59 protein-coding genes, 1 rRNA gene, 3 pseudogenes and 1 riboswitch are annotated in these 56760 nt (G+C 40.1%); of the genes and pseudogenes, 30 read left to right on the top strand and 33 right to left on the bottom strand.

The window, feature by feature from the left end; all coding sequences use genetic code 11:
* Window positions 1-94 (bottom strand): 16S ribosomal RNA (locus H4683_RS17105); the annotation flags it as partial.
* 981 nt (window positions 95-1075) lie between these two features.
* On the opposite strand from H4683_RS17105, the gene H4683_RS17100 reads away from it, so the two are divergent.
* Both H4683_RS17100 and H4683_RS17095 read left to right on the top strand, forming a co-directional pair.
* Window positions 1076-1798 (top strand): MgtC/SapB family protein, encoded by a 723-nt coding sequence (locus H4683_RS17100; RefSeq protein WP_192600043.1) that lies wholly within the window; start codon window positions 1076-1078, stop codon window positions 1796-1798.
* A 12-nt stretch (window positions 1799-1810) separates the two neighbouring features.
* A complete protein-coding gene (locus H4683_RS17095) occupies window positions 1811-2812 on the top strand; it encodes a cation diffusion facilitator family transporter (RefSeq protein ID WP_192600042.1) in 1002 nt (333 codons plus the stop codon).
* 52 nt (window positions 2813-2864) lie between these two features.
* Here the strand turns inward: H4683_RS17095 and H4683_RS17090 are convergent, their stop codons facing one another.
* Window positions 2865-4028 carry an iron-containing alcohol dehydrogenase gene (locus tag H4683_RS17090; RefSeq protein ID WP_192600041.1) on the bottom strand — a complete coding sequence of 388 codons (1164 nt, stop codon included), beginning with the start codon at window positions 4026-4028 and terminating at the stop codon, window positions 2865-2867.
* A 119-nt stretch (window positions 4029-4147) separates the two neighbouring features.
* Here H4683_RS17090 and H4683_RS17085 point away from each other — a divergent pair, with 119 nt between their 5' ends.
* A complete protein-coding gene (locus H4683_RS17085) occupies window positions 4148-4384 on the top strand; it encodes a DUF378 domain-containing protein (protein WP_192600040.1) in 237 nt (78 codons plus the stop codon).
* A gap of 225 nt (window positions 4385-4609) precedes the next feature.
* On the opposite strand, the gene H4683_RS17080 is transcribed toward H4683_RS17085, so the two are convergent.
* The 3 genes from H4683_RS17080 to pruA all read right to left on the bottom strand — a co-directional run bounded on the left by H4683_RS17080 (window position 4610) and on the right by pruA (window position 8754).
* Window positions 4610-5854, bottom strand: a complete 1245-nt coding sequence (locus tag H4683_RS17080; RefSeq protein WP_192600039.1) for a Glu/Leu/Phe/Val family dehydrogenase — start codon at window positions 5852-5854, stop codon at window positions 4610-4612.
* Between the two features lie 80 nt (window positions 5855-5934).
* A complete protein-coding gene (locus H4683_RS17075; protein WP_192600038.1) occupies window positions 5935-7128 on the bottom strand; it encodes an ornithine--oxo-acid transaminase in 1194 nt (397 codons plus the stop codon).
* 81 nt (window positions 7129-7209) lie between these two features.
* Window positions 7210-8754 carry an L-glutamate gamma-semialdehyde dehydrogenase gene (gene pruA, locus H4683_RS17070; protein ID WP_192600037.1) on the bottom strand — a complete coding sequence of 515 codons (1545 nt, stop codon included), beginning with the start codon at window positions 8752-8754 and terminating at the stop codon, window positions 7210-7212.
* Window positions 8755-8887: 133 nt separating this feature from the next.
* Here pruA and H4683_RS17065 point away from each other — a divergent pair, with 133 nt between their 5' ends.
* Complete coding sequence (locus H4683_RS17065) at window positions 8888-10204, top strand: AAA-type ATPase lid domain-containing protein (protein WP_420826576.1); 1317 nt, start codon at window positions 8888-8890, stop codon at window positions 10202-10204.
* 341 nt (window positions 10205-10545) lie between these two features.
* On the opposite strand, the gene yugI is transcribed toward H4683_RS17065, so the two are convergent.
* The gene (gene yugI, locus H4683_RS17060; RefSeq protein ID WP_192600035.1) at window positions 10546-10920 is read right to left on the bottom strand and encodes a S1 domain-containing post-transcriptional regulator GSP13; all 375 of its coding nucleotides are present in this window, start codon (window positions 10918-10920) and stop codon (window positions 10546-10548) included.
* Window positions 10921-11297: 377 nt separating this feature from the next.
* On the opposite strand from yugI, the gene H4683_RS17055 reads away from it, so the two are divergent.
* Window positions 11298-12626, top strand: coding sequence for a sodium-dependent transporter (locus H4683_RS17055; protein WP_192600034.1), 1329 nt, complete (start codon window positions 11298-11300; stop codon window positions 12624-12626).
* An 85-nt stretch (window positions 12627-12711) separates the two neighbouring features.
* Here the strand turns inward: H4683_RS17055 and H4683_RS17050 are convergent, their stop codons facing one another.
* The gene (locus H4683_RS17050; RefSeq protein ID WP_192600033.1) at window positions 12712-12972 is read right to left on the bottom strand and encodes a DUF1871 family protein; all 261 of its coding nucleotides are present in this window, start codon (window positions 12970-12972) and stop codon (window positions 12712-12714) included.
* 73 nt (window positions 12973-13045) lie between these two features.
* On the opposite strand from H4683_RS17050, the gene H4683_RS17045 reads away from it, so the two are divergent.
* Window positions 13046-14221, top strand: a complete 1176-nt coding sequence (locus H4683_RS17045; RefSeq protein ID WP_192600032.1) for a PatB family C-S lyase — start codon at window positions 13046-13048, stop codon at window positions 14219-14221.
* Window positions 14222-14245: 24 nt separating this feature from the next.
* Here H4683_RS17045 and H4683_RS17040 read toward each other — a convergent pair whose 3' ends face one another.
* Window positions 14246-14464, bottom strand: coding sequence for a hypothetical protein (locus H4683_RS17040; protein WP_192600031.1), 219 nt, complete (start codon window positions 14462-14464; stop codon window positions 14246-14248).
* A 42-nt stretch (window positions 14465-14506) separates the two neighbouring features.
* Window positions 14507-15241, bottom strand: a complete 735-nt coding sequence (locus H4683_RS17035) for a peptidylprolyl isomerase (RefSeq protein WP_192600030.1) — start codon at window positions 15239-15241, stop codon at window positions 14507-14509.
* Between the two features lie 126 nt (window positions 15242-15367).
* Between H4683_RS17035 and H4683_RS17030 the strand changes: the two genes are divergently transcribed.
* A complete protein-coding gene (locus H4683_RS17030; protein WP_192600029.1) occupies window positions 15368-16600 on the top strand; it encodes an MFS transporter in 1233 nt (410 codons plus the stop codon).
* 74 nt (window positions 16601-16674) lie between these two features.
* Complete coding sequence (locus H4683_RS17025) at window positions 16675-18528, top strand: transglycosylase domain-containing protein (protein WP_192600028.1); 1854 nt, start codon at window positions 16675-16677, stop codon at window positions 18526-18528.
* A gap of 16 nt (window positions 18529-18544) precedes the next feature.
* Here H4683_RS17025 and H4683_RS17020 read toward each other — a convergent pair whose 3' ends face one another.
* Complete coding sequence (locus H4683_RS17020; RefSeq protein WP_192600027.1) at window positions 18545-19120, bottom strand: YufK family protein; 576 nt, start codon at window positions 19118-19120, stop codon at window positions 18545-18547.
* Window positions 19121-19282: 162 nt separating this feature from the next.
* Here H4683_RS17020 and H4683_RS17015 point away from each other — a divergent pair, with 162 nt between their 5' ends.
* The 7 genes from H4683_RS17015 to mnhG are packed head-to-tail and all read left to right on the top strand — an operon-like array spanning window position 19283 to window position 25043.
* Complete coding sequence (locus tag H4683_RS17015; protein WP_275403094.1) at window positions 19283-21691, top strand: Na+/H+ antiporter subunit A; 2409 nt, start codon at window positions 19283-19285, stop codon at window positions 21689-21691.
* Window positions 21678-22100, top strand: coding sequence for a Na(+)/H(+) antiporter subunit B (locus H4683_RS17010; protein WP_192600025.1), 423 nt, complete (start codon window positions 21678-21680; stop codon window positions 22098-22100). The genes H4683_RS17015 and H4683_RS17010 overlap by 14 nt, the downstream gene beginning before the upstream one ends.
* The gene (locus tag H4683_RS17005) at window positions 22100-22441 is read left to right on the top strand and encodes a Na(+)/H(+) antiporter subunit C (RefSeq protein WP_192600024.1); all 342 of its coding nucleotides are present in this window, start codon (window positions 22100-22102) and stop codon (window positions 22439-22441) included. Before H4683_RS17010 ends, H4683_RS17005 begins: the two co-directional genes overlap by 1 nt.
* On the top strand, window positions 22434-23915 hold the full coding sequence (locus H4683_RS17000) for a Na+/H+ antiporter subunit D (protein ID WP_192600023.1): 1482 nt from the start codon (window positions 22434-22436) through the stop codon (window positions 23913-23915). The genes H4683_RS17005 and H4683_RS17000 overlap by 8 nt, the downstream gene beginning before the upstream one ends.
* Window positions 23916-23921: 6 nt before the next feature.
* Window positions 23922-24401, top strand: coding sequence for a Na+/H+ antiporter subunit E (locus H4683_RS16995; protein WP_192600022.1), 480 nt, complete (start codon window positions 23922-23924; stop codon window positions 24399-24401).
* Window positions 24398-24682, top strand: coding sequence for a Na(+)/H(+) antiporter subunit F1 (locus H4683_RS16990; protein ID WP_192600021.1), 285 nt, complete (start codon window positions 24398-24400; stop codon window positions 24680-24682). The genes H4683_RS16995 and H4683_RS16990 overlap by 4 nt, the downstream gene beginning before the upstream one ends.
* The gene (gene mnhG / locus H4683_RS16985) at window positions 24663-25043 is read left to right on the top strand and encodes a monovalent cation/H(+) antiporter subunit G (protein ID WP_192600020.1); all 381 of its coding nucleotides are present in this window, start codon (window positions 24663-24665) and stop codon (window positions 25041-25043) included. Before H4683_RS16990 ends, mnhG begins: the two co-directional genes overlap by 20 nt.
* 48 nt (window positions 25044-25091) lie before the next feature.
* Here mnhG and H4683_RS16980 read toward each other — a convergent pair whose 3' ends face one another.
* The 4 genes from H4683_RS16980 to H4683_RS16965 form a co-directional block, all read right to left on the bottom strand.
* Window positions 25092-25337 carry a hypothetical protein gene (locus H4683_RS16980; RefSeq protein WP_225942167.1) on the bottom strand — a complete coding sequence of 82 codons (246 nt, stop codon included), beginning with the start codon at window positions 25335-25337 and terminating at the stop codon, window positions 25092-25094.
* Window positions 25338-25397: 60 nt separating this feature from the next.
* Entirely contained in the window at window positions 25398-26912 is a 1515-nt protein-coding gene (locus H4683_RS16975) for a leucyl aminopeptidase (protein ID WP_192600018.1), read from the bottom strand.
* A 108-nt stretch (window positions 26913-27020) separates the two neighbouring features.
* Window positions 27021-27491 (bottom strand): FixH family protein, encoded by a 471-nt coding sequence (locus H4683_RS16970; RefSeq protein WP_192600017.1) that lies wholly within the window; start codon window positions 27489-27491, stop codon window positions 27021-27023.
* 18 nt (window positions 27492-27509) lie between these two features.
* A complete protein-coding gene (locus H4683_RS16965; protein ID WP_192600016.1) occupies window positions 27510-28907 on the bottom strand; it encodes a PepSY-associated TM helix domain-containing protein in 1398 nt (465 codons plus the stop codon).
* A 271-nt stretch (window positions 28908-29178) separates the two neighbouring features.
* On the opposite strand from H4683_RS16965, the gene H4683_RS16960 reads away from it, so the two are divergent.
* Window positions 29179-29655, top strand: a complete 477-nt coding sequence (locus tag H4683_RS16960; RefSeq protein WP_192600015.1) for a divergent PAP2 family protein — start codon at window positions 29179-29181, stop codon at window positions 29653-29655.
* Window positions 29656-29866: 211 nt separating this feature from the next.
* Here the strand turns inward: H4683_RS16960 and H4683_RS16955 are convergent, their stop codons facing one another.
* The 3 genes from H4683_RS16955 to H4683_RS16945 form a co-directional block, all read right to left on the bottom strand.
* On the bottom strand, window positions 29867-30139 hold the full coding sequence (locus tag H4683_RS16955; protein ID WP_239027735.1) for a YuiB family protein: 273 nt from the start codon (window positions 30137-30139) through the stop codon (window positions 29867-29869).
* Window positions 30140-30313: 174 nt separating this feature from the next.
* Window positions 30314-30811, bottom strand: coding sequence for an NUDIX domain-containing protein (locus H4683_RS16950; RefSeq protein ID WP_192600013.1), 498 nt, complete (start codon window positions 30809-30811; stop codon window positions 30314-30316).
* Between the two features lie 63 nt (window positions 30812-30874).
* Window positions 30875-32092, bottom strand: a complete 1218-nt coding sequence (locus H4683_RS16945) for an FAD-dependent oxidoreductase (RefSeq protein WP_192600012.1) — start codon at window positions 32090-32092, stop codon at window positions 30875-30877.
* Window positions 32093-32550: 458 nt separating this feature from the next.
* Between H4683_RS16945 and H4683_RS16940 the strand changes: the two genes are divergently transcribed.
* Together H4683_RS16940 and H4683_RS16935 are read left to right on the top strand one after the other, a co-directional pair.
* The gene (locus H4683_RS16940) at window positions 32551-33606 is read left to right on the top strand and encodes a transposase family protein (RefSeq protein WP_192600011.1); all 1056 of its coding nucleotides are present in this window, start codon (window positions 32551-32553) and stop codon (window positions 33604-33606) included.
* Between the two features lies 1 nt (window position 33607).
* Complete coding sequence (locus H4683_RS16935) at window positions 33608-34168, top strand: GNAT family N-acetyltransferase (RefSeq protein ID WP_192600010.1); 561 nt, start codon at window positions 33608-33610, stop codon at window positions 34166-34168.
* Between the two features lie 474 nt (window positions 34169-34642).
* Here the strand turns inward: H4683_RS16935 and H4683_RS16930 are convergent, their stop codons facing one another.
* Window positions 34643-34993 carry a hypothetical protein gene (locus tag H4683_RS16930; RefSeq protein WP_192600009.1) on the bottom strand — a complete coding sequence of 117 codons (351 nt, stop codon included), beginning with the start codon at window positions 34991-34993 and terminating at the stop codon, window positions 34643-34645.
* A gap of 177 nt (window positions 34994-35170) precedes the next feature.
* Complete coding sequence (locus tag H4683_RS16925) at window positions 35171-35533, bottom strand: HesB/IscA family protein (protein WP_192600008.1); 363 nt, start codon at window positions 35531-35533, stop codon at window positions 35171-35173.
* Between the two features lie 129 nt (window positions 35534-35662).
* On the opposite strand from H4683_RS16925, the gene H4683_RS16920 reads away from it, so the two are divergent.
* Complete coding sequence (locus tag H4683_RS16920) at window positions 35663-36340, top strand: DUF2225 domain-containing protein (RefSeq protein WP_192600007.1); 678 nt, start codon at window positions 35663-35665, stop codon at window positions 36338-36340.
* A 381-nt stretch (window positions 36341-36721) separates the two neighbouring features.
* On the opposite strand, the gene H4683_RS16915 is transcribed toward H4683_RS16920, so the two are convergent.
* On the bottom strand, window positions 36722-36958 hold the full coding sequence (locus tag H4683_RS16915) for a NifU family protein (protein WP_192600006.1): 237 nt from the start codon (window positions 36956-36958) through the stop codon (window positions 36722-36724).
* Window positions 36959-37043: 85 nt separating this feature from the next.
* On the opposite strand from H4683_RS16915, the gene H4683_RS16910 reads away from it, so the two are divergent.
* Window positions 37044-37373: a YuzD family protein gene (locus H4683_RS16910; protein WP_192600005.1), complete on the top strand. Its 330-nt coding sequence runs from the start codon at window positions 37044-37046 to the stop codon at window positions 37371-37373.
* A gap of 364 nt (window positions 37374-37737) precedes the next feature.
* Here the strand turns inward: H4683_RS16910 and H4683_RS16905 are convergent, their stop codons facing one another.
* The 3 genes and pseudogenes from H4683_RS16905 to H4683_RS16895 form a co-directional block, all read right to left on the bottom strand.
* On the bottom strand, window positions 37738-37992 hold the full coding sequence (locus H4683_RS16905) for a DUF3006 family protein (RefSeq protein WP_192600004.1): 255 nt from the start codon (window positions 37990-37992) through the stop codon (window positions 37738-37740).
* Window positions 37989-38465: an excalibur calcium-binding domain-containing protein gene (locus H4683_RS22465; protein WP_420826574.1), complete on the bottom strand. Its 477-nt coding sequence runs from the start codon at window positions 38463-38465 to the stop codon at window positions 37989-37991. The genes H4683_RS16905 and H4683_RS22465 overlap by 4 nt, the downstream gene beginning before the upstream one ends.
* 2 nt (window positions 38466-38467) lie before the next feature.
* Window positions 38468-39558, bottom strand: a pseudogene (locus tag H4683_RS16895) (CotH kinase family protein).
* Between the two features lie 223 nt (window positions 39559-39781).
* Here H4683_RS16895 and H4683_RS22460 point away from each other — a divergent pair.
* The 3 genes and pseudogenes from H4683_RS22460 to H4683_RS21550 all read left to right on the top strand — a co-directional run.
* Window positions 39782-39835 (top strand): annotated as a pseudogene (locus H4683_RS22460) (hypothetical protein); the annotation flags it as partial.
* Window positions 39836-39845: 10 nt separating this feature from the next.
* Entirely contained in the window at window positions 39846-40220 is a 375-nt protein-coding gene (locus tag H4683_RS16890) for a hypothetical protein (RefSeq protein ID WP_192600003.1), read from the top strand.
* A 93-nt stretch (window positions 40221-40313) separates the two neighbouring features.
* Window positions 40314-40481, top strand: coding sequence for a hypothetical protein (locus tag H4683_RS21550; RefSeq protein WP_225942166.1), 168 nt, complete (start codon window positions 40314-40316; stop codon window positions 40479-40481).
* A 1000-nt stretch (window positions 40482-41481) separates the two neighbouring features.
* Here H4683_RS21550 and H4683_RS16885 read toward each other — a convergent pair.
* On the bottom strand, window positions 41482-41829 hold the full coding sequence (locus tag H4683_RS16885; RefSeq protein WP_192600002.1) for a hypothetical protein: 348 nt from the start codon (window positions 41827-41829) through the stop codon (window positions 41482-41484).
* Window positions 41811-42221: a M23 family metallopeptidase gene (locus tag H4683_RS16880; protein WP_338062492.1), complete on the bottom strand. Its 411-nt coding sequence runs from the start codon at window positions 42219-42221 to the stop codon at window positions 41811-41813. Before H4683_RS16880 ends, H4683_RS16885 begins: the two co-directional genes overlap by 19 nt.
* A 385-nt stretch (window positions 42222-42606) precedes the next feature.
* On the opposite strand from H4683_RS16880, the gene H4683_RS21545 reads away from it, so the two are divergent.
* A complete protein-coding gene (locus H4683_RS21545; RefSeq protein WP_338062491.1) occupies window positions 42607-43470 on the top strand; it encodes a tyrosine-type recombinase/integrase in 864 nt (287 codons plus the stop codon).
* Window positions 43471-43536: 66 nt separating this feature from the next.
* Here H4683_RS21545 and H4683_RS16870 read toward each other — a convergent pair whose 3' ends face one another.
* Complete coding sequence (locus tag H4683_RS16870; RefSeq protein ID WP_192600001.1) at window positions 43537-44604, bottom strand: NAD(P)/FAD-dependent oxidoreductase; 1068 nt, start codon at window positions 44602-44604, stop codon at window positions 43537-43539.
* Between the two features lie 141 nt (window positions 44605-44745).
* On the opposite strand from H4683_RS16870, the gene H4683_RS16865 reads away from it, so the two are divergent.
* On the top strand, window positions 44746-44982 hold the full coding sequence (locus H4683_RS16865) for a DUF1450 domain-containing protein (protein WP_192600000.1): 237 nt from the start codon (window positions 44746-44748) through the stop codon (window positions 44980-44982).
* A gap of 129 nt (window positions 44983-45111) precedes the next feature.
* Here the strand turns inward: H4683_RS16865 and H4683_RS16860 are convergent, their stop codons facing one another.
* The 6 genes from H4683_RS16860 to H4683_RS16835 all read right to left on the bottom strand — a co-directional run bounded on the left by H4683_RS16860 (window position 45112) and on the right by H4683_RS16835 (window position 50918).
* Complete coding sequence (locus H4683_RS16860; RefSeq protein WP_192600046.1) at window positions 45112-45561, bottom strand: DUF86 domain-containing protein; 450 nt, start codon at window positions 45559-45561, stop codon at window positions 45112-45114.
* A gap of 103 nt (window positions 45562-45664) precedes the next feature.
* On the bottom strand, window positions 45665-45976 hold the full coding sequence (locus H4683_RS16855; RefSeq protein ID WP_192599999.1) for a YutD family protein: 312 nt from the start codon (window positions 45974-45976) through the stop codon (window positions 45665-45667).
* A gap of 122 nt (window positions 45977-46098) precedes the next feature.
* A complete protein-coding gene (gene lipA / locus H4683_RS16850) occupies window positions 46099-47043 on the bottom strand; it encodes a lipoyl synthase (RefSeq protein ID WP_338062490.1) in 945 nt (314 codons plus the stop codon).
* A gap of 194 nt (window positions 47044-47237) precedes the next feature.
* Window positions 47238-48812 (bottom strand): Na+/H+ antiporter NhaC family protein, encoded by a 1575-nt coding sequence (locus H4683_RS16845; protein WP_192599998.1) that lies wholly within the window; start codon window positions 48810-48812, stop codon window positions 47238-47240.
* A gap of 190 nt (window positions 48813-49002) precedes the next feature.
* Window positions 49003-49184: riboswitch (Lysine riboswitch) on the bottom strand.
* Between the two features lie 55 nt (window positions 49185-49239).
* Window positions 49240-50004 carry a sporulation protein YunB gene (gene yunB / locus H4683_RS16840; protein ID WP_192599997.1) on the bottom strand — a complete coding sequence of 255 codons (765 nt, stop codon included), beginning with the start codon at window positions 50002-50004 and terminating at the stop codon, window positions 49240-49242.
* 89 nt (window positions 50005-50093) lie between these two features.
* Window positions 50094-50918, bottom strand: a complete 825-nt coding sequence (locus tag H4683_RS16835) for a sulfite exporter TauE/SafE family protein (protein WP_192600044.1) — start codon at window positions 50916-50918, stop codon at window positions 50094-50096.
* Between the two features lie 751 nt (window positions 50919-51669).
* On the opposite strand from H4683_RS16835, the gene H4683_RS21540 reads away from it, so the two are divergent.
* From H4683_RS21540 to H4683_RS16810, 5 genes and pseudogenes are all read left to right on the top strand, one after another.
* Complete coding sequence (locus H4683_RS21540; RefSeq protein ID WP_338062489.1) at window positions 51670-52041, top strand: RNA polymerase sigma factor; 372 nt, start codon at window positions 51670-51672, stop codon at window positions 52039-52041.
* Between the two features lie 178 nt (window positions 52042-52219).
* Entirely contained in the window at window positions 52220-52963 is a 744-nt protein-coding gene (locus tag H4683_RS16825) for a hypothetical protein (RefSeq protein WP_192599996.1), read from the top strand.
* Window positions 52936-53852, top strand: a pseudogene (locus tag H4683_RS22225) (ATP-binding cassette domain-containing protein). The gene H4683_RS16825 and the pseudogene H4683_RS22225 overlap by 28 nt, the downstream one beginning before the upstream one ends.
* On the top strand, window positions 53830-54195 hold the full coding sequence (locus H4683_RS16815; RefSeq protein WP_192599995.1) for a hypothetical protein: 366 nt from the start codon (window positions 53830-53832) through the stop codon (window positions 54193-54195). Before H4683_RS22225 ends, H4683_RS16815 begins: the two are co-directional and overlap by 23 nt.
* A 405-nt stretch (window positions 54196-54600) precedes the next feature.
* The gene (locus H4683_RS16810) at window positions 54601-55536 is read left to right on the top strand and encodes an alpha/beta fold hydrolase (protein WP_192599994.1); all 936 of its coding nucleotides are present in this window, start codon (window positions 54601-54603) and stop codon (window positions 55534-55536) included.
* On the opposite strand, the gene H4683_RS16805 is transcribed toward H4683_RS16810, so the two are convergent.
* Entirely contained in the window at window positions 55505-56365 is an 861-nt protein-coding gene (locus tag H4683_RS16805; RefSeq protein WP_192599993.1) for a hypothetical protein, read from the bottom strand. The genes H4683_RS16810 and H4683_RS16805 overlap by 32 nt on opposite strands.
* Window positions 56366-56760: the final 395 nt, after the last annotated feature.

The following is a 56760-nucleotide window of genomic DNA, read 5'->3' as shown; positions in this document are numbered from 1 at the left end:
ACATAAGGAGCAAGCTCCTTATGTTCCGCTCGACTTGCATGTATTAGGCACGCCGCCAGCGTTCGTCCTGAGCCAGGATCAAACTCTCCATAATACTGGCTAGTCGATACGCAGCGCATTGCGTTGTCGATTTCACTCGATCAGTCAGTCACGTACCTAAGTACGCTCCTTTCTTCTCTCGCTCATCTCCTAGCACTGCACTACGTCTCGACCGCCAGTGGAAGAAAATGATTGCTCATTTCTTTTTGCTGGCATTAAGTAAGAAAGATATATTTCAATCTCTCGTTAATGTCAATTTTGAATCCGAAGATTCGATTGTGTTTGTTCCACCGGCAGAACCGGTTTCCCAAACTGTATTTCGTTGACGTTTTGCTGTTCAGTTTTCAAGGTTCATTAGAAGGGGAAAATCTTATCCCATTTCTCATTCGCTTTAACAGCGACTTTATTAATATAACACTTCTTCCTATTCGAGTCAACAACTATTTTGAATTTCTTTTTTCGTCGTTGTGTTTCTCTCTCAGAGGACATTTACTAATATACAACATAACGCATAGATAAATCAAGTCTTTTTTAAAAATAATTTTATTCCCTATGCATTCTTATCTATACCGACCAGTATTACCCCCGCTATGACAATGTTTCTACTTATAAATAAGAATGCATCTAACAGCACTTAGAGCACTTAGAGCACTTAGAGCACTTAGAGCACTTCCAGCTTAAAGTAAATCATCGTTAGGATAGCATTCCTGCTCACTCATTTGAGTCATAAGTAGAAGAATGCACGGCTAAATAGATTTATAATCAAGTTTCGCATTCTGGACTGCAACTTATCAAGTCCAGAATAATGTCCAACCGACTCGACTCTCCTTTTAAGTATACCTAAAAACATTGCAAATACGCTTATCGAGCAATCCGCAAACGTATATTATAGTAGAAGTTCTTTTTTTTCGTTTAAAACATTTCTATTTCGAAAGGCTTTCCAGGTTTCATTTTTATTGTTTAAGGCAATTTAAACAATAACGGGCATACTACTATTAATTTAGAAAGAAGATTAGAATGTTCAAGGGGGACGATGATGGATTGGCTATTAAATGAAGCAATGTATCCTGATGTATTGATTAAAATCACGATTGCTTTGATATTAAGTTTAGTCATCGGTGTAGAGAGGGAAATGAAAAAGAAACCTATTGGATTGAAGACGAGTGCGGTCATCGCTACTTTTAGCTGCCTTTTGACAATTGTTTCTATTGAATCAGCGTATCTTGTTCCGTCGAGAAATGATATAAATGTTACAATGGATCCTCTTCGTTTGGCAGCGCAGGTTGTGAGCGGCATCGGTTTTCTTGGTGCAGGCGCGATTTTGAGGCGAGATAATGACAGCATTAGCGGCTTGACCACAGCAGCGATGATTTGGGGAGCGGCAAGTATCGGAATTGCTGTCGGTGCAGGTTTTTACATCGAAGCTGCATTCGCTGTCCTTAGCGTCATGGTTGTTATTGAAGTTCTCGCTCCCTTGCTTGGCAAATTCGGACCGAAACGTCTTCGGACAAAGGACGTTTCTCTCATTTTCATAATAGTGGAGATGTCGAAGATTGAGGCTCTTATCTTTTATTTAAAATCGGAAGGAATGTCAATTGAAAATTTACGTATTTGTAAAATTGTTGAACCCAATCAATCTTTAAAACACAAACTGGATATCCGCCTCACTTTATTACCTAAAAAACAGACATCACAGCTATACATCGAATTATCAGAGCTTCCTTATATCGAATCAGTAGAAATTGAAATCTTCACATGACGGAGGGTACTTATGTCGGACTTACTGAAACTATTAAAAGGTGGCAATAAACCATCCTTACTCGCAGCAATCGTTAATACAGTTATTGCAGGTCTTAAAGCGGGTGCTTTCTTCCTTACTGGCAACGTTGCCATGTTTGCAGAAATGTTGCACTCCCTCGGAGATGCCGCGAATCAGTTTTTTGTCTATATCGGTTCAGCATTATCGAAAAAAGCCCCAACTCCGAAATACCCGAATGGATTTGGTCGGGTCGTCAACTTAGTTTGCCTTGGCGCTGTCATTGTCGTTGCTATCATGTCTTATGAAGCAATCATTGGGGGATGGCATCATATCATGAATCCCGTCGCATCCGGTGGTTTAATTATTAACCTTTCCGTTCTAGGCATCGGAATAGTTTTAGAGTTCGTTGTTTTTTACAAAGCAGGGAAAGAAGTTCTCCATGAAGCAGGGATCAATCAAGGGGGATTTGCCCCTCTTACGACGAGTTTTCGTCACCTAAATCGTGCGAAGCCACCAACAAAACTTGTGTTCATGGAAGATTTAGTTGCAACATGCGGAGGAATTCTCGCTTTTGTCGCGGTTCTTCTCGCTCACTTTCTCGGGTTGCTCGCTGCAGAGGGTATCGCTTCCATCTTGATTGGAATGATGATGTTTTACGTTGTGGGAAAAGTATTCCTTGAAAATGCACGCGGTGCCATTGGGGAAACTGATGAGGAAATGCTCAATCATATCGCTCATCTAGTTGCAGAGGATCCTGATGTAAGAGATATTCAACGTGTTGAGGTGATCAAGGAAGGCGAATTCCTTCATGTTGAAGTTGTTGTAGAAGTCAATCCAAATCATACAGTCGCTTATGTTGACGATGTACGTGATCGACTTATGGCTATTATTCTTAATCAAAAAGGCGTACAAGACGTTATTATTTCTTTCGATGAAGACGATGGCATTCTAACATGGCAAAGATCTAACCCTACCGAAAAAGATCAACAATTTAATTCAAAGCTTCCCGAATAATAAAAAGCGTCGCACCGAGTGTAAACACACTCTGGCGCGACGCTTTCTCATTTTATAATGATGCCTTCAAAATCGAAAGTACCGCTTCTTTATTCAACGAATTGAATCCTCCAAACGGACCGTTCACGCTTGCTTTTTCTACCATCAATTCAAGTTTGGAATCATCGATGTCGTAATATGCAAGTGTTTCGGGCGCCCCAAGTGATGTCCAGAAAGATCTAAGGTTATCTATACCTTCGAATGCAATCTCTTCCGCTGTCTTCCCTTCCGACTCTACCCCGAATACGTTTACCGCAAGTTTCGCGAATCTCGCAGGATTGACGTGGACGTTATAGCGCATCCAGTTGGGGAATAATGCCGCAAGTCCTCCGGCATGTGGGATATCGTAGACTGCTGAAACGGCGTGTTCGATACCATGTGTGGCCCAGTCTCCGTTGCTGCCCATTCCGAGAAAACCATTCAATCCCATTGTGCCTGCAAATAAGATTGTCTCACGTAAATCATAGTTGTCTAAGTCTTCGACGAGTTTCGGACCAGCTTCCATAATTGCACGTAAGACCCCTTCACGCATTCCATCCTGCACGGGTGTATTTGTTGCATCGTTGAAATATTGTTCAAATATATGGGACATCATATCGACAATACCGTAAATCGTATGGTCTTTTGGAACAGTTAGCGTATATGTGGGATCTAGGATAGAGAATTTCGGGTAATTCAATGGGCCGCCCCATCCATATTTCTCTTCCGTTTCTTCATTTGTAATAACAGAACCTGCATTCATTTCAGATCCGGTTGCCGCCAACGTCAAAACTGTTCCAAATGGTAGTGCTTCGGATGCGAACGCTTTGCGTGTCACTAAATCCCATGCATCACCGTCGTATTTTGCTGCTGATGCGATGAGTTTCGTACAATCAATGACAGATCCACCGCCAACTGCAAGGATGAGGTCAATTCCGTTTTCCTTACAAATAGTAGCGCCTCTACGGGCCGTTGAGACACGAGGATTCGGTTCTACCCCTGAAAGTTCATGCACTTCTATTCCGTTATCATTCAAAATCGTCATGACTTCATCATATAAGCCACTTCTTTTTATACTGCCACCCCCATAAACAACGAGAACCTTTTTACCATAGCCCACCAGTTCTTTGGGCAATTCTTGCAACTGTCCTTTTCCGAAAATAAGCTTGACCGGGTTTTGAAATACGAAATCATTCATTAATAAAAGCCTCCCTTATTTCCTTTCATTATCCGAAAAACAATCCCCTTTTGCAAAAATAAAGGCCTATGTATTTTTTAAAAAATCATGGGAATAATAAGTTAAGGAGGTGTTTGCTAATGAATAAAGTTCATAAAATAGCACTTGCAATAACGATTATTGGTGCTCTTAACTGGGGAGTGGCAGGAATCTTCCGTTTTGATGTTGTAGCTCAAATGGCTGGCGGCTCTGCGGAACCGTTGGCACGTTTTGTTTATCTGGTGATCGGAATTTCTGGACTTTTTAATCTTGGAATATTATTTAAAAACTGGCGTGAAGAAGAGAAAGTTAGAATTCCGAGACCTAAAGAAGCATAAAGTTATTCTTCAATTAGTAGGGGGTTCCTCATCCCCACTGATTGTTAGTTTAACCATTCGGGATTTAAAGCGGAATTGGATTTTATTCCGCAGCACTGGGGTGCAGTTAATCCCCCACTTAGTCTTCTTGTTTCCTTGAAGACTTGAAGTGGGGTCTTACTGCCCGTTAATGCGGGATAAAAGGCATCTCCCTATTAAAAACAGGAGATGCCTTTTGTATTTAGATTATGCCCAACCACGGAACCTTGAGGCTTCTGCAGTTTTACGGACACCAATCATATATGCCGCAAGACGCATATCAATGTTACGCGTCGATGCTACTGTGTATACATTCTCGAATGCATCCACCATTTTTTTAGTCATTTTTTCGCGAACTTCTTCTTCTGTCCAATAATAACCCATGTTATTCTGAACCCATTCGAAGTAAGATACTGTTACGCCACCCGCACTTGCGAGTACGTCTGGAACAAGAAGGATTCCACGTTCCGTAAGAATTCTAGTACCTTCGGTTGTAGTTGGTCCATTCGCTGCTTCAACAACAATTTTAGCTTTGATGTTGTGCGCATTTTTTTCCGTGATTTGGTTTGCAATTGCAGCTGGAACAAGAATATCACAATCAAGCTCAAGTAATTCTTGGTTTGTAATTGTGTTATCGAAAAGTGTAGTTACCGTTCCAAAGCTATCACGACGATCTAAAAGATAGTCAATATCAAGACCTGCCGGATCATGAAGCGCACCATAAGCATCAGAAATACCAATAACTTTAGCACCTGCATCATGAAGGAACTTGGATAGGAAGCTTCCTGCATTTCCGAATCCTTGAATTACGATACGTGCACCTTTCATATCAATTCCACGACGTTTCGCCGCTTCCTCAATGATGATTGTTACACCTTCCGCAGTTGCACGGTCTCGTCCTTGCGATCCACCTAGAACAATCGGTTTACCTGTAATGAAACCAGGTGAGTTAAATTCGTCAATACGACTATATTCATCCATCATCCACGCCATAATTTGAGCGTTTGTGAAGACGTCAGGAGCTGGGATGTCTTTTGCGGGTCCCATTACTTGGCTTAGCGCACGTACATAACCGCGGCTCAGACTTTCGAGTTCTCCCATGGACATTTCTCGTGGGTCACAGATGATTGCGCCTTTACCTCCGCCATACGGAAGATCTACGATACCAGCTTTCAATGTCATCCACATGGATAATGCTAATACTTCTTCCCTTGTTACTTCAGGGTGAAAACGTACGCCGCCTTTTGTCGGTCCAACAGCATCATTATGTTGTGCACGGAATCCCTTGAACACTTTAACTTTACCATCATCCATACGGACTGGAATTCGTACTTCTACCATACGAAGTGGTTCTTTTAATAGCTCGAACATCCCTTCATCGTAGCCTAGTTTGTCAAGTGCATCCTTTATGACAGCTTGTGTAGACGTGAATAGATTCAGGTTTTCAGTCATTTAATGTTTCGCCTCTTTGATTCATAATGTCTTCTTTGCAAATATTATAACATATTAGAGAACAATTTTGGCTATTTATTTTATTTCATAAAAACTTTGTTGATTTTTTCGATTGCCCAATCCAATTCTTCCTTGCTGATAATAAGTGGTGGCGCAAATCGGATAACGGTATCATGCGTTTCTTTGCATAGTAAACCAAGTTCTTTCAACTTTTCACAATATGGACGTGCTTCTTCAGTTAACTCAATTCCGATGAACAGACCGCGTCCACGAACATCTTTAATCGATGGATGTTGAATTTTCCTTAGCTCGTCCATGAAGTAATTCCCAAGCTCAAGAGAATTTTTAGCTAGCTCTTCTTCTTCCAATACTTCTAGGGAAGCAATCGATACTGCACATGCCATCGGGTTTCCACCAAATGTCGAACCGTGTGATCCAGGATTGAAGACACCTAAAACTTCTTTGTCTGCAACTACGCATGAGATTGGGAAAACTCCGCCGCCCAGTGCTTTACCCAGAATATACATGTCAGGCTCCATATCTTCCCACTCACATGCGAACATTTTACCCGTACGGCATAGACCCGCTTGGATTTCATCTGCAATGAATAGGACGTTATGTTTTTTACATAGTTCTCTTGCAGCTTTCATGAAGCCCACAGGAGGAATGATAATACCCGCTTCACCTTGAATCGGCTCGATTAGGAAAGCTGCCGTATTTGGAGTGATTGCCTCTTCAAGCGCTTTAATATCACCGTAAGGAATTAGGTTAATACCCGGAAGCATAGGACCAAATCCGCGTTTATATTCTGCGTCAGATGATAATGAGACCGCTGTCATCGTACGACCGTGGAAATTTCCTTCACAGCCAATAATTTCAGCTTGTTCTTCTGCAACTCCTTTTACGTCATAGGCCCATCGACGAGCTGCTTTAATCGCAGTCTCAACAGCTTCTGCACCTGTGTTCATTGGGAGAGCCATTTCTTTTCCAGATAGCTCACAAATTTTTTCATACCACGGACCCAGTTGGTCGTTATGGAATGCACGTGAAGTTAATGTCACTTTGTCAGCCTGGTCTTTCAAAGCTTGAATGATTTTAGGATGACGATGCCCTTGGTTTACAGCAGAATATGCGGATAGCATATCCATAAATTTATTTCCCTCTGGATCTTGAACCCAAACCCCTTGAGCTTCTGAAATAACGATTGGTAGTGGGTGATAATTGTTCGCACCGTATTTATCCGTTTGTGTAATAATTTTTTCTGATACTGACATGCATTTCCCTCCTTGTATGTTATGTAATGGGCAGACCCACCAAGTTGATGGGTCTACTTTTATTATTGCAGGTTGTTCAAATCAAAACGTTTCAGACGTTGTTTTACCTTGCATGTGTAGTTGCAAGTAATCAGGTCCGCCCGCTTTTGAATCTGTACCGGACATGTTGAATCCACCAAATGGTTGGTATCCTACGATTGCGCCTGTGCACCCGCGGTTGAAGTAAAGGTTACCTGCATGGAAATCTTCACGTGCTTGTTCGATGTGAGCACGGTTGTTAGTAATGACTGCGCCTGTCAAACCATAATCCGTGTTGTTTGCAATTTCAATTGCTTCGTCAAAGCTCTTCGCTTTTGAAATTCCGACAACTGGGCCGAAGACTTCTTCTTGCATAACACGAGCTTTAGGATCCAAATCAACAATAACAGTTGGAGCAACGAAGAATCCTTTTGAACTATCGCCAGTTCCGCCTGCAACAATACGTCCTTCTTTTTTACCAATTTCAATGTAGCTCATAATTTTATCATATGATGCTTGATCGATAACCGGACCAGTGAAGTTCGCTTGGTCTGCTGGATCACCGTATGTCAATTCTTTTGTCAATTCTTCGATACGCGCAACAACTTGATCGTAAACGTCTGCGTGAATCACTGCACGTGAACATGCAGAACATTTTTGTCCACTAAAACCAAATGCCGATTTAACGATTGATTGTGCTGCAAGTTCAAGATCTGCATCGTTGTCAACGACCATTGTATCTTTACCGCCCATTTCAGCGATTACACGTTTCAACCAGATTTGGCCTTTGTTCACTACTGCCGCACGCTCGTAAATGCGTGTTCCAATTTCACGTGAACCTGTGAATGAGATGAATCGTGTTCTTGGGTGATCGACAAGATAATCTCCTACTTCAGCACCTGATCCAGGGATGAAGTTAACAACGCCAGCAGGCATGCCGGCTTCTTCAAGAACTTCGATAAACTTGTATGCCACAACTGGTGTTGTAGATGCTGGTTTCAGAAGTACTGTGTTTCCTGTAACAAGTGCAGCAGCAGTTGTTCCAGCCATGATTGCAAATGCAAAGTTCCATGGTGAAATAACAACGCCTACACCAAGGGGGATATAGTCGAAACGGTTGAATTCGCCTGGGCGACTTTCAACAGGCATACCGTCTTTCAATGTAAGCATTTGACGTGCGTAAAATTCAAGGAAGTCAATTGCTTCGGCTGTATCAGCGTCCGCTTCATTCCAAGGTTTTCCTGCTTCTTTTGTAAGAAGTGCTGAGAATTCGTGTTTACGACGGCGAATAATCGCTGAAGCTTTAAAAAGAACATCTGCACGGAATTCAGGCGTTACTTTTCTCCATGTATTGAAAGTTGCGTCTGCTACTTTCATAGCTTTCTCAGCAAGGTCTTTGCTTGCTTTAGAAACGCGACCGATAACTTCTTCTTTGTTTGCTGGGTTTGTTGAAACTAATTTTTCTTCAGTTGTAACTCGTTCCCCACCGATAATTAAAGGATAATCTTGTCCAAGATAGCCCTCTACTGTCTTCATGCCCTCTAAGAAAGCTTGTTTGTTCTCTTCTAGCGTGAAATCTGTGAATGGCTCATGTTTGTATGGAATCATGTTTGTTCCTCCTTTTTTAATTGAGACGCAAAATAAATTTGCACTTAGTAATTGATTACATATATAATAATGCAAAAGATTGTTGCGGATTTCAAGTATTATTCATTAATTTTCAAAAAAATTTATTTGGATGGTGTTAATTTTGAATAAAATCGATGAATCACTCTTCCCTTTTCATGAATTTGCAGTCAATCATGTCGAGGTTGGTATCCATGCTGTTGATAAAAACGGGCAAACCGTTATTTATAATGAAAAAATGAAAGTAATTGAAGGTCTTGCGCTTGAAGATGTCGGCGATCGATCGATTTTGGAGCTATTCAATTTTGAACAGGAAGAGAGTACGCTGTTAAAAGTGTTGCAAAGCGAAATCATACAATTAAACGTAAAACAGACCTACTGGAACCGGAATGGTACAGAAATCACGACGATAAATGACACATTTCCAATTTACCATGACGGCGAATTAATCGGAGCTATGGAACTAGCTCGTGATGTAACCGCACTTGAGAAGTATGTCTTACAGCCATTCAGAAAGAACAGTGATCCCGTCACATTCAATCGGATCATCGCAGATTCTTCATCGATGAAAGCCGTTATTTCAACTGCAAAAAAAGCGGCACGGGCAAAATTGCCTGTCCTGTTAATAGGGGAAACCGGAACAGGAAAAGATCTTATCGCAGAAAGTATCCACAATGAATTTTCACCTTCCAACGGCCTCTTTTATACACTTTTCTGCCATAGCTCAGATCCCTTGCTTATCGATCGTTTAATCGATGACTTATCAGATATAGATTCGGTTACATTATTTTGTGAGCGTGTTGATTTGCTATCGATTCCTCTTCAGCAGGAATTACTTTCAATACTCGTAAAGTTAGGCGCACGTGATAGGCAATTCATGGCAAGCATCGGGGATGACCCTGTTGAATTAATAGCCTCAGGGGCATTACTGAAAGACTTATACTATTTCTTTTCCTCTTTCACAATCCGAGTCCCACCATTGCGAAAACGTAAGGAAGATATTTCGCCCTTTATTTCCACTTATTTAGTTGGCAGGAGTGATCGATTCGGATCCGCATTACAAGGGATTACTACTGAGGTTGAGCAACTTTTCCTTGGGTATCATTGGCCTGGAAATGTAAGAGAGCTCGAGTTTCTTCTCAATGAGGTCACCTCACTTGCTACGACCGAAATCGTTATTACATATGATATGTTGCCCCTTCATTTTCGGATGAAGAGTGGAGATATGACTGACGAGACAATCCAAGCTGCTGATTTCATCATCCAGCCCGATAAAGAATTGCTCCCTCTTGATCAATTTTTGCACGAAGCAGAAGTGTATTATTTACATAAAGCGATGAAGTTACATAATGATAATGTGACGAAAACCGCCAATACACTTGGGATGAGTCGTCAAAATTTGCAATACCGGCTTCGAAAAATTAAAAAGTGAGGAGAAGGCCTAATCGCCTTGTCCTCACTTTCGTTTGAGCCTACAGGATGTAGGTCATGCAACAAGGAGGGATTGAACTTCATCCCTCCTTGTTGCCGCAGGACGAATAGGACTACGTATCATAGGCCGCTTCGGCGAACTTAGACTGCGTTCCTCTTATTGTCCAGACTCCAGTGGCCAGATGCTCGGGTCACAAGAGGGTTTACTATGAGGCTGAGGTGCGCCTCTCCGCAAACCGTCTTGTGCCTGTCGCATCTAGACGGCCACTTCCGCTTGGGCCTACAGGATGTAGGTCATGCAGTTGTTGCCGCAGGACGCGGCGAACTTAGACTGCGTTCCTCTTATTGTCCAGATTTCTCAATCCAACCTTGCAACTTTTCTTTTAATGAGTTGAATCCATCCGCGTCGCGTTCGTTAACGCGGGCTTGCAATGATTTGCGTGGACGATCTTCTCTCTTTGTAGATGGTGGTGCTTCTTGAAGCGCGCGAATCGACAGGCTAATTTTCCCTGCACCATCGTCAATTTCTAAAACTTTCACTTCGACTTCTTGCCCAATGGAAAGAAAATCATTGATGTCTTTCACGAATCCATATGTTATTTCAGAAATGTGGACAAGGCCTTGTGTTTCTTCGTCAAGCGCAACAAATGCACCGTATGGTTGAATTCCCGTTACTTTGCCGGAAAGCTCTTCTCCCACTTCATATTTCCTTGCCATTTGAAACAGCTCCCAATCTATTTTTGGTATCGTATGTGCCAATAAGGCCGTCTAAAATTATACCATGCATATCGGTCTTGGGCAAAAAAGTGTATGAAAAAGGTTGTAGCCCAATAGGAATATAACTTTTTCCATAAAAACCGAATTCTGATGTAGCTATTTTTCTCTTTTAAAAATCATTGTTTCTTTCAAGTCGTCATAATCGAATGTATCCAAGCTTACGGAAGCTGTATCCCGCGTTCCCGATTATTCCCCCACTAATTTCTTTGCTCCTTGTATGTAATAAGAAAATATACAAATGTTACAAAGGTGTTTAGGATTGATACTGACTCATGTACAATAAATAAGTCTTTATCATAGAAATGAGTGATTTGTTAATGAAACAACGCGATCAATGGTCCTCAAAAATCGGATTCGTTCTCGCTGCTGCGGGCAGTTCAATCGGACTCGGTGCAATATGGAAGTTCCCTTATATGGCAGGAACAAATGGCGGGAGCGTCTTTGTTATCCTGTTCATCATCAGTACATTTGCGATTGGTCTTCCGATTTTATTGGCGGAGTTTGTTGTTGGGCGAATGGGGCAGGCAGATGCTGTTACAGCACTAAAACGACTCGCTCTTGGACGCAAATGGCATCTAGTAGGTTGGCTAGGTCTTGCGATGTCATTTATTATTTTGTCATTCTATAGCGTCATCGGGGGTTGGATTCTCTCTTACCTTGCTCGTGCGCTGTTCTTCAAACTTGATGTTGCCGAGCATGGAAAGCTTTTCGATTTAATCATCGCAAATCCGTTCGAAGTACTGTTCGCACAGGCGGTATTCATGCTGTTGTCCATCTGGATTGTACAAAGCGGGATTCGCGGCGGAATTGAACGGGCGAGCCGTTGGATGATGCCGCTGTTATTCATCTTCTTTATCATCCTAGCCATCCGTTCGTTGACATTGGATGGCGCGATGGAGGGTGTCCGCTTCCTATTTGTGCCCGATTGGTCCCAGTTGACAGGTTCGACAGTTCTCCTTGCTCTCGGACAAGCATTCTTCTCGTTAAGTGTCGGTGTGACGGCCATGATGACGTATGCTTCCTATTTACCGAAGGAGGAACGGCTCGGTCAGTCAGCCTTAAATGTGTCGTTACTCAATATTGTTATCTCAATTTTGGCCGGGCTGGTCATTTTTCCAGCGGTGTTCGCTCTTGGTCAATCCCCTGATGAAGGGCCAGGATTAATTTTCGTCATATTGCCAGCTATATTTAGCCAAATTCCATTCGGGAATGTGTTCATGATTATCTTCTTCATTCTGATGCTATTCGCGACGCTCACTTCATCGATTGCGATGCTTGAGATTGTTGTGTCCTCCGGTATTCGAACGAAACACGATCGAAGAAAGCGTGCTTCGTGGGTATTCGGACTACTTATTTTCATCGTCGGGATTCCGAGCGCACTATCATTCGGGATACTTTCTGATGTTCGTATTTTCGGTGGAACAATCTTCGACTTTGCAGACTTGTTGACAAGCCGGATTGGTATGCCGCTCGGTGCGCTTTTAATCTCACTCTTTGCGGGCTTTATTTTAACGAAATCCCAAACAGACGATGAGCTTCGTATGCACCCTGTGATGAACAGTTTATGGAAGTTTCTCGTACGATTTATAGCACCTGTGGCCATTATTATAATTTTCATCGTTTGGATCATTGAACTCCGGTCCTAGAATCAAGAAAGCTGTACCCGCATTTACATGGGTACAGCTTTTTTGATTGTCTAAACTCCGGACACCAGATGTTCTGCGCTTTACTTCAGACGATGCACTTCGCTTCGTATTTTATTGCCAACAACTTATAAGATATTTGTACGCAGTTCTCGATTGGAATCCACAGCTCATAGGAATGTTCGTAAATTTCCCGAATCCGTTTTGCAAGATCCGTCGGATGATCAAGGCGATGCAATTCTGTTACGACATCGACGATTTCCAGTTCATATGCTTTTTTCCCCTCATGGAATGGATCCCATTCTTCCAAAAGGATAACAGCTTTTTTATTCATTTCAATGGTTTGCACGATAAGTCACCTTATTTTTCTTTAGTCTCATTTATGATAGCATAGTAGAGAAAAAAGGAAAGAGGGGATATTCGTGAGTGTATTTGATCATGTGATTGAAAGACGGAAAACCCGTTCAGTGAAATGGGACCGAATGGAAGTAGTCTATGGGATTGAGGACGCTTCAGATATCTTGCCAATGTGGGTTGCAGATATGGATTTCGCCGCTCCAGAAGTGGTAGTTGACGCGATAAGGGAAACGCTTGAGCAGTCGGTATTCGGATACTCCTACATTTGTGAAGGCTGTAAAGATTCAGTCCGTTCATGGCTGGCTGAGCGTCAGGGGTGGGAAACTAAAAATGAATGGATGTTATTCAATCATGGGGTAGTACCAGCAATCGCGTCGGTTATAGAAACTTTTACAACCAAGGGGGATGGAATTCTTATAACACCACCAGTCTATCCACCGTTCTTCCAAATCCCTGGCCTTCAAGAACGTAAAATTGTCGAATGTGTCATGAAAGAAAAGAACGGTACATATTCAATTGACTTCGAGGAATTTGAAAACTGTCTACAACAAGATGTGAAACTTTTCATCTTATGTAATCCACATAATCCCGGGGGAATTGTCTGGAATGAAGACGAACTGAAAGAAATAATAAGATTATGTACAAAATATAATATTTTTATTTTATCGGATGAAATCCATGCCGATCTTGTTTTCCCAGACTATAAGCATATCCCACTAGCACTGCTTGCAGGCGAAGAAGCGGGCCGTATCATCACTTGTGTTGCGCCGACGAAAACATTCAATCTTGCTGGTGTTCAAGTGGCGATAATGATTGCGACGGACGAAGGTGTACGGGAAAAACTCACGTTGAATGCGATGTCACATGGACAGATGGAACTAAGTCCTTTCGCAGCTGCCGCTTTGAATGCGGCTTATAAGGATGGAGGTCCTTGGCTTGCAGAATTGCTTGAAGTCATCTCCGCCAATATGGACTACGTAATCCGTGAACTTCCGGCTGCTGTGCCGAGTCTTAAAATTAATAAACCACACGGAACATATTTGCTGTGGATTGACTACAGAGATACGGGATTGACTGAAGATGAGATAATGGACAAACTATTGAATAAAGGGAGACTCGCACTAGAGCCTGGTACGAAATACGGCGAGGCAGGCCGCGGGTTCCTCCGTATGAACGTTGCGACGCCACGTTCACTTGTAGAAGATGGAGTCAAACGATTCATCACAGCGTTGAACGGTTGATTTACAAAAAGAAAAACAGCACCCTCAATTTTGAGGGTGCTGTTTTTCTTTTGCTACGCGGCGTTCATGTAAAATACGTTCTTCCAATTCTCTTGTCTCTTCTTCTTGTTTCTTCGAATTACGTTTAATCCACATAAAGGTGAGAACAAGTAAAACCATGAAGAATACAAATGATATCGCGGCCGGAATATATTCTGCTTTATCTTCAGGAAAGTAAAGGAACGGCATTAGAATTACGTTCATTTACAACCACATCCTCACTTCGTTAATTTCACAAGGCTGGAATTATTTTTGCAGGATTTCGATTGACTCGATTTTCACATCTTCAACTGGTTTGGTTCCTTTTGCTTTTACAGACACAATTTTATCGACCGTATCCATACCCTCGATAACCTGACCGAATACTGTATGTGCTTGATCCAGATGGGGTGTTCCGCCTATTTCGCCATAAGCTTCTTTGATTTCTTTTGGTAACCAGGCTTTCATTCCACCAGTCGATTGTGGTGCTTGTACAATGAAGAATTGGCTACCATTCGTTCCAGGACCCGCGTTAGCCATAGAAAGCGCACCGCGTAAGTTGAACAATTCTTTCGAAAATTCATCTTCAAACGTTTTACCGTAAATGCTTTCTCCACCCATCCCTGTTCCAGTCGGATCGCCACCTTGAATCATGAAATCTTCAATCACACGGTGGAAGATGATGCCATCATAATAGCCATTTTCGGCATGTGTTAAAAAGTTTTCAACCGTTTTTGGTGCTTGTTCCGGGAATAGCTTGATTTTAATAGGGCCGAGTGTTGTGTTCATCACGACAAGTGCCTCGTTTGCTGCTACTTCTTTCGATAACTGTGGATACATTGTTGTTTCCTCCTCTTGTCCATTCACACTATTTTTGTCCACTGAAGAATTTTCAGTGGCTCCCCCTTTTTTCTGATCCTGATTATCCGTTACTCCTTTTCCGCAAGCGGCGAGTATAACGACTAAAAAGAGAGTCACAATAGAGATTAAGGTTTTTCTCATATTCATTCACCCCGAATTAGTTTACCATATCAAGTCACCCATTTCGAAGATTAAGCACGATACTTCCTTCGTGTCTCGAACTGTTTTATAATGAATGTAGCGCACGATAAGAAAGTAGGTTTTTATATGGACGTGCAAAAACGGAATTTCATCATCATTTGGGTTGCTAACTTCCTTGTAGCAGGAACGATGACAATGATTATGCCCTTCCTATCCCTTTATATCGGAACGTTCGGGGATCATTCCGATGCATATGTCCAAAAATGGTCTGGTCTTATTTTCGGAGCTACATTCGTCACCGCTTTCATCATGTCACCTATTTGGGGAAGGGTCGCTGATAAATACGGATTTAAACCCATTCTGCTCATTAACGGATTTGGTATTGCGATATCCGTCCTTTTGATGGGTTTCGTTAATTCTGTCGAAACATTTTTCCTTTTACGTCTCGTTAATGGTATTGTTACAGGATTCATCCCCACATCGCTTGCATTTGTTTCCGCGAATACAGCGAAAAAGGAAGCGGGTAAAATGCTAGGCACATTGCAGATGGGTAGTGTGACCGGTACATTATTCGGCCCTGTTTTAGGTGGGTTATTGGCAGATGCATTCGGATTTCAATATACATTCATCATCACTTCCATTTCGGTTACACTCGCCGCGATTATTGTCCTAATTGGTATTAAGGAACAGAAGAGAGTGAAAAACGCGAGGGCTATCCACTATTCGCGAAGAACGATTTTAAGTGGCCTCTTGCATCACCGTCTGATGTTAAACGTCATGATTGTTACCACACTTATTCAAATTGGAAATTTCGCTGTCCAGCCACTCCTGTCTTTATATGTAGCCGAACTAACGAATGCGAAAGATGTTGCATTTCTAGCCGGCATTACGTTTAGCGTAGCTGGTATTGGGAATCTTTTATTTGCTCGTCGCTGGGGGAAATTGGGGGATGATATTGGCTATGAAAAAGTGTTGTCTATTCTCCTTATTCTGTCGTTCCTCTTTATCATTCCACAAGCGTTCGTAACAGAGCTTTGGCAACTAATTGTCTGTCGACTATTGTTCGGAATCGCGGTGGGTGGCATGATCCCGATTACCACTGCCCTCGTTAGACGTGAAGCGCCAATAAACATTCAAGGAGAAGTCATGGGCTATAATACGAGCTTCCGTTTTCTCGGGAATATTGTCGGCCCGATGCTCGGTGGAATTGTCAGTGGATTTATCGGCATATCGTCTGTCTTCATCGCTACAGCTACACTGTTCCTTATCGCTTTCGGTTTCCTCTATTATGCAAAACGTAAACCCATTCAAAATTTCGAGGATTTTCTTGAGGCAGAAGAACAACATACACAAAATTAAATAATATAGCACACTTCATATATGGAAGTGTGCTATATTTTTTTCATACCCTATTTTTGAATGGAGGCTCGGTGTTGAAACAAGTCATCGGTTGTGTCTTTATCCTATTTACAATTCCTATCCTTTTTATTGTCCAAGACGCAATCGCCACCGAATTAAACAGTGCTGGTTCTTTCAAAGAACAAATGAGCGATTTCATCGAACTTACATCGCTGCCTGTCAGCCTGCCTGTAGCGATGAAAGATCGGAATGGCCTTGTTTTTTCGGAAGAATACGTAGAGTGGCGCGAACCTCTTTCACTCTCTTCTATTCCACTTATTGCACGTCAACTCTTTCTTGAGAGTGAAGATACTGGATTTTTTGAGCATCGGGGATATGATCTTGCAGCAATCGTCCGTGCATTCGCCGTTAACTCAGCAACTGATGATGTTAAACAAGGTGGATCCACAATTACACAACAAGTCGTACGAATGCGGTTTTTATCACCCGAAAAAACCTATGAACGGAAATTGACTGAACTATTTTATGCGGCTGAGCTTGAAAAACAGTCGACGAAAAACGAAATTCTTGAAATGTATTTGAATGAAATGTATTTCGGTAATCAAGTATATGGTATCGGGGCAGCCGCGACGTATTACTTCAGTAGGCCGATTGGTGAACTAGATGTGGCGGAGCTAGCTTTCCTCGCAGCAATCCCGAACAATCCCTCTTTATATGATCCCTTAAGACATTTCGATTATACAAAAAAGAGACAGGAGCGCCTTCTTTCGATACTTATACGAAATGGAGTCTTGACAGCTAAAGAGGCCAATTTGCAAATGAAGATAGAGATTAAATTAAAAGTTAAAAAGAAAGAAAACAACTACCCCACATACAGTACCTATGTCCTTTCTGAACTTGAACAACTAATTGCAAAATCAGAAGGCTTAAACGAAAAGATTGCTCATGTGGGAGATGAATCTGAAAAGAATGTGTTGAAAATGAGGATAAAGCAGCGGACATCCGAAATCTTGGCTGAGGGGCCCATCATCGAAACAGCACTTGAGCCCATAAAACAACAGCGGGACGAACGAATGATCTCTTCACTTTTAAATTCAGAAGGATTGCAAGCGGGAGCAGCCGTTATCGACAATGATACCCGGGAAATCGTCAGCCTATACGGTGGAAAAGGATATAGAAAAGCTGATTTCCACCGGGCTTATCAAGCAGTTAGGCAACCCGGCTCAGCCATCAAGCCGATTCTTGTCTACGCACCCCTCTTCGAAAGCACGACTTATAGGGAAAACACGCCCATCAACAGTGGAAACATCTGTATTGGTTCCTATTGTCCTACAAATATCGGCGGTTCCATCTACGGTACTGTTACAGTGGAAGAAGCGTTTAGACGTAGCCACAATACAGCCGCCGTCCGCCTGTTGCGGATGATAGGAATCGAGGAAGCGTTTGAATTTATAGAACCTTTCAAATTTAAGTCGATTTCAAAAAAAGATCGAAACTATGCCGCCGCACTGGGGGGATTTTCAAGGGGAGTCACTCCACTTGAACTCGCTGGGGCTTATTCCGGTTTCATAGATGGTACCTATAAATCTGTTCACGCCATACGTTCAGTAAAGGACAGGAATGGCAATGTACTTTACGATTGGCAGGATGAAAAGATTGACGTCTGGTCCTCCGCTACCGTATCAATCATGCGAAGTTTGCTGGAAGATGTTGTTGTAAATGGTACCGGACGCGGAATCTCATATACAACATCTTATACGGGGGCAAAAACAGGAACGACGGACCATTACAAAGACATATGGACCGCCGGACTGAACGACCGCTATACAACCGCTGTCTGGATTGGTACTGATCATCCACAATCAATACAATGGGTGAGTGATCAAAAAATCCATTTAAAAATATTCTCTACACTTCTAACAGACTAGTCAATCATATTGATGGCTAGTCTGTTTTATTTTCCATGAAAGGCAAGCTCGCGACTACGCCATTATAAAGCTTTAATAATATATAGACGATGATGGAAATAAGCACACTCCAAACCATAATCTCAAATACGATGAGACCAATCGTACTTTCGGTAGTCATGAATCTACTTAACTTATAAACGACATAGACGAAGTAAATAAAGGTCGTCAATAAGAAGATTGTTACCAGGATTTTAATGGAGTAGATGCCGACTGCGGAGGCAAATGCACCGAAAAAGTAGATAACATTTCCTCCTCGCGCCTGGCTATACGATTTACCCTCTACGTCTTTTGAAAAGAATAACATCGCTGTTTCGTGAATCGTCTCCGCAATCAGTTTCAAAGCCGAAAAAACCATAAAGAAAAGAAGTGCATAGATAACAAGCAGGAAAATCCGTAGCTGTATATCCGTTAAGAACTCACGCATGCCTGCATACAAACCAATTTCTTTGAACAACTCCACGGATACACTTACTGTGTACACTCCGAATGTCAAACTAAAAAGGGAGATGGTTACAAAAGGAATATAACCAAATAAATAAGGATTTTTCATTCGACACCTCAAAAAGTATTTTTTTCTTATTCCCATAGTATATGAAGGGAGTTAGACTTTGCAACAAAGGCAACAACTAGTCTATGCAAAAGTGGCTTAATTACGTTATACTTTTAACCAACACTTAGAATAATGTTACATTCACTTGGAAGGAGGATTCTCTTGGGATTCGTACTATTGATTTTTCTACCGATTGTGGCTGCCCTTTTCATTCCGCTACTTTTCAAGTATCTGAAAGGCATACATACAGGATGGTTCGTGTTATTCGTACCCATCGCCTTATTCATCTATTATGCAGGATTTATCACGACAACAATGGACGGCGGGCATAAGGTATCAGAACTGCAATGGATTCCGTCCCTCGGCATTTCGTTCGTCTCCTATATAGATGGACTTAGTCTCTTGTTTACATTGCTCATTACCGGTATAGGTGCACTTGTTGTCCTCTATTCCATTTTTTATCTCGATAAAGATCGGGAAAAACTAAATAATTTTTACATTTACTTACTTATTTTCATGAGTGCGATGTTAGGCGTTGTGCAGTCGGATAATGTCATCTCCCTCTATCTATTCTGGGAACTCACATCTATCTCCTCATTTCTCCTCATTGGCTACTGGAATACACGCGACCGTTCACGATTTGGCGCATTAAAGTCTATGATGATTACTGTTTTCGGCGGACTTATGATGCTCGGGGGATTTGTTCTACTCGGCATTATGGGAGATTCGTTCTCTATTCGTGAACTCATTGCGAATTCTTCATCCTTTATAGGACATGAATTCTTTACACTTGCGCTTATTCTAGTATTACTTGGCGCATTTACGAAGTCTGCACAATTCCCTTTCTATATCTGGTTGCCAGATGCAATGGAAGCGCCTACACCAGTTAGTGCCTATCTTCACTCCGCAACGATGGTGAAAGCAGGGCTTTACCTTGTCGCTCGGTTCACACCTATATTTGCAGTTTCTGAAGTGTGGATTTGGCTAGTGACGGGAATCGGACTTCTAACCTTGTTCTGGGGCTCCCTCTTTGCGGTGAAACAGACTGATTTGAAGGCGATACTTGCCTTTTCCACAGTGAGTCAGCTTGGACTAATCATGTCTCTACTTGGCGCTAGTGCCGTCGCGTATCATTCGGATGATGCAATTTTTAAATTTGCCGCATTCGCTGCGATTTTCCATCTGATCAACCATGCAACTTTCAAAGGTAGTTTATTCATGATTGCAGGAATTATTGACCATGAAACCGGGACGCGTGATATCCGAAAGCTAGGCGGTTTGATGAGCATTATGCCTGTCAGCTTTACCGTTGCATTTATCGGCTCGATGTCAATGGCAGGACTTCCACCATTCAACGGATTTCTCAGTAAAGAAATGTTCTTTCAATCGATGTTGGCACTTCGGAACTTTGAACTGTTCAACTTCGCTACATGGGGTATCTTGTTCCCTGTAATCGCATGGGTTGCAAGTGTATTTACATTTATCTACAGTTTCTATTTTGTGTTCAAGACATTTACTGGGCGTAACAAAGTGGACAAGCTTCCGAAAAAACCACATGAAGCGCCTGTTGGAATGCTAGTAGCACCCGTTATTCTTGCTACATTAGTGGTTGGGATATTCTTCATCCCTAACCTGGTTGGGAAATGGCTCGTAAAACCAGCCGTGATGGCTATCCAACCTGGATTGTATAGTCACCCTTCTGAAGTAGATGTACATGTTGCCGCCTGGCATGATTTCGCCTCACCGGAATTATGGATGACGATTGCACTTGTTGGTCTCGGTGTCGTTTTGTACTTAACAATGACAAAGTGGCGAAAACTTTACGATATCCAGCCACACTATTTGTCGTTGAATGTATTGTATGATTCGATGATGATGCTAAGTGAAAATGGCATGAATCGCCTCTCTCGCTTCTATATGACAGGTTTAATTCGCACGTATTTGATGTATATGTTTGCATTCATCGCATCCATTACGACTGCGACACTATTCCTCAAAAATGCTTTTATTGTAGATATGGATAGTTTCACAGCTGTGAGTGTTTACGGTATCATGACTGCAATCATTCTTGTTGCAGCTGTTGTAATGGTTATTCTGGCGAAAACAAGATTAGCAGCTATCATCGCGCTCGGTGCTGTTGGTTATTCTGTCTCATTGTTCTTCGTCATTTTCAAAGCACCGGATTTAGCCCTTACGCAGTTGGTTATTGAAACAGTTTCGGTGGCTTTGTTCTTATTGGCATTCCAACGTTTGCCGGCGCTCAAAACGCATGGTGAAACAAAACGCAATCGACTTGGCAATGCGATTATTGCTGCCGCTGTTGGCATAACGGTGACATTGGTTGCTTTGTCCGCACATTCGCAAAAGATGATTCCATCTATTTCACAATATTATAAGGATACAGTAGCAACAGAGGCCGGTGGCGGAAATATCGTCAATGTAATTCTAGTAGATTACCGGGGCTTTGATACATTATTTGAAATTGCTGTTCTCGCGGTAGCAGGAATCGGTGTACTTGCTATGATTCGTCTTCAGTTGGCGAGAAAGGAGGCTAAGGATGAAAACAAATGATGTAATTCTACAGACGACAACGAAAGTCGTATTTTTCATCATCTTCCTTTTTTCAATCCATATCTTCTTTGCGGGACATTATTCGCCCGGTGGAGGTTTTGTTGGAGGATTGCTTACTACGGGAGCCATTGTCCTACTGCTCCTTGCGTTCGATTTAAAAACGGTTCAAAAAGCCCTACCATTCAATTTCACGATTATGACGGGTATCGGTTTGCTACTCGCTCTTGGGACTGCTTCAGGTTCGATTTTTTTCGATGTTCCTTTCTTCACTCACGCATTTAGCCATTTCAATTTACCACTGTTCGGAGAAACTTCTTTACATACTGCAATGATTTTCGATGCAGGTGTATATCTTGTGGTTGTTGGGGCGGCAATTACAATGATTCAAACGATTGGGGGAGATACATAATGGAACTTCTCATGGCGATTGTCATTGGTATTCTTTTCATGGCCGCAGTCTATTTGATACTTTCCAGAAGCCTTCTCAAAATTATTCTTGGAACAGGTCTGCTAAGTCATGGTGCCCACCTACTCATCCTGACGATGGGCGGTCTTGGTGGTACTTCACCACCTGTACTTGCTGATGGTGTGACTGATTATGCAGACCCATTGCCTCAGGCGCTTATTTTGACGGCAATTGTTATTAGTTTCGGTGTAACAGCATTCATCCTCGTCCTCGCTTACCGGACTTATGCTGAGCATAAGACAGACGATATGAATCTCATGAGAGGGGATGACGAGCATGATTAATCTTCTTTTATTTCCGATCATTTTGCCTTTCTTTTTCGCAATCGTACTCCTCTTTTTCAAAGAGAATATCCGAGTACAACGTTCGCTAACAGTTATCGGCCTACTTGCCGCCCTGACTTCATCGTTGTTCCTTATCTCTAAAGTGAAAGCGGATGGCGTTCAAGCAATTACACTCGGAAGTTGGCCAGCACCCTTCGGTATTTCCATGGTCTCGGATATGTTTTCAGCGTTACTCGTCACAACAACAATTATCATCACGCTATTTGTCGTCGTTTACAGCTTCAGTTCCATCGGTAAAGAGCGTGAACGCTTCTTTTATTACCCAGCAATTCTATTCATGATAACGGGTGTCAATGGCGCATTTACAACTGGCGATATTTTCAATATGTTCGTATTCTTCGAAGTGCTACTCATCGCATCTTATCTCTTAATCGTTTTAGGTGGCGAGAAAAGGCAGCTCCGCGAATCAATCAAGTACATACTTGTCAATGTCATTTCATCTGCTTTATTCGTCATTACCGTTGCATATCTTTACTCCGTTATCGGAACGTTGAATATGGCCGATATTTCAGTGAAGATTGCAGAAATCGGACAACCTGGAATCATCACGGTAATTGCAGTCCTTTTTCTTATCGTGTTTGGTGTGAAAGGTTCTCTTTTCCCGCTCTATTTCTGGTTACCCGGATCTTATGCAGCTCCTCCGATACCCGTGCTTGCACTATTCGGAGCGTTATTAACGAAAGTCGGTGTCTATGCAATCATCCGAACGTACACATTGTTCTTCGTTCATGACATTGGGTTCACTCATGAACTGTTACTCGTATTATCGATCCTGACTATCATTGCGGGCTGTATCGGTGCACTTGCTTACTTCGATTTGAAACAGATTATCATTTATAATATTGTCATTGCAATTGGGGTCATACTGTTCGGTGTTTCACAAATGAATGAATCCGGACTATCAGGCGCGATTTTCTACTTGGTGCATGACATGCTTATCAAGGGTGCTTTATTCTTGCTAATCGGGATTATCATCTATGTGACCGGCACTTCTAACTTGAGGAAAATGGGCGGATTAATGAAAACCCATGCTCCACTTGGTTGGGTGTATTTAATCGCAGCATTCGGACTTGCAGGTATTCCGCCACTTAGCGGTTTCGTTGGAAAAATGCTGATTGTAAAAGGTGCATTCGAGGCTGGAAACGTAGTAGGTAGCATCATTATTCTTGCATCGAGCCTAGTTGTCTTATTATCCGTCATGCGCATTTTCATCTACGCATTCTGGGGGAAACCAGTCGAACTACCCAAGACAGATCGTCGTCCATACCGCAGTATGATGATTCCCTCCGTCGTGTTAGTCGTCCTGTCCGTGCTATATGGCGTCGGTACTGAATGGCTCATCCCTTATATGTCGGATGCCACAGACGTATTACTACAACCATCCATCTATATAGATGCGGTGTTAAAGGAGTAGATAACGATGGCTTTCCAAATATTATTGAACTTTTTCATCGCTTCCGTTTGGATGTTCATGAGTTCTTCGATGAATGCTAGGACGTTCATCGTCGGCTACTTGATCGGATTCCTGCTTATCTTTATGATGAGACGTTTTTTCAAACAAAGACTTTACATCGAAAGACTATGGGCAACTATTAAATTGACACTGCTCTTCTTTAAGGAGTTAACACTGTCAAATATTTCAGTACTGCTTCTCGTGTTACGTCCCAATCTAAATATCCAACCTATGATTTTTGCATTGCCGACGGATCTTGAGCATGATTGGGAAATCACTTTGTTAGCTAGTCTAATCACTTTGACACCGGGAACGATTGTCCTTTATGTTTCAGATGATCAACGGACGCTCTATATTCATGCAATTGATGTTGACGATGTGGATGACGCCATTGATTCCATCAAGAATTCATTTGAAAAAGCGATCAAGGAGGTGAGCCGCCCATGATAACATTTATATGGATTTGTTTAGTACTTGTCATCTTATCGATGATGGGCCTACTCTATCGTGTGTTCTGCGGCCCTTCCATTCCTGACCGACTTATCGCGCTTGATGCGATTGGGGTCATGATTATTTCTGCTACCGCTTTATTATCGATTTTATTCGCTACGAGGTTTTTCATCGAGGTTATTTTATTGATTGCTATCATCTCGTTCATCGGGACCGTATCATTCTCCAAATTCATTGAGAAAGGGGAGATAATCGAACGTGACCGTACTAGCAAATAGTCTTATCGTCTTGACGATCGTTGTCGGTGTCATTTTCACCCTTGTCACAGTCATTGGTATTTTACGCTTCCCTGATGTCTACACAAGAGCACATGCTGCTTCTAAAAGTGCTACGTTGGGTGTGCTTAGCATTCTTTTAGGTGTTTTTTTTCACTTCTGGTTCAATGAAGGGCACTTTAGTATACAACTCATTCTAGGGATCGTATTCCTGTTCATCACTTCTCCAATTGGGGGACACCTAATGAGCCGAGCTGCCTATTTATCCGGTGTAAAACCGACAGTGCTAACTGTTGGTGACGACCTTGCTGAAGTTGTAAAAAAGGCGAGACAAAACCAACTACCTCCACGGGAAGATGAATAAAAACACGCATGGCAACCGGGAATCTGGTTGCCATGCGTGTTTTCTTTTTTAATACCCATAATACCCGTATGGTGGATATCCATAGGGTGGGTAAGCATAGTAAGGGTATCCTCCATAGGATGGGTACCCTCCCGGATAACCACCATATCCATACGATGGAAACAGTGTACTCCCAAGAAGGCTTCCAACGAATCCCCCTAGAAACGGGCCGCCTATTCCACCAAATCCGAAACCACGTCCAAAACCATCAAAACCACGCCCGAAGCCGCGATGACCATCAAAATGTCGAGGCATAGTCATCCCCCTTTCCCACTTAGCCTATTCATACCTAGCTGTTGGGATAGGGGCAATCGCCTAGTTCACTTTTATATCTTCATCCGCCATACGCTCGACGAATGTCGCCAATGTACGTACCATAACGCCCGTTCCACCTGTCGGCCCTAAATCATGCGCAGAAGCAGCGTCAGACGTGCCTGCGATGTCTAAATGGATCCAAGGTGTATCTCCTACAAATTCTCCCACAAAACCCCCACCGAAGATCATATGACCATCACGGCCTGGTGAGTTATTCAAATCTGCGACATCACTTTTACGAATCCTCTTCTTATCGTTTTCCGTCAACGGCAGTCTCCAAACAAATTCACCCGTTTCCATAGACGCATGCATGAATTCTTCAAAGAATCCTTCATTATTCGTAAGCGCACCTGTCTTATCCTTACCAAGTGCGACTATGACGCCACCTGTAAGTGTTGCAACGTCAATCAAGTAGTCAGCACCGGACTGTTTAGCATAGGTAACTGCATCCGCAAGAACGAGACGTCCTTCTGCGTCCGTATTGAGTATTTCAATTGTCTTGCCACTTAGGGACGTGATAACATCATCCGGTTTGAAGGCTTCGCCTGAAACCATGTTATCTGTCGACGCTATGACCGCAATGACATTTTTCGCTGGACGAAGTTCCCCGATGATTCTCATTGCGCCAAGAACGGCAGCAGCTCCACCCATGTCACCCTTCATGCCGACCATTCCATCTTTCGGTTTCAATGAATACCCGCCAGTATCGTATGTAATCCCTTTTCCGACAAGGCCGACAACATCTTCCCATTTGTCTGTTGCAGCATATTTCAAGACGATTAATCTCGGCTCTTCTACTGACCCTTTATTGACAGCAAGAATGGCACCCATTCCGAGTTCTTCCATCTCTTTTTTACCAAGCACTTCGATTTCGAAATCATATTGTTCTGCAAGTTCACGTGCGTAATCCGCCATTTTCGTTGCCGTCAAAATATTCGGTGGCATGTTGACAAGATTCCGTGCTTCATTGACAGCATGCGCATGCACTTTCCCTACTTCGAATGCCGCCTTCAATTCATCCTCATCGGCATTTGAAAGGAAATATACTGTTTCGAGTGTGACATCCTTGTCGTTTGAATTCGTTTTATACCCTTCATAACGATAAATACCCATTCCGATACCTTCGGATGCTGCGAAGGTAACGTCTCCGCATGACAGTTTGTCATTTCTAAAAGGAGCTGTCCAAATTGCTACGGTAGAAGATTTACCAGTTGCAAGCTCTTTACCGATTGCCGCGAAGACTTGACGTAGTCGTTCTTCAGTCAATGCTTTCTGTGCGCCAAGGCCAATGAAAATAACGCGGTTATATCCTTTTTCATCAATTGCAGGCATTTTCACAATTTCTTTAAATCCTGTTTTTACATCCCCAGACTTGATCCATTCCGGCAAACGTGCACTGAAAGAACTGACAAACCCATCCCAGCCTTTCACATTTTCAGGATGTTCGGGAACGCCGATGATAAGGACATCCGCTTCAATGTTGTTGAAATTCGGTTCCGATATAATTGTTTTCATTTGACTACCTCCATTTTTTCATACAACTTCATTATAACCGAAAATTTCAGTCGTTAGGAGGAATTCGTTCGGAATCCGAAATTTCAAGTTTACAAAAACGGAAGAAATTCAGTGATCATGACCGTGTTCATGATTTTTCTCTTTATTTTGTGGTACTTCTTTAATGGAATTCAACTCTTCTTCAGATACATCGCCGACAATTACTACTGTTTTAGGCATGACATGTATGTCACGAGCCGTAACATGGGCTTGCACATAGTATACGCCATTATCTTGAAATGTTTTTTTGATAGAGTATACGCCATCTTTTTCGTGCTGTGCTTTACTCATTTCACTAGGGTCCTTACCACTTACCCTCCATATTTCGAACTGCACATCATCTGCATCTTCCACATTCTCTTGTCCCTGGGTTATTTGCACCTTCAATTCAGTTGCCTGATTTGGAGAAATTTCTTCATTCAACAAAATCTCCACCCCGACTAATTGAGCTGTATTAGATGGATTAGTCGTATTGGCTGTACAAGCCGACATAACTAGCAACATGAAAATCATTACACTACTTCCTAGTAACTTATTCACTTTATTTCCCCCAATGTCTTAGCTTAGCCAAGTTTTTAATGATTTTATTTTTGATAAAATGAAACGATCTACAATAAATACAAATAGAATAGAAATACCAACTAAGGGCATCAGAATTCCCATCGCCAACATAATACAGAACACAATTCTAGTTACCTTCTCATCTTTTGGTTTAGCAGGTGCTCCTAACTTCCCTTTAGGTTTTCTTTTACTCCACATAATAATCGAACTAATTACCAACCCGATTAACCCCAGACAAACAAGTAGCCCGATGATTTGATTGGCTAGTCCAAACAACCGTCCTTCATGCAAAGCAATTCCCATCGTAATGCCTTTCCCCATAATCCCATAATCGGCAAAGCGGACGTCACTTAAAACGGAACCCGTATATTGGTCTACATGCAACGTTGCGTTATCTCCTGGTTTTGTATGAGATGTAGCAATCGTATAAACACCTTGTTCACCTTTTGGCATAGATAATGTATAAGGTTTCCCTATTTCCTCGTTTTTGGCAATGAAAGTAACATCTTCGAGAGATAAAGGCAGATAGTCATTACTACTAGAGGCAGGAACCGTTAAATTCTCTGTCGCCCAAGGAACATTTTCTGCTACATCTTTTGTTTTAATAATGGACTCTGGTTTTTCTCCAAAACTATGCGCGAACGGTGGATAGCCAGTATTGGTTGAAGTTGCAAGTCGTTTTATTTGTTCGCCCATAACTCCTGACCAAGGAAGTCCAGTTGCAATTAAGATTAAAATAAACAGCGACAACCAAAATGCTGGTACGGCGTGCATATCTCGCCAAAAAGTTCTCCCCTTCTTGTTAAACCTCGGTAAAATGGTCCCCCAAATTGAGGATCTATTTCTCGGCCACCAGATATACAGACCCGTTATAAGCAAGATGACAGCCCAACATGCAGCTAGTTCTACTAATCGATTAGCAACAGTACCGCCAACAATTAATTCACTATGGAGCTTCTTGAAAATCTCTGTGAATTTCTCCTCTTTTTTCAATGAACCCATTACTTCCCCGCTATAGGGATTTACAAAAACTGAGGATGTTTGGCCATTTTCCATTAAACTGATTTCAGTTGTTCTAGTCGGATCATCATGGAATGTTAACGATGTTACTATGCCTTCTGGATAGATTCCCTTTACATTCGCTACTTGAGCGCTAGGATTTGAGGTTGATGAACCTTCTTCTTGTATATAATATAAGTCCTTATAAAGCGTTGACTCAATTTGAGGTTTAAATAAATACACTGATCCACTAACAGCAAGAATGATAAGAAACGGGGCAAAAATAAGACCTGCGTAAAAATGCCATCTCCAAACGATTTGAAAAAGTGAAACTTTCACCTGCTTTTTACTCTGTTTTTCCTTCTGTTCATTTTTATCAGCCTTAACTACTTCCATATAAACTTCTCTCCCTCGTTCTCTTGAATAATCTAATCTATTAGCTGTCTCAGAAACACACTAAATCTCTTTACGAACCTTTATTATTAAGATGTGTAAAAAACTTTGAACTATTTCAAGATTAGATACTTAAATTACCATTCAAATGTGAGAGAAGAATGAAGGCCATTTTTTATATTTTTTAAAAAATCATATAGTAGATTTTCATAATACCTGGGTATGATATACTTGAAGCATACAATTCATGGTTTAGAAAAGGAGTGGATTAAACATGGCCATACTTCAAAACACCCCGCTCCTTGCGGCATTATTCGGGATTACTTTTGCACAACTTGTTAAAATCCCTATCCATTACTTTCTTAATGGCAAGCTTGACTGGAAACTATCGACATCGACAGGCGGGATGCCAAGCTCGCATTCAGCTGCAGTCACCGCCCTTACAACAGCAATCGCCTACGAATCCGGTCTTAATTCCCCATTGTTCGCCATCTCTGCCATTTTCGCTGTTATCGTCATGTTCGATGCGACTGGAATCCGTTATCAAGCGGGGCAACAAGCTTTAATCATCAATCAAATGCGTTTGGATTTCCAGACGTTCATACAAGAAGCGAAAGGATGGCAACAGAAGGATGGTCAGCAAAAAATCCAGGAACTCAAAACATTGCTCGGCCATAAACCAAGTGAAGTGTTTGCGGGTGCGGTAACCGGAATCATCATCTCCGTTATCATCTATTCGTTCATCGTGTAAATAAGAAAAACGCAAGGCGCCCGTCCAGCCCCGACAGGCATAAGACGGTTTGCAGGGAAGCGTACTTCAGCAAAACAGCAAAACGGCTTATGACCCGAGGGGTTGGCGCCTGGAGTCTAGACACCAATCCAAGTAGAAAAAACTTATACTTTTGTGTCTTTTAAAAAAAGGTCTGTTCAAGCATATGTAAATGCTTGAACAGACCCTTTTATCAAAACATCTGGTACCCTTGTTTCCTTAATATCTTACTGACAACCCCCGAAATGATTGCACCAACGAGCCCGCTTGCCAAAATGACTACATCCACAGTATGGAGTGCCATGATTTTTTCGCCAAGAAGTTGGAATGCATATTTCGGCTTTGTAAAGTATTCGTATAGCCTCACTTCGTCGATAATGAGGATGACTACAACCGGATAGATGATAGCCATCAGCCAAGTCATGCGAAGAAGCATATTCAATAGAAATCCGATCCCAAAAAACATAACAATGAAAATAAGTATGGATAAGACGATTTCCGTCAATGAAATAGTTTGCAATATGACTACCTCCACTTTCCATTCATTATTTTACATGAACAAATAAAAGCTTTCAATAGAACAAGACCAATTCGGAAATTTGTCGAATTTGCTAAAGCGGATGATTGTTCTATCTATGCCCTACTTTTTGAAAAACATTTTATAGGCTGTATAACCGAATTGGTCACCAGGGTTGATATTTACGATTTCTGCGAATCCCGACTCAATCACTTTTTCAGCAATTTCGTAAAGTAAGGTTGAAACATCTTTATCTACCTTCAACTCGGCTGGTGTTTTCCATGCTACCTCAGCTATTTCCCTTTGATCGGCTACAAAAACTTGCCCTTCTACCGTTGGAACAAGATGAAATATTGCCATGTTATCACTAATTTCACCATTCAAAACGCCCGTACGAAAGCCGATCATTCCTTCTAATCGACAATCGATACCTGTTTCCTCTTTTACTTCACGGATGGCTGCACAATCCGCTGTCTCGCCCCCATCAACGAAGCCCGCCGGAATGGACCACATCCCTTTAAGGCCACCATACGTTTTGCGCACAACGAGCCACTGCCCTTCGCTGTTAATAACAAGACCTGAAGCACCAAGCCATATATCACCACGCTTATTATCAGACATGGATTCGACCTCCTAAAAAGCACCTACCGTCGTCAATGGACAGGCAGGTGCTTGAAAAATGTTTTATTTAAGCAGGTTGAATTTACCTTTTTTCAACGTAAGACCAACTCCGCCAATAAGGAAGAGAGCACGGTTATCAACCATTTTCTTCATGAATGAAGCTTTTTTACCTGTCATCTTTTTACCAAATGCAACACCAATTGCATCATCATCACCAAGTGAACAGATGCTACCTTTTAAATCAGGAGTGAACACAGAGGTTGGTTCACCTTTCAAAAGAGCAACGATATTATTCGCACACATATCACCTTGTTGCATTGCGATTTGTGCAGTTGGAGGATATGGACGATTCACTTCTTCATTAATCATAAGCGCACAGTCTCCAACGATGAACACATCAGAATGGCCTGGTGCACGAAGATCTTTGTCGACTTTAACACGCGCACGCATGTTTTCAATGCCCGATTCCTCAATCAGACGGTTTCCACGGACTCCAGCAGCCCAAACAACCGTGCGAGCTTTGATGAATTCAAACTCATCTTCACCTTTTTTAATGTTAACACCTTCAGGAGTTGCTTCAACAACAGGCGTACCTATTGAGAATTCGATTCCTTTAGCTTTCAATTGTCTTACTGCATAATCTACCAGTTCAGGATCGAACCCTGGAAGAACCATTGGGGCAGCTTCTACGCAAAGGACACGTACTTTTTCAGCTGGCACATCGTATTCTTTACAAAGTTCAGGCACACGGTTACCCAGTTCGCCGAGGAACTCGATTCCAGTAAATCCTGCGCCACCCACAATAAGTGTTAGACGGCTGTCGTCTTTTTCCTCTTCAAGAGACCAAGTAGCGAATTGATATTCGATATGCTCACGGATTTGACGTGCAGCTTTAACATTTGCCATCGATAATGCATATTTATCAAGTCCCGGAATACCGAATGTTTCTCCTTCAAAACCTAGCGAAATAACTAGATAATCGTATGTATGAGTACCGACATCTGTCGTTACGACTTTCTCTTTAACGTCAATTCCTGTAACTTCTGCTTGTATGAATTTCACTTTCTCTCCATTGATGACGCTTTTGATATCATAACGCACCGATTCAGGAGACATTGTTCCAGCAGCAGCTTCATGCAGCCATGTTGATTCGTAGTGATATTCATTTTTATTGATAAGAACGATGTCAGCAACGTCCGTACCAAGAGATTTTTGCAAATTTACGACTGTCGATAACCCGCCGTAACCCGCACCTAATACTACTATTGTCGGTCTTTTCACGAAGATCGAAACCACCTTTGATTTTTTATGTGCCGGGCCCACATGAAATCGGTTTCACCGACGATTTACACAGTCCTGGCCTTTGTCAATTTTTCAGACAAACTTCTATATCTAATAGTAGCCCTTTCGGTACGGTATTTCAATACTATAATTGAATTAGTAAATATCTGAAGATACTGATTTAATCAAAGCGTCCAATCGACACATTAAATACCCCTCCTAGCTATGTTCTAGGAGAGGTTTATCAATCAATCACATTGAGCAGGCGTCCCTACTTTTTTAGCAGTTCTAAATGATGTCCCACCAGCCCTGAAGAGTAAAAATTCTTCGGAATAATAGTTGGAAAAAGCGGAACCGATAATGTCCTAATTACGGTATAATATAACTACGCAAAGGTAGTTATATTGCACATTTTAAGGGGGAATTCATCATGACGACCAGAAAAGAAAAAGGGGAACGTGAAAAAGAGACAAACTATTTTTTCGAGTTTGCGAAAATCCAGCAACTTTTTTAAGGACATAAAAAAGAAATTAACAGGCGTAAAAGATCCAAGAAATCAAAGCTATATAACCTACAGCTGCGATATGCTTCTGTTGATGGTGATTTTGAAAAACGTATGTAATTCGGAAACTATGCGTGGTATGACCAATCAATTTAACAAAGAAGTGTGTATTAGTAACTTTCAAACCGTGTTGGGCTTGAAGAACCTGGAAGAACTTCCCCATTACGATACAATCAATAACTTCTTATCCGAATTAAATCTAGTGGAAGTAGAAAATATTCGAACGTACATGATTAAGGAATTATTTAAGAAAAGATGTTTTGATAATCACAAGATAAACGGCAAAGATTGGGGCGTTATTGTGGACGGTACCGGTCTTTTTTGTTTTGATAAAAAGCATTGTGAACACTGCTTGAAACGTGTATTTAGAAATAAAGAAACCGGCGAAGTGGAATATATGCACCACGTGCTGGAGGCGAAGCTGGTTGTGGGAAATATGGTGTTGAGTATAGGCTCTGAGTTCATTGAAAATGAATCGGAGGATTTTGATAAGCAGGACTGTGAGTTAAACGCATTTCATAGATTAGCGGAGAAAATAAAAAAAACGTACAACCGCTTACCTATCTGCCTATTGGCTGATAGTCTTTACGCATGTGAACCTGTATTTAAACGGTGTGATCAGTATAAATGGAACTATATGATTCGTTTCAAAGAAGGAAGTATACCAAGCATTGCGAGGGAATTTGAGGCATTAAAGAAGATTGAAAAAGAAAATCAAAGTGAGACGATTTGTTGGGTGAATGAAATTGCATACAAGGATCGAAAATTAAACGTACTGGAATATCGTCTTCTGCCTAAATGGGTAAATAAACTTGCTACACTTACACGTTCAACTTGCACCAGTATTTGTAAGCGTGTTACACTGTATCAGGCAACTGATTATTCAGTTATTAAAACAACAGAGCAGATTACTTCAACTAACCCTAAATTAAGTTATAAAAGGAGCGCTTAAAATGAATGGACATATAAAATTCCCTAATTTAGAAACAGACAGGTTGATTTTGCGAAATGTAGGCAATGCGGATATTGACTTTATTTATCGACTATTCAGCAACGAAAAAGTATGTGAATTTTTATATGACGAAGAATTATTTTCGACTAGAAATGATTCGATAGAATTTGTTGAATGTAACTCAAAGCCAGAAGAAAAAGGATACAATCGATGGGTATTAGTCAAAAAAGATGATAACCAACAACAAATCGGAACGTGTGGATTTGATTATTGGGACAGAACAAACAATATAGCGGAGATAGGCTATGATTTATGGCACGAATATTGGGGACAGGGATATATGAAAGAGGCATTGATAAGCGCAATTGAAAGTGGCTTTAATAATATGGGACTGAATAGAATTAACGGATATGTCGCTTTGAAAAATATTAACTCTGTAAACTTATTAGAAAAGCTCGGATTTAAGAATGAAGGGATTTATAGAGATAAACATTTATTTAGGGGTAAGTATTATGACCACTACTCTTTTTCTTTATTAAAAAGAGACTGGAATCAATTCTAAGGGTAATTCAACCGTTCGACTAACGATTACATTTTATTTGTGAAAAAATACACTTAAACTATCGAGTACTTTAGCTTAATAGGACTAGAACTTGCGTGCATGATTAAACTCCATGTATGCAAGTCCTTTTGTTATGCTCTCAACGCTCAAATGCTAGTGGTTGAATCGAATCAACCTGTTTAGCCATAAAGGCAATACAAGCTCCTGCGAAGCACTTGAAGGCTCTTGGAATACGCTAAACAGTTCCTCACAATGTTCCAGATACATATCAGCTAAAGGCTCTCTATGCTCCATAGCGATTGCTTTAGCTTCTAAATGACCTCATAGCATTAAATCCTCTTGTAGCTTTCACATCGGGCTTCTCACCTGCGGTAACAGTGATTGATTTTTGATACTGATTCACATTAAAAAGCGACAGGATGATGACCTATCGCCTGTTAACCCCTTCACATTGAAGGACTTAGAAATACTGGACTAAAAGAGTCTGCCGAATTTTCGGCAACCCCCTTTAAACTCCACTCCACCTATTTTTTTGATGTATATATGCCCCTCATAACGAACTGCGTCATGTTTCAAGTAGTTGATATAATCACGAAAAATTTGAGGCGTTAGCTCGTCAACCGTTTCAATCTCATAGTTCTTCACTAACCAATTTACAAAGTACCGCCAATTATTCTTATAGTCCTTTAAAGTGCGTGGTCTAACACCTTCCGCACTTTTGTCAGAAACCACAAGGTCAATCGCTTGCTCAAAGTTAATCTTCGGATAGTCCTTCTCCATTGCTATTTTACCAACATCTGTTCGTTTTCTCTTTTTCAAAACCATACAAAAAAGCCTCCTCAATTTGTTATGTTTTGCAACATACAAATCAAAAAGGCTCGGTATCTACAACCCCAAATACATCATTTTAGGGTTGTGTTTACACTATTTCGGGATTGTGTAAACATCAATTTCTACTGTTATTCATAATCCTGATTCAACATTTCAACAAAGCTGACTTCATCAGCAATCAGCCGGAGTTCCAGCTTTTTTCGCCGTTCTGAATGATGTCCCACACCCACAAGATGCGATGGCATTGGGATTATTTATCGTAAACCCTCCGCCCATTAGAGACTCTTTATAGTCCACTTGCGTCCCCTCAAGAATGCCGGCATCTTCCTTCGAAACAAGAATTTGAAGGTCATGCTGGATGAATAACAAATCATCCTCCGATTTTTCGGATTCAAACCCCATCCCGTAAGTCAATCCACTGCATCCGCCACCGTTCACAGCGACACGTAGGAATGAACCTTCTTCCTCGTTATGGCTCATCATTTCTTTTACGTGAAATACTGCTGCTTCTGTAATTTCAACAACCTGTTCCATTCGCGTTCACCATCCCTTTTTCCATTTTATATATCATATCAATGATATCAATCGCAACGCAATCATAATTACTCATTTTTCATAGCATTTAAGTTATACTACTAATAGTGGTACGAAAGGAAGATGAAAATGGAAATTACACCGTTTTATGATAAAAATATGGATTGCATTAATTGCAAGAAAAAGTTCACTTCTACTAAAGTTCGTTCAAGATTCGTTCGGGTGTCATCACATGAGAGTGACTTCAAACCTGTTTATTCAAACCAACATGTAAATCCACTCTATTATAATGTGGCAGTCTGTCCTCATTGTGGTTTTTCTTACACGGATGATTTCACTCCTTATTTTGCACCTGGAACAAAAGAAGTGATAGCCAAACAAATTACAGCGAAATGGAATGGAAGATCCTTCGGCTCCGAGCGGGATGTTAATGAAGCAATCGAAACGTATAAACTAGCCTACTTAAGTGCTAGTTTCAAAAAAGAGAAGGTACTTTCTATTGCAGGGATCACTTTACGAATTGCTTGGTTATACCGTGAAAAAGGTGATAAAAAAGAAGAGCAGCGTTTTCTGAAAATCGCAAGGGACTCCTATACTCAATCATATTCCGAAGGTGATTATGTAGGTACACAAATGTCGGAATCAAGAGTTCTGTATTTAATCGCGGAACTGTCTTGGAAAATAGGTGACAGAGAGGAAGCTATACGGAGTCTTTCACGTGTCATTGAAGGTCAACGTACATCGACCGAGCCGCATATTATCAATATAGCAAGAGATCGTTGGCAGGAAATAAAAAAAATAAAGTAAACAGCGGGCCGTAAATTCGGCCCGCTTTCATTTGGTCCAATCAAATACGTCAAAGCATATTTGCGCCCAGATTTTTTTCAAGTTTGCTCGATAAATTCCTCTGACAAATCCCATGTCTCCGCCGGAAGCATTGGGCCAACAGGATGTTGGTTACCCAGGAAAGAGGGATTGAACTTCATCCCTCTTTGTTGCCGGGGCCAGCAGGAACCTAGTCATGTATCCGTTGCCGCGCGATGCGGCGGATTTAGGATACCTATCCTTCCGGCAATCTTAACCAGAGTTCTACAGTATCTAGCCGGCGTTTGAACCCCCACTGAATTGTCTACATATTTTGCATTCATCTCCCCACTTATAGAAGTGGAAGACTTCTGCTGAATTAAGTTAAAATACTTGCTCTACCTCTACAACACCCGGTACTTCTTCAAGAAGAGCACGTTCAATCCCTGCTTTAAGTGTGATTGTCGAGCTTGGGCATGTGCCACATGCACCGAGTAGGCGGAGTTTGACGATACCATCCTCGATATCTACAAGTTCACAGTCGCCTCCATCACGCAGGAGGAATGGGCGTAATTTATCTAATACTTCTTGTACGGATTCTGTCATCGTTGTATCTGTCATTGTTTTTAAACTCTCCTTTCCTTATACTTATTATAAACAGGAAGAAAGAAAAAATCCAATAATCAATCGGAAGGGGAAATTTAAATTGAAGAATAACAAAGTATACATTGAAATATACGGAGCAGATATCGTCTGTGCTAGCTGCGTAAATGCGCCTTCATCCAAAGATACGTATGAATGGTTGCAAGCCGCCATCGATCGGAAATATCCTAATCAGCCTTACCAAATTGACTATATCAATATCGATTCGGACCTTTCAGATGACAGACAGCAAAGCATTGCAGAGCAGGTGCGTAATGATGAATTTTTCTACCCACTTGTTATGATTGAGGGCGAAATGGTCGGCGAAGGTTATATTCAATTAAAGCCTGTTTTTGCAGAACTTGAAAAGCATGGATTTGTACCGACAGCATAATGTGTTTTTTTCAGATACAGTGATTAAGACAATTATGTATTCCTTCGATGATAACAATTTCTAGTAATCGAGAAAGAAAACAGCCCTAATTTGCACTTGCAAATTAGGGCTGTTTTTCATCCGTTATGCCATTTATAAGTGTGGTAGAATGTGAAGCAATTCGTCTACTCATGAACGGTCTTGAAATACAGGTCTACCATTGGTATATCAACTGCATCTTACACGTTCACTAGTGATGTTTTTTGACTCCGTGTGAAACTAATGTGACTTTCTGTGTGACATTTTTCATTTCAACAGGGTTTACTTATTTTAGAAGAAACTCAAAAACAGCCACCTTCTCATTCGAGTGGTGGCTGTTTCATGTTCATTTTTTATTCTTCAGCTTTTCGAGTAAATCACCCACTTTTGATTTCATTTCATTTGTTTCAGTTTCCAATAAAGTGATTTCGAATCCTGATTCACTTCCATTAGATTCAACAGAAACGATGTCACCTTCTTTTATCTCGAAAGAAAAACTTTCAACTGGCAGCAACTCCGCAATAGTCTCATCTTCTTTGGACAGTAATTTCACTTGGTCGTTTTCAATAGACTCTACTGTGTATTTTCCTGTTCTAATCATTCGCACGCCCACCCTTCTTTATCTCTGTCCATTTTCGATTGATACGCCGGATGACCTTGTGGCACGCCGCTTGGATACACAGTTCTTAAATCTGTACAATTTTTAAAATTCGTGCGTGTTGAAGATGCTGGCTTTGGTTTAATGGCTGGTTTTGGTTTAATGACTGGTTTAGGCACAGGCTTTGGTATCGTTTTAACTGCCGGCTTTGGAGCTGGTTTAACAACAGGTTTTACCACTGCACCTTTACAACTACTTGCAACAGCATGTTTTATACCATCAGTAGTTACAGTAATATCGCAGTCTATTGGTGTCTTGTACACCTTAGCACCAACGTTTTTCAAACGACTTTCCACGGCTGAGTGTGGATGTCCGTATGAATTGTTTTTGCCATAACTAAGTATTGCGGTTTGCGGCTTTACAGCACTGATAAACGCCGCTGAACTGCCTGTATCTGATCCGTGGTCACGAATCATACTTAATCTAATGTATCTAATTTCCCTCTTATATATTTCGCCCACGCTTCAATAAAATCCAATATATACTTCGGTTCCTTATCAAATAAATGGATATCGTCTTTTTTATAAGGATCTTTTTGAATATAAGACCTTATCAAATCATGCATACCTTGTATTTTCGGCTTCAAATAGTCTACAGTAAATTGGTTGCTTAAAATAACTTCTAGCAAGTTTTTGTATTGACGTCGAAATGTTTTCACATCGAGAATCCTTGCGGTTAGCGTATTAAATCCTTCTATTCGTAAATAGTCTTCCTCCATCACTTCCCCGTTTACATCCCTTCCCCATGTTGCATCGTAATCCCACGGGATGACTTCAAATAGCCCCGTTTCCCCATTCTGGTAAAGTACGTAGTTGTGAACAAAGCCATCAAAGTTTTGGGTGAAAACTACACCAGCCAACCAGCAAAGATACTTTTCAACATTCACATACTTGACGATTTCACTTTCAAAATCTTCCCTTGAAAGTGTATTAATTTTTAGTATCATCTCATGTAAATTATATTTATCCTGATCTGTTCCAAATTTTTGTTCGTATCCAAACTTTAGCGATTTTTTCACTTCTTTATCAAGTTAACTCATTAACGAAAAATTGGCATCCCCATCCACTGCATAAAAAACAGGTCCTATAGGTAATTGCCGATTAGCAAGGAAAAATTCATCTACTGACTCTAATTCCAGATATAGTCCATCGTTTTTACCGTTTAACTTCAAAAAAACAAATTGAGACTTTGGAGATAGACAACCAATTTCATTAAAAAAATCAAAAGATAATTTATTTCTTAACAGTGATGGATCCTTATATTCTGCGTTTAAATGAATTACTTTTACCTTTCTATACGTACACGGTTTATAAAACGATACTTGAAATGATTTTTTCGAAAATCACGAATATGGGAACCGCGATAGGCTATATCAATATCAAACTTTTTTTCGTTAATTGTAAGCTTTGCTGGAACTGAATCATCAATCCAAATGTCTTTCCTAATTTCGCTTAAATCTAGAGGATGGATAAATAGCTGATATTTAGGTATTTTCATGCCCTTATTCATGTGAATCCTTCCCTTCATAGTTATCCAATTCCTATCAATCAAAATACAAGATGTTTCCAATAAATAATAATTTTTTTAAATTGTATGCGCTTGTCTCTATCCATTTCGGTACAACGACGTACCTTGAGGGGGAAGGGAAGGAAAATACAACAAATTCGAAATGCTTCAATTAATGATTATTTCGATTTCCTTTCTCTAATTAAAGAAGAAGGGAGGTATAGATATGTCACTCTTTAATATGGATGAAATAGAAAAAGCGGTTGATAAAGCGAATCGCTTGGGGTTAGATGATTTCATGTTTCAGGATCCTCATAGTAACAAACATCGAACTAGTAGGGGGAACCAACGACGGACTAGCAGAATTCGGTTCACGTCTCGCAATCGAAGACGAACTGTCAGAAACAGACGCACTTCCGGGAACCAACGACGGACTAACAGAATTCGATGTACGTCTCGCAATCGAAGACGAACCGTCAGCAACAGACGCACTTCTGGGAACCAACGACGGACTAGCAGAATTCGATGTACGTCTCCCAATCGAAGACGAACCGTCAGAAACAGACGCACTTCCGGGAACCAACGACGGACTAGCAGAATTCGATGTACGTCTCCCAATCGAAGACGAACCGTCAGAAACATGCACACTTTTGCAAACCAAATGATTCAACGAGGTAATGTCATTAACAAACGGCTTACTGGCAGAAATCGATTCACTTCCCGCAACCGAAGAACTAACGTCATAAATAGGAGCACTTTTGGTAACCAACGACGGACTAGCGCGAGTCGGTGCACTTCGCGGAACCGACGACGCACAAATAGGATTTGTTGTACTTTCAATAACCGCAGGAATCGTTGTACTTTCGGTAATCGACGCTGTTCTAGAAGGAACTCCTTTAATTTGGAATAACTTCTTATTTTTGTAAAATTACGAGACGATTTTTAGCTATCTGAAGAGTATGTCACTTTATGTTCTTTAATGAACTATTGAGTGCGTCCGTATTATAAAGTTAACTAGTTCTTACTAGTTAACTTTATTCGGGTTATTCCTATCGAAATCCAAGGTTAAAAGAAATATGAAAGGTCAGCTGGGGACGAGTTTCATCTGATTTTTTCTGGTATTTTTATTCTTCTGGATGAATTGTTATTGTTGTGTATTACACAGTATCTATCAGAATTGTCTAAATCACTGTAGCCCATCCACTTTTCTCGTTCAAACTGAGAATTTAAAAAAGGATTTCTTGAACGGCGTGAACCGTCACGAGATCCTCCTATTCCTATTTATCTTTGAAAACCGGGGAAGAATTGGTTTTCAAAGCCAGGAAACCTTTGGTGCCTTCATTTAAATGCATTGGATTTACCACTTTTCAACTCACTTCATAGGTTATAGTATAGACTATGAATAATTAATGAAGAGACTTAGACTAAGACCTATGTTTGGGATCTTTATATGGAACAATTTTGGATTGTTCCACAAATCGCCACCTATACAGCCACTCTCCAATTGGTATCTAAAACCAATTATTCATTACCTTAATGGGGTGTTATATCTACTAAACAGGAATATAGAATACAGGTTGAAATTCATCATCCAAAGAATAGATATAGCCCCTTTTGAAAAAAGGACAAACCACTAAAATTTCCTTCTCTAGGGAAGAAACAATAATAGGATAGAAATTACTGCATGAATTAACTTATTAAACCTCTTTCACTATAGCTCTAAACAAATATTTATTGTTTACACATTCCTACGTGCTACCTTCCTATCAATTGTCATCCTTTTCATAATGAATGGATGTGATGGTGAACCGTTTCATACGTAATCAGGCTACTTCAGAAGATATTGAGGAATTAAGGATGCTGCTAGATGAGCGAAGAGAGTCATTGAAATCAGCCCCTCTCGATTGAGTAGGGCTTTTCTTTTCCTTAATTCTTAGTAAGAAATTCCCTATCAATCGCCACGAACAAAATCCCAATCGCTTGGGAATCTGTAAGCGTTCCCGATTCAAGGTTCTTGCGATGGACGTCCGAAATCGGATTAGTTTCTTGTTTTTCAAGACGGCTCAACACACGGGCTGTTAATTCTATCACCGCTTTTGACTCCGGATTATATAAATTTGGCACTTTGATTTCCTCCTCTTTTGGTGGCGTAATCAATGATGTAAGCACTTTTTCATTAGCTGCCATCGTAACTCTCCCAGCCACCTCATCCGCACCAAGCTTGTTTTTCTTTTGAAAATCCAATACAACTTTTGCTAATCCGTCACCATACAAACCATCCACCGCCACTTTGTACCGATTTGATTGAGTGTTGTCTGTGAATGTCGGACATCTTGATCATCGATGTGGAGTGCTGGATTGATATGCGTGACGTATTTATTCGACCATTTACCTTTCGAGATTTCAAAATGCAGGTGAACGCCAGTCGAGTTACCCGTCGTGCCTTTCATGTCGATTTTTTGGCCATGTTTAACTTTCTGCCTAGGACTGACATTAATCACTGACAAATGGGCATACAGAGTTTCCCAACCGTTTCCATGCGTTATGATGATGTATTTCCCGAATCCTGTACCGCTATTGACCGGAAGGCGTACCTTGCTGTAGGCAGCCGCGACAATCGTATTGTCGGTATTACTTCCATAGTCTATCCACCAATGCGGACGCACGAAACTTGCTTGCTGAAATAGATTAAAACGAGGAGGTGATTCATGTGAAGTGTAAGCAGCTTGATAGTGGAGTTTGGGAATGTGTTGCGGACGGGTCAAGAGATTCAGTTACAAACAAGCGGAATCAAGTCAGGTGAAGGGGAAAACCAAAAACAATTGCAAGGAAAAAAGTAAAGGATGAGGTTGCGAGGCAGGAGGAATACGGCGTTGATAACAAGAAAAGTAAAAAGTTAACGTTTGAAAAAATCGCGTTCGAATGGTTTGACGTATCTGCATTGACCGGCGTGAAGGATAGCACGCTGTGTAACAGGCGTTCATCCATTAAAGTGTTACTACGCAATCCCGCATTGTTGAAATCGACACAAGGTCCTTACAAGGCATCTTTGTGGATCTCCATAAGTTAGGTTTATCGAAGTCGTTAATGGAAAACGCGAAAGTAACGGCCAATTTTATTTTTACGTTTGCCATTCAACACAAAATACGTGTGGATAATCCTGTGTTAGCTGTCGTTATCCCTAAAAAGATATTAACTGTTGAAGAAATCGAAAATATGACCGTAGAAGAACAGTACTTTGAGCGCTACGAATTGGATGCGTTTTTACGTATGACGTTATCTAACGGGTTGCCATTGGATAAAGAGTGGTTTTATTTACTGGCATTCACCGGAATGCGCGTCGGGGAAATGTGTGCGCTGAAATGGACTGACATATTTCACGATTCAAATGAATTGCGAATTACAAAAACAGTGGACATACCGGATCATAACATGCGGAAATTTAAAATCATGCCGCCAAAAACAAAAGCGTCCATTCGAACGATTGATATTGACGAAGATATCTTGAACATGCTCAAAAGGCACAAAATCATGCAAAATAAAATCAGATTAAGCACTCGAAAAGATGTTGAGGATTTTTATGATGGTAATTTCGTTTTTTGTAGACAAAATGGTTATCCGTATTCCAGCCGCTTTATTTACGATCGAATCATCCGACTTATAAAAAAGACGTCTATCACTAAAATTGAAGGGCCTCACATTTTACGACATACTCCTATTACTATGTTGACAGAAACAGGTGTTGATTTAAAAACAATCATGGATCGAGTTGGTCATGAAGATTCTAAAACTACGATGGATATCTACACACACATGACCGAAAAAATGAAAGAAGATGCCACCGCAAAGATTAAAAATCGATACGGCGACATCTTGAATTTAACAAACCCAAAGGGGAATGTGATAGAAATGTGACATTTCATTTTTATAAAGGATTTCCAAGCCCCGAAAACGTTGATACAACAACGTTTGTTGGTTAATTCATCCGTTATGCCATTTATACATCCAGAGCACGCCAGACTTTAATAATCTTGCGATACGTCCTGTTACAGTACGATCTGCGAGATAAGCAAATCCTTGTTTTTTACCTAGTGATCCAAGGAAACCTTTTAGCTTGATTTCCGGCATTTTTTCGGGTAGTAGTTCGCCATTCCATACGTGGCGTAGCACCCGTACAATTTGTTCTGCCTGTTCTTCAGCAACTTGTGCACTTGGCGCGTAAGGAAGCGCAGCACAGTCTCCCACCACGTATACATCTTCAAAATCGGGTAACTGGTGATATATATTCAATACAACACGACCTGATTTGTCTTTTTCCGTGTCGATGTTATCCACAGGTGCGACAGGACGAATTCCAGCTGTCCATACAACGGCGTCAACCGGTATCGTTTCTTCATGATTGTAAAGTACGTTTGGCCCTACTCCTGTAATGTTTGAATTTGAAACAACAACGACATTGTGTTTGTCAAACCATCCCTTTACAAAGTTACTAAGTCGTTCAGGAAAGTCTCTCAATATACGAGGACTTCGATCAAACAATTTAATGTTCAAATCTGGTCTACTTTCCCGCAATTCGCTGGCTAATTCGATTCCACTAAGCCCAGCGCCTACAATGCCGACTGTCGCTCCGCCACTTAAACCGAGAAGTTTCTCGTATGTAACTCTCGATTTTCCAATTGTCTGGATGCTGTATGTAGACTCCGCCGCTCCCGGTACATCGTGATAATTATCTTCGCATCCAAGACCGATGACAAGTTCATCATAATTGATTTGCACACCATCAGAGAGATATACACACTTCTCATCCGGTCTGATTTCAATAATTTCACCGCCAATAACAGTTAGCCTGTCATGTGTAGGAAGTGGCACACGTACAATCGAATCTGACACAGTTCCGGCCGCAAGCGCATAGAATTCAGTTTTCAAACTATGAAAAGGGGTTCTATCAACAAGCGTTATTTCAACATCGTCTGGAAGGTCTTTATTTAGCAAACGTAGCAAAATGCGCATATTCCCATATCCAGCACCAAGCAGTACAAGTTTTCTCATAATTTTTCTCCTTCGTAAAGCAATATTCCGTTATTTTCTCACATACAATTATATCAGTTTGTGAGATGTTTCACAATGAGTTGGGGGAATTGACGTCCAAGGAAAAAAGTAGTAGGATTCCTAATAGGTGAGGTGATCATCGTGAATCCGATTGTCGAGTTTTGCATTAGTAATATTGTAAACGGTTCACAGAAAACGTTTGAAACATTAGAAAAAGATCCAAATTTGGATGTCCTTGAATATGGCTGTCTTAGCTATTGCACAAAGTGTGCCGAATCTTTCTACGCAATTGTAAATGGAGAAATTGTGGAAGCTGATACGCCAGACGAACTAACAGAACGTATCTATCAATTCATTGAAGATAATCCGCTCTTTTGAGCATTATGACTAACCGCCTTATAGGAGCGGTTAGTTTTTATTTTAAAATAAGAAAATATAAGCTTTTATCACTATCCAGTTCCGGGCGTCTGAAAGGCGCCCGGAGCTTTTCTTTTTATGTACCTTACTTCATTTATTCTTCGGTAAAAAAGCAGAGACTGGTCCAAGCTCGTTTTCAAGATAGTATCGGACGTTATCCGGAAATTCTTGTAGTTCCTCCAGATTTTCATATAGTACAAGACTAATTTTTTGGGCATCCACTTTTGTGAACTCACGCACAATCATTTTTCTAAGTTCGATAACCTGTTTCAATGGACCAGCCATTTCAGAAGAAATGACATGTTCGTCCTCCATGATATCGATAATGTCTTCATAGCTGCCAGGATCTCGCATGATGAATCCATCAATCATCGAGTTGCCTACGTCAATAATCGACTCAATGATGACATGCGCAATCCGTTCCAACGCTAACGAACGGATTTCATCCTCAGCCCATCTACTCCCACTTTCGTACAATGCAAGCAAACCTTCCATATGTTCAAGCGTTTCATTAATTTGATTTCGGTCGATAAAATACATTGCCAATCCCCCCTGAATGATATATACCTTCTCCATAATACCATAACTCCCACCACGAAAAAAAAGCCCCACGCAAATCGGAGATGATTCGCATGGGAACTTATTATTCTTCCGTAATTGGACTTGCTATTTCTTTTTTTACACGACTTGCTTTTTTCAAAACGAAGTAAGCACAGCCAAAATTACAGTACTCGTACAGATAATCTTGAAGTGTGCTGATTTTCGTCTCATACGTCGCTTTCTGGTTCCGGTCATCAAAAAAACCCTTTAGACGCAGTTGTCCATATCCCCAGTCGCCCAGTATATAGTCGTATTTGAGGAGAACATCACTATATCTTGCAAGTAGTGCATCTTCGTTGAAGCCTTCACGGAAATCTATAATAAGCTCAAACTCCCAATCATCAATGAGTATCATTCTGCTTTCACCGCCATATCATAAGGGTTCAAAAAAAGGAGGACAAAAAGAGCCGTGAAGTACTGGCAAGCTGACAACGTAATTATTGAGCTCTTTTTCCCGGACCTCTTGAACATCCACCTTTAACTTTGCAGTGTTGTTTCGAGTTGCGCATCACCTTGAAGTTGTCTTTCCTTTGCTGCTGCATTCACTTGCTCATCAGCATGATAACTTGAACGGACAAGTGGACCCGCTTCGCAGTGTGAAAACCCTTTAGACATTGCAATTTTTCTTAACTCTCCAAATTCCTGAGGCGAGTAATATTTCTGTACTATTAAATGTTTCTTTGTCGGCTGTAAGTACTGACCAATCGTCATAATATCTACTTTATGTGCTCGGAGATCGTCCATCGTTTCAAGGATTTCCTCATGCGTTTCACCAAGACCTAGCATCAAAGAAGATTTCGTCGGTATGGACGGCTGCATCTCTTTTGCACGAAGTAAAAATTCGAGCGAACGGTCATACGTTGCACGCGCACGGACTCTAGGGGTAAGGCGACGTACCGTTTCAATGTTGTGATTCAGGATATCCGGCTTGGCGTCCATAAGACGTTTCAAGTTATCATAATCTCCACCCATATCCGACGGTAGCACTTCCACTGTTGTAAACGGATTTTTTCTACGAATTGCTCGAATCGTTTCAGCAAAAATTGCCGACCCACCGTCTTTCTGATCATCACGCGCTACAGCTGTAACAACTGTATGTTTGAGATTCATAAGTGCAACAGAATCTGCAACACGTTCAGGTTCAGCGGTATCTAATTCATTCGGCAATCCAGTTTTAACTGCGCAGAATCGACATGCACGCGTGCAGATTGCGCCAAGAATCATAAATGTTGCAGTACGTCTTTCTCCCCAACATTCATGGATATTCGGACAGCGGGCTTCTTCACAAACCGTGTTAAGATTGTTCTCCCGCATCATTTTCTTTAGTTCTGTATAATTGTCATTCGTATTGAGCTTGATTTTCAGCCAATCCGGTTTTCTAATATGCTCTGTTTTATTTCCTGTTTTTGGTCTACATGACACGGCAATCAACTCTCCATTCGAACAGACTATTAAAGCGTTTCCTTTACTGATGTCAATGTATCATAAATTCAGACTTCAAACAACCTTCAGCCCAAAGAATACCATGTGTACAGACATGTAGATTATGAACTTTGAAAACTATTTATTCTATAATAAAGAAGCGGCGAAATTTCACCGCTTCCACTCGTCTTCTCTTATACTGACAATTGTTCCGCTTCTTTTTTCATTCTAATGGTCCAAATTGCAAACAATACAATAAGAATAATTATAACTGTAGAAAGTCCCAACAAAATTGAACCGGTAAATCCTAATACGACATAACCGGCTGCTGCAATCGCCGCACTAATCAGCGCATAGGGCAACTGAGTCGAAACGTGATCAATATGATTACATCCTGCTCCCGTAGAAGATAGAATCGTCGTATCAGAAATCGGTGAACAATGATCTCCGAAAACCGCTCCTGCAAGAACTGCTGCCAGTGCTGGCAATAACATTTCCGGTGCTGCATCCAACATGATTGTTCCAGCAATCGGTAGAAGTATACCAAAAGACCCCCATGAAGTTCCTGTTGAAAACGCCATCAGTCCTGCAAGAATGAACATAATAACTGGCAAGAAAGCAACTGGTAAATTCGCTTTCGCAACAACCTCAGACAAATAAAGTCCCGTCTTCAATAGGTCGATAAGGTATGTCAGTGCCCATGCAAAAACCAAGATGGAAACCGCAGGCATCATCGCCTTTAAGCCACCTACAAAAGCACGCCCCATAAGAGATACACTGACCGTATCATTTTTCTTCCGCTGGGATAAATAAAGCAATCCTGCAAGTACAGTCCCCGCGATACCTCCTGTCAGCAATGATAACGGTACATCCGTGTTTTCAAAGATAGCCCAAATACTTAATGATCCACCCTCCAAATATCCCGTCCAGATCATCATGCTAAATGTCACCACCACAAGCGTAACGATAGGTGCTACAAGATCACGTACACGACCATGTGCATGTATAGGGAAATCTTCTTTCAACTGTCCCGGGATTTCCTTTTTCGGATCAAATAACTGACCTGTTTGAGTGGCTCGTTGTTCCTGTTTCTTCATTTCAAATAAATCAAAATCGGTCCATGCAAGGAAGAATACCATCGCAAGTGTCGCAACGACATAAAAATTCATCGGCGCCATCATGATAAAAGCGGAGAGAGGTGAATAACTGATTGCTGCAGCACCTCCAAAGATGATTGCAAGTTGCCCAATCAAAAAAGCGCCCCAGCTTGAAATCGGAGAAATAACACAAATCGGAGCGGAAGTTGAGTCGATGAAATATGCCAATTTCGCCCTTGAAATCTTATGTTGATCTGTAATTGGACGTGCAATCTGCCCAACTGCCAATGCGTTAAAATAGTCATCTACAAAAATTGCGATGCCTAGAAACACCGTTAGTAATTTCGCTCCACGCTTTGTTTTAATACGAAGTACCGCCCACTCAGCGAATGCTCTGCTACCGCCAGAAAGGCTTACGAATGCAGTAATAACACCAAGTAACAACACAAATAGAATGATGAAGATATTGTACGTATTCAGTGCACCATCGGCCCAAAAGGAGACAGTTATCGCCGTCCAGAGATTAACTACAGATGCACCAGGTGCAAAGGAGGCAACCAGGAGTGCAGCAGCAACTATACCTGCTCCAAGTGAGAGTAATACACGCCTTGTAACCAATACCATAACAATGGCAATCAGTGGTGGTAAAATCGATACCCATGTTCCTATCATTGTCCATTCCTCCATTTCGTTGGGGTAAGGCTCTCTTTAGGTATTTTCAAAAGGTTTTTTTGCTGTCCCCTCTGAACAACCAATAAGGAGAAATAAAAAGCCAACTACCATCCACACTTTGTTAAGTGCATCAGCAGTCGACTTTATCTACGTTTCGTTTGTTGGATAATTGATAGTACTTATCTAACTTGCGATCTGTAGCTCATCAGACGCCTAAAAAAGACGTATGACAGTGCCATCCCTATTCGGAATGACCCCAGCCTGATGGAATTGACAACCCCATCAAACTTCGGCAAAGCTTCCTTTTACACACGGTCATCAATGTCAATCTTGCGTGTGCGACTCATAAGCAATGCAGCCTCTACCCTATCGATATTCTTATACCTTACTAGCCTATCAATAATGCAATACATTTTCAAGCGCCTTTTTACTCATCATCCGTTATAGAGAACGGGATTTCAATCTGAGGTGGGTTATCACCACCTTTATTGAAAATTTTAGGTATCGGACTTGAGATTAAACCCATTGCAACAGGAATTTTTTGTTCCACAACACTCGTTCGTGTCGCAAGAGGCACGATAATTTGCACATTCACCTTTAACAAAATATTCACTTCAACATAGGCATTATTAATACCGAATTCCTTAATTTCCGTCTGAACAGTTGCACTTACATCCCCGATTACGTGAAAACGGATTGGGATTTTCGGTCCTAAATTCCCTAGTAACGGTATATTTGTTGCCTGCCCAATAGGTACAAAAAATACAACGCCTCCTTTATTCTCCATTTCCTCCGGTTTGTATTCGATATCTTTTTGCATTGGAAACATATCGAGATTGCCCGCTTCCGCCTGTTCCAGATGGGCCTCGACAAGACCGTGAATCTCCGCCATGGCCCTGTTAATGATTTCAGTATTGAATTTCACCATTCCTGCCGGCTCATTCGGATTAGTAACGATTATTTCGTTAATGTCCAGGACTTCAGATGACCGTGAATTGATTGCTTTACTGATAACATGTGCAGCAATTTTTTTTGTTTGAACCTCTGCATATTCGACATAGATTGGAGTAAGTCTCATATTAACGAAATAGAAAAAGAGTGCAATTGCAATAAGGAATCCTGGAAGTAGGAGTGGAAGTAGTCTGCGCTTCTTTTTCCTGGTTTTTCGTTTAACTTGCCCATGAAATCTCAAGACGACTCCTCCTGCTGTTACGTTATGCAAGAAGCGAACCGTTCATTCTATAAAATATGTAATTCCGTATTAATCTCGAAATTCATACATCAACCAAAAACGCCTTCAATAATGGATCTAACACCAAGTATTAGAAAGATAATTCGTAACGCTACCACAAGTGTTTCCGATTTCATCTTCTGATTCAATTTCGCTCCAAGTTTTGCACCTATGTATGCTGCTGGAACAACAGGTATCGCGTAAAGCCATGGCACATTGCCTAGTGAGATATGTGTAATTGAGTTGACGATAGCTGATAGGAAAACCATGAACATGGAAGTTCCTACAGCAATATGTGGTGGAAATAAAAATAATAAAATCATTGCAGGTACAATGATAGAGCCTCCACCCATACCGAAAAGGCCCGATGCGAAACCAATACCAAAAGTTAAAAGTAATGCAAACCATAAAGGATAACCAAATACATGCGTTTCGCCCATCTTATCAGTGAACGTTCTCTGTTTCCCACGGTCAACGAACCAATGAACCGGCTTTAAATACTTCCTTACAAGTAGAAGTGTCGATAAAAGAATGAGTAGTATGCCAAAATATAAATTGAAGGATGATAAATCAAGTCCTTTATTCACGAAGGCACCGAGCACTGTCCCCGGAACACTACCTGCAAAAAATATGTAACCACTACGATAATCGACCATCTTCGCTTTCATATAAGATAACGTCGATGCAAGTCCAATAAAAATCATCATAATAACAGAAAGACCTACAACACTTTGCGGCGTAATGCCGTCAATCAACCCCAGATTTACACCCATAAAAAGTGTCGCTGGAACGAGTATAATCCCTCCACCAAGGCCGACGAGTGCACCTATAATTCCTGACGCTAGCCCGATAACGGCCAATAGGATATACGCCATCGCCATCACCATTCCCCCTCGAAAAAGTCGAGCTGTTTCGGCGCCAGATTTTCAAAATTGATAGAAAGCATCTTTTGAAACCGTTTCGCATTTTGCGCGGCATGTCCACCCGAATTGTTGCTCAATATTTCCATTATATCAAAGGGTTTCTGTCATGGCTTTTCTTTTTCATAAAAATAGGGAAGTTTTCATTAACCATAAAAACCCTGTAATTAATTAGGTTTATAATGTAGAAAAAACGACAGACTGGACCTTATTTCGGCCCATATGGCTGCCCACAGAAGTAAAAAGGCCCGTTCCCAGTTAAGGAGACGAGACCAAAAAAGCTTGAATACATTGTTTGAATCAGTGTTTACAAGGGGTACGAGATTTTGACGGAGGCACTGAAACAAACGCGTCAAACAAGCATATGTAGAATCAACTAAAGTGTAAAAATTAAATTCAACTTATATACATATATTCTACGCATTTAGATTAAAAAATGAAGGTGGGTTGGTGAAAGGAAAATAAATAGAATTATTAATTTTTTAAAGTATGAAACAGGTTCTAAATTCTTGGTCTTGTTTATGGTGTTCTTATTTCATTAACGTACTCATTATTTTTTAAAATCATGCAACGTTATTGGTGGTCTTAATTTTTAAAAGTAGACTTTTAAAAAAATATCTAATTGTGTTAAATGATTTTTGAAAGAACTTTGTTAATCTATAGTGAGGAGCATTTTTCTTATAGAGGTGAGGGCGTGTTATGAAAGGTGAAGACGATTGAAGACTACATATTAATTAGAAAGATAAAGGCTGGTGATACTGAAGCTTGGGAGAAACTAGTAAATAAATACTATAATCAAATCTTTTCATTTTGTGTGCGAAGGTGTTTGGGCGATTGGGTTTTAGCTTTAGATTTAACCCAAGATATCTTTCTAAAAGTCATTGAAAACATCGAGAAATACAAATTTAGTGGGAAGTTCCTTAATTACTTATTTACGATTACTGTGAATGTATGTAACAACTACTATAACAAAAAGAAATTCACGCAATTTGAATTGGTTGAAAATTTTTTAAATCTTGGTTCTGCTAAAGGCATTGTTAGTAATTTAATTACGCAGGAAAATGTAAATCAAATATAACTCGTATTAAATACTCTTCCTGATATTCAAAAAGAAGATTTAATTTTGAAATATTACCATGATTTAAAAGTGAAAGACATTGCCTAAATTAATGGGACAAGTGTTGCTACATCCCAATCAAGGATTAATCAAGGTATAAAAAAACTAAGTAAATTGTTAGATAGAGAGGAGTTTATGAATGAATAAAAAAACGATAAAAATGATGAAAGCCTACGAAGTTAAAATTGATGAAATTCAGAGACTAGAGGTAATTAATTTAGGCAAGCAAAAAATCATTAAAAATCAACTTTGCAGATATTCTCTTTTTGACCTTTTTCGTTCGTCTATTCGGTTCACTAGACTCCATACTTGGCTTATTCAATTTGCTCTCCTCACCATGACTATTTTATTAATCACTAGAGTTATTGACAATGAGACATTCATCATTCAAAGCTTAACGGTTACAGTTATTTTTTCCGTTTTTTTCTTTATTGATGAATTATTTCGCAGTTTTACATCTGGAATGTGGGAATTAGAGCAAACACTAAAATATGATTTGCGTCAACATATCATAATAAAATTACTTATTTTTGGATTAACCGATTTATTATTAATTAGTTGTCTAGCTTTTATTTGCCAAGGTGTGATTGCAATTTCCTTTTGGAAAATAATCTTATATTTACTAGTCCCTTTTAACATTACTTGTATAGTCCTGTTTTCACTTTTCACGATTTGGAGAAATACTTTCTCTTCCGTTATTTTTTGGATTAGTTCAGGGATAGTACTTACGTGTGTCATGATTTTAGTCAATTTATTCAATATTTATGAATTCGAGATAAAGTATTGGGCAGCAGGATACATTTTATCAATAATATTTTTAGGATTTATCGTAATGAATATCCTTAAAGAGAAAAAATGGGAGGCGTTTTACCAATGCTATTAGAATTAAATAATATTACAAAAAAATATGACGATACTGTTGTCCTTAATATTGTCTCATTTAGTTTAAAACCTGGAGTTTACGGACTTTTAGGTTCAAACGGATCAGGAAAATCAACTTTATTTAGAATCATTAGTGGTGTGATAAAACAAAATGCGGGCACAGTTAAATATAATCATGACGATGTACGAACCAATTCAGATGCCTTTCGCTCAGTGTTAGGCTTTTTACCACAAGATTTCAGTTATTATCCCGATTTCACCGGGATGAAGTTCATGTTATATATCGCTGCTCTTAAAGGTATCAATAAAAATTTCGCCAAAAAAAGATGTGTTGAACTTTTAAAACTAGTCGAATTAGAAGATGTGAAGAATAAAAAAATAAAAAAATAAAAAAATACTCTGGAGGAATGAAACAACGGTTAGGGATTGCACAAGCAATGATAAATGATCCAGAAGTATTGATCTTGGATGAATCGACAGTTGGTTTGGATCCAAAAGAACGAGTTCGATTTAGGAATTTAATTAGCTCTTTTTCTGGAAATAAAATCGTCATACTTTCAACACACATCGTTTCAGATATTGAGTATATTGCAGACGAAATACTTGTTCTGAATCAAGGGACACTTGAAAACAGAGGTGCTGCCTCCGAACTAGTCAAAACCATTAACGGATGTGTTTGGGAGTCTATAGTTGAAACCGGTAAACTTGATGAGATGTTAGCAAAACACATTATTAGCAACCAAAAGAACGAAAAAAATGGAACAGTACTAAGAATTATTTCAAAAGAAAAATCTACTCATAATGCTCAACAAGTTCAACCTACATTGGAGGATTTATATCTATACTATTTCAGAGAGGATGCTGAAAATGAGAACAATCGTACAATGTGAAATTGACAAAATCATAAAAAATAAGACTTTTATAGGCGCTTTGATTGTATCATTATTTGTTTTAGCGGGTATATTGTTCCTTGGTTTTTATTATTCACAACTTCAGGGACATTACAAAGGAGAAGTGGATCTTTACCATAAAAATGTTGAGGAGCATACGGGAGATTTTACAGATCAAAAAGTAAGGGAAATTCTTATAAATTATATAGATAGACGCCAAAGTACTGATGCTGATAACAGACCTTCTGATTTATTCTCTTGGGAAATTGCAGATACATTTTTTCCAATAGATGAAGATATCACTTTAAAAATGAATGCTGCAAATGAAATGTACCATTCTTGACATAGTTTTCACCACTGAATGACAGACTGTTGTTTACCACTTCATACCTTCTGGATGATCAAAGATAAGAAACTATATTTTGGAAACAATAATGTTATAGATATTTGACTGATTTTCAGATATTCCTATACAATAGAAAATAGCTACAAAGAGTAGATTCAAGATTTCACAAGGATACGGAACACATAGAGAAATATGGTCAGGTGATTTCTTAGAGAAAAATATAAAGATATTAAAGGAAATTTTCGTTGATATAAATTCAGAAAGATAGATTGTGTAACAAATGCAAACTAAACAATTACTAAGAATTGTTTAGTTTACATAATAAATATTAAAGAAAAATGTTACGTACAAATAAAAAATGTAAGATATTTAAAATATTTTAATAAGATTAAGGAGTAGTTTATGAAAAACAGTATATCAGTAGTACAAAAAGTCAAAATAAATGGAATGGATCAATATATATTTATATCAAGTAATGATATCAACAATCCATTGTTATTGGTATTACATGGGGGACCAGGTGATACCTGTCAACCATTGATGAAAAAATATAATAAAAAGTTGGAAGAATGTTATACTGTTGTTGTTTTAGAACAAAGAGGATACGGAAAATCATACTATAAATTTGAAAAAGAAGATAATATTAACATTGATATGTATGTTAATGATATTTATGAACTTTCAAAACTTCTTTTAGCGCAATTTAAAAAGAAAAAGTTATATGTCATGGGACATTCTTGGGGCAGTGTATTAGGTTTGAAATTTATAATGACTTATCCAGAATTAATAAAAAAGTATATTGGGTGTGGGCAAGTCGTTAACATGGAAAAGGTATGTAAAGAAAGTTATAATTTTGCATTAGAAAAAAATACAGAAAAAGGAAATAAAAAAATAATAGAAAAAATTAAAGATATAGATTGTACTTATTCAGATGATAATTGGTTTAACAACTTATTGTTTATTACGAAACAAGTTGTGAAGCACGGTGGATCGATATATAACGAAAGTAGCTATAATAAGTTTATATTTACGTTTCTAAAATCATATGATTATAGTTTTAAAGATACAATTAAGAGACAAAAAGGGAGTATTCAAGGAATAAAATATTTATGGCCTGAATTAATGCATGTTAATTTTGAAGCTATAGATTCATTTGATGTACCTGTAATTTTTATTGAAGGACGCCATGATTATCATGCTTCTTCAAAGGAAGTTGAAAAGTATTATCAAACCATAAAATCTGAAAAAGAATTGTATTGGTTTGAGTATTCAGCTCACTTTCCACAGTGGGATGAGGCTAAAAAATTCAATAAAATAATGTGTTCATTAGTAAAATAACATAGTTATATCTTTTCACTTGTTCCTTTATTGTGTTCTTGAAATCTTTAAATAAACGATATTGGTTATCCAGGACAGCAATATAATTTGAGCCACTTAAAAAGTCTGTTGGAACAGTTGCCGAAGTGAGGTTCACAACTTCGCCTCTTCGTAATCCTGCAAAAATTTGAAGAGCAATTCCAAAAGCTATGTCAGGAGATACCCTTCGTGCCTCTTCTATGAACTCATAAACTAACCTGTTTCTTTTTTCAGGATTGTCCCCAAAATCTTTAAGTTTGTTCCTAACTGGATCATCAGTAGAAGGGTATTGTGTATCAAATCTTGGATGATCAAAAGGGGTAATAATTACTTCTTCCCCTCGTCTATTTACATATGTATCAAATTCTATGTCTTCACCCAGTAGTTCCATCTTAATTAAGTAGTCATAGAAATGTATGAGATATCTTTCAATTGAAGCTTTAACATACTTATATGCCAGCTTTTTTTCTGCACAATAAGTAATATAACGGGCAGCGTGAATAAGTTGGAATCCTCTAAACCCTTTCTCTGCTATAATTTGAAATTCAGGCTTTCCAAGAGTTATTTGTTTGTTGGTAAAGTTTAAAAACTTCACTATTTCTCTAGCCGGATTCAATTGAGAACTTAAAGATTTACCTGTGAATTGATATTTTTGTCTAATAAAATGTGTAATGGGGTGAGGAACTTGAAAATCGTTGTTTATATCTTTAATCCCAATAGTAACCACTGTTTTCTCTTCTAGCTGGCCGTTACCTAGCAAATGCTCTATTTTTGTTTCTGTAGCAAACCATTTAAAATTCTCTAATCCCATATGATCTATACACCCTCTCCTATGTCACTTACTAATACCATATGAGCCTTAGATATCCATACCATTATTTGTACAAGTGTTTCCCCTATATATCTGTATAAATTTCTTTCTGTTATTTAAGTTCTGCGAAGTCCTATCCTCGGATCGAGTCTTTGTCCTCCTACCAATAAATAAAATACTACCCATATATCCAGTATTTAAATCTCACATTATTCTAAAATGGGATAAAAGTAAAACCCTTGTATAAGTTAATATATCAAAGGTTTATCACTACTTTTTCTATTTTGTTTGTTTTTCTCCTGATTACAGCCAATGAAATGTACCACTCGTGACATGTTTTTTACCACCAAGTGACATAGATTGTACCAGTGAGTGACAAAGCCCTTACCACTTCA

It is taken from the genome of Sporosarcina limicola, assembly GCF_014873855.1.
In the GTDB taxonomy this organism is placed as follows: Bacteria; Bacillota; Bacilli; order Bacillales_A; family Planococcaceae; genus Sporosarcina; species Sporosarcina limicola.
This window is presented reverse-complemented; position numbering and strand designations above follow the sequence as displayed.

Bases quoted from the DNA above. Each gene is read 5' to 3' on its own strand.
- H4683_RS22465 (WP_420826574.1), bottom strand. From the start codon at position 38,465: ATGATTCGTGACCACGGATCAGATACAGGCAGTTCAGCGGCGTTTATC.
- H4683_RS16905 (WP_192600004.1), bottom strand. From the start codon at position 37,992: ATGATTAGAACAGGAAAATACACAGTAGAGTCTATTGAAAACGACCAA.
- H4683_RS16845 (WP_192599998.1), bottom strand. From the start codon at position 48,812: ATGATAGGAACATGGGTATCGATTTTACCACCACTGATTGCCATTGTT.
- H4683_RS17095 (WP_192600042.1), top strand. From the start codon at position 1,811: ATGTCGGACTTACTGAAACTATTAAAAGGTGGCAATAAACCATCCTTA.
- H4683_RS17000 (WP_192600023.1), top strand. From the start codon at position 22,434: ATGATTAATCTTCTTTTATTTCCGATCATTTTGCCTTTCTTTTTCGCA.
- H4683_RS16960 (WP_192600015.1), top strand. From the start codon at position 29,179: ATGGCCATACTTCAAAACACCCCGCTCCTTGCGGCATTATTCGGGATT.
- H4683_RS16990 (WP_192600021.1), top strand. From the start codon at position 24,398: ATGATAACATTTATATGGATTTGTTTAGTACTTGTCATCTTATCGATG.
- H4683_RS16810 (WP_192599994.1), top strand. From the start codon at position 54,601: ATGAAAAACAGTATATCAGTAGTACAAAAAGTCAAAATAAATGGAATG.
- H4683_RS17035 (WP_192600030.1), bottom strand. From the start codon at position 15,241: ATGAGAAAAACCTTAATCTCTATTGTGACTCTCTTTTTAGTCGTTATA.
- H4683_RS17040 (WP_192600031.1), bottom strand. From the start codon at position 14,464: ATGAACGTAATTCTAATGCCGTTCCTTTACTTTCCTGAAGATAAAGCA.
- H4683_RS16855 (WP_192599999.1), bottom strand. From the start codon at position 45,976: ATGATACTCATTGATGATTGGGAGTTTGAGCTTATTATAGATTTCCGT.
- H4683_RS16965 (WP_192600016.1), bottom strand. From the start codon at position 28,907: ATGGAAGTAGTTAAGGCTGATAAAAATGAACAGAAGGAAAAACAGAGT.
- H4683_RS16950 (WP_192600013.1), bottom strand. From the start codon at position 30,811: ATGTCTGATAATAAGCGTGGTGATATATGGCTTGGTGCTTCAGGTCTT.
- H4683_RS16995 (WP_192600022.1), top strand. From the start codon at position 23,922: ATGGCTTTCCAAATATTATTGAACTTTTTCATCGCTTCCGTTTGGATG.
- H4683_RS16805 (WP_192599993.1), bottom strand. From the start codon at position 56,365: ATGGGATTAGAGAATTTTAAATGGTTTGCTACAGAAACAAAAATAGAG.
- H4683_RS17085 (WP_192600040.1), top strand. From the start codon at position 4,148: ATGAATAAAGTTCATAAAATAGCACTTGCAATAACGATTATTGGTGCT.
- H4683_RS16935 (WP_192600010.1), top strand. From the start codon at position 33,608: ATGAATGGACATATAAAATTCCCTAATTTAGAAACAGACAGGTTGATT.
- H4683_RS16860 (WP_192600046.1), bottom strand. From the start codon at position 45,561: ATGTATTTTATCGACCGAAATCAAATTAATGAAACGCTTGAACATATG.
- H4683_RS16835 (WP_192600044.1), bottom strand. From the start codon at position 50,918: ATGGCGTATATCCTATTGGCCGTTATCGGGCTAGCGTCAGGAATTATA.
- H4683_RS17005 (WP_192600024.1), top strand. From the start codon at position 22,100: ATGGAACTTCTCATGGCGATTGTCATTGGTATTCTTTTCATGGCCGCA.
- H4683_RS16920 (WP_192600007.1), top strand. From the start codon at position 35,663: ATGGAAATTACACCGTTTTATGATAAAAATATGGATTGCATTAATTGC.
- H4683_RS16915 (WP_192600006.1), bottom strand. From the start codon at position 36,958: ATGACAGATACAACGATGACAGAATCCGTACAAGAAGTATTAGATAAA.
- H4683_RS16980 (WP_225942167.1), bottom strand. From the start codon at position 25,337: ATGCCTCGACATTTTGATGGTCATCGCGGCTTCGGGCGTGGTTTTGAT.
- H4683_RS16930 (WP_192600009.1), bottom strand. From the start codon at position 34,993: ATGGTTTTGAAAAAGAGAAAACGAACAGATGTTGGTAAAATAGCAATG.
- H4683_RS17100 (WP_192600043.1), top strand. From the start codon at position 1,076: ATGGATTGGCTATTAAATGAAGCAATGTATCCTGATGTATTGATTAAA.
- yugI (WP_192600035.1), bottom strand. From the start codon at position 10,920: ATGGCAAGGAAATATGAAGTGGGAGAAGAGCTTTCCGGCAAAGTAACG.
- H4683_RS16815 (WP_192599995.1), top strand. From the start codon at position 53,830: ATGAGAACAATCGTACAATGTGAAATTGACAAAATCATAAAAAATAAG.
- pruA (WP_192600037.1), bottom strand. From the start codon at position 8,754: ATGATTCCATACAAACATGAGCCATTCACAGATTTCACGCTAGAAGAG.
- H4683_RS17030 (WP_192600029.1), top strand. From the start codon at position 15,368: ATGGACGTGCAAAAACGGAATTTCATCATCATTTGGGTTGCTAACTTC.
- H4683_RS16890 (WP_192600003.1), top strand. From the start codon at position 39,846: ATGATTTCATGTTTCAGGATCCTCATAGTAACAAACATCGAACTAGTA.
- H4683_RS17010 (WP_192600025.1), top strand. From the start codon at position 21,678: ATGAAAACAAATGATGTAATTCTACAGACGACAACGAAAGTCGTATTT.
- H4683_RS16925 (WP_192600008.1), bottom strand. From the start codon at position 35,533: ATGGAACAGGTTGTTGAAATTACAGAAGCAGCAGTATTTCACGTAAAA.
- H4683_RS16955 (WP_239027735.1), bottom strand. From the start codon at position 30,139: ATGTTTTTTGGGATCGGATTTCTATTGAATATGCTTCTTCGCATGACT.
- H4683_RS17080 (WP_192600039.1), bottom strand. From the start codon at position 5,854: ATGACTGAAAACCTGAATCTATTCACGTCTACACAAGCTGTCATAAAG.
- H4683_RS16870 (WP_192600001.1), bottom strand. From the start codon at position 44,604: ATGAGAAAACTTGTACTGCTTGGTGCTGGATATGGGAATATGCGCATT.
- H4683_RS17075 (WP_192600038.1), bottom strand. From the start codon at position 7,128: ATGTCAGTATCAGAAAAAATTATTACACAAACGGATAAATACGGTGCG.
- H4683_RS17090 (WP_192600041.1), bottom strand. From the start codon at position 4,028: ATGAATGATTTCGTATTTCAAAACCCGGTCAAGCTTATTTTCGGAAAA.
- H4683_RS16825 (WP_192599996.1), top strand. From the start codon at position 52,220: ATGAATAAAAAAACGATAAAAATGATGAAAGCCTACGAAGTTAAAATT.
- H4683_RS17055 (WP_192600034.1), top strand. From the start codon at position 11,298: ATGAAACAACGCGATCAATGGTCCTCAAAAATCGGATTCGTTCTCGCT.
- H4683_RS16975 (WP_192600018.1), bottom strand. From the start codon at position 26,912: ATGAAAACAATTATATCGGAACCGAATTTCAACAACATTGAAGCGGAT.
- H4683_RS17020 (WP_192600027.1), bottom strand. From the start codon at position 19,120: ATGAAAAATCCTTATTTATTTGGTTATATTCCTTTTGTAACCATCTCC.